Annotated in this window: 57 protein-coding genes (1 of these 57 running past the window's edge); 28 read left to right on the forward strand and 29 right to left on the reverse strand. The window is 41.8% G+C overall.

The window, feature by feature from the left end; translation table 11 throughout:
• Positions 1-296: 296 nt before the first annotated feature.
• Positions 297-7,187 carry a hypothetical protein gene (locus V6E90_RS20565; protein WP_332606328.1) on the forward strand — a complete coding sequence of 2,297 codons (6,891 nt, stop codon included), beginning with the start codon at positions 297-299 and terminating at the stop codon, positions 7,185-7,187.
• A gap of 301 nt (positions 7,188-7,488) precedes the next feature.
• Here the strand turns inward: V6E90_RS20565 and V6E90_RS20570 are convergent, their stop codons facing one another.
• Positions 7,489-7,824, reverse strand: a complete 336-nt coding sequence (locus V6E90_RS20570) for a TIGR01244 family sulfur transferase (protein WP_016543061.1) — start codon at positions 7,822-7,824, stop codon at positions 7,489-7,491.
• 122 nt (positions 7,825-7,946) lie between these two features.
• Here V6E90_RS20570 and V6E90_RS20575 point away from each other — a divergent pair, with 122 nt between their 5' ends.
• The 4 genes from V6E90_RS20575 to V6E90_RS20590 all read left to right on the forward strand — a co-directional run bounded on the left by V6E90_RS20575 (position 7,947) and on the right by V6E90_RS20590 (position 10,245).
• Positions 7,947-8,843 carry an alpha/beta hydrolase gene (locus V6E90_RS20575; RefSeq protein WP_016543062.1) on the forward strand — a complete coding sequence of 299 codons (897 nt, stop codon included), beginning with the start codon at positions 7,947-7,949 and terminating at the stop codon, positions 8,841-8,843.
• A complete protein-coding gene (trxC, locus tag V6E90_RS20580) occupies positions 8,844-9,281 on the forward strand; it encodes a thioredoxin TrxC (RefSeq protein WP_065344086.1) in 438 nt (145 codons plus the stop codon).
• 1 nt (position 9,282) lies between these two features.
• Complete coding sequence (locus V6E90_RS20585) at positions 9,283-9,696, forward strand: acyl-CoA thioesterase (RefSeq protein WP_016543064.1); 414 nt, start codon at positions 9,283-9,285, stop codon at positions 9,694-9,696.
• Positions 9,697-9,765: 69 nt separating this feature from the next.
• Positions 9,766-10,245 (forward strand): GAF domain-containing protein, encoded by a 480-nt coding sequence (locus V6E90_RS20590; protein ID WP_016543065.1) that lies wholly within the window; start codon positions 9,766-9,768, stop codon positions 10,243-10,245.
• 56 nt (positions 10,246-10,301) lie between these two features.
• On the opposite strand, the gene V6E90_RS20595 is transcribed toward V6E90_RS20590, so the two are convergent.
• From V6E90_RS20595 to V6E90_RS20605, 3 genes are all read right to left on the reverse strand, one after another.
• Positions 10,302-10,796, reverse strand: a complete 495-nt coding sequence (locus tag V6E90_RS20595) for a nuclear transport factor 2 family protein (RefSeq protein ID WP_332606329.1) — start codon at positions 10,794-10,796, stop codon at positions 10,302-10,304.
• A 76-nt stretch (positions 10,797-10,872) separates the two neighbouring features.
• Positions 10,873-11,367 carry a DUF4442 domain-containing protein gene (locus V6E90_RS20600; protein ID WP_016543067.1) on the reverse strand — a complete coding sequence of 165 codons (495 nt, stop codon included), beginning with the start codon at positions 11,365-11,367 and terminating at the stop codon, positions 10,873-10,875.
• Positions 11,368-11,381: 14 nt separating this feature from the next.
• Complete coding sequence (locus V6E90_RS20605) at positions 11,382-11,870, reverse strand: YajQ family cyclic di-GMP-binding protein (RefSeq protein ID WP_004655922.1); 489 nt, start codon at positions 11,868-11,870, stop codon at positions 11,382-11,384.
• A 90-nt stretch (positions 11,871-11,960) separates the two neighbouring features.
• Between V6E90_RS20605 and V6E90_RS20610 the strand changes: the two genes are divergently transcribed.
• Positions 11,961-12,275: a rhodanese-like domain-containing protein gene (locus tag V6E90_RS20610; RefSeq protein WP_016543068.1), complete on the forward strand. Its 315-nt coding sequence runs from the start codon at positions 11,961-11,963 to the stop codon at positions 12,273-12,275.
• Between the two features lie 84 nt (positions 12,276-12,359).
• On the opposite strand, the gene mnmC is transcribed toward V6E90_RS20610, so the two are convergent.
• The 4 genes from mnmC to V6E90_RS20630 are packed head-to-tail and all read right to left on the reverse strand — an operon-like array spanning position 12,360 to position 15,680.
• The gene (gene mnmC / locus V6E90_RS20615) at positions 12,360-14,264 is read right to left on the reverse strand and encodes an FAD-dependent 5-carboxymethylaminomethyl-2-thiouridine(34) oxidoreductase MnmC (RefSeq protein ID WP_332606330.1); all 1,905 of its coding nucleotides are present in this window, start codon (positions 14,262-14,264) and stop codon (positions 12,360-12,362) included.
• A gap of 18 nt (positions 14,265-14,282) precedes the next feature.
• Positions 14,283-14,738, reverse strand: coding sequence for a hypothetical protein (locus tag V6E90_RS20620; RefSeq protein WP_016543070.1), 456 nt, complete (start codon positions 14,736-14,738; stop codon positions 14,283-14,285).
• A 3-nt stretch (positions 14,739-14,741) separates the two neighbouring features.
• Positions 14,742-15,044, reverse strand: a complete 303-nt coding sequence (locus V6E90_RS20625) for a YciI family protein (RefSeq protein ID WP_016543071.1) — start codon at positions 15,042-15,044, stop codon at positions 14,742-14,744.
• 24 nt (positions 15,045-15,068) lie between these two features.
• A complete protein-coding gene (locus tag V6E90_RS20630) occupies positions 15,069-15,680 on the reverse strand; it encodes a septation protein IspZ (protein WP_332606331.1) in 612 nt (203 codons plus the stop codon).
• Between the two features lie 45 nt (positions 15,681-15,725).
• On the opposite strand from V6E90_RS20630, the gene V6E90_RS20635 reads away from it, so the two are divergent.
• The gene (locus V6E90_RS20635; protein WP_332606332.1) at positions 15,726-16,589 is read left to right on the forward strand and encodes a PHP domain-containing protein; all 864 of its coding nucleotides are present in this window, start codon (positions 15,726-15,728) and stop codon (positions 16,587-16,589) included.
• Positions 16,590-16,725: 136 nt separating this feature from the next.
• On the opposite strand, the gene V6E90_RS20640 is transcribed toward V6E90_RS20635, so the two are convergent.
• Positions 16,726-17,619 carry a LysR family transcriptional regulator gene (locus V6E90_RS20640; protein ID WP_016543074.1) on the reverse strand — a complete coding sequence of 298 codons (894 nt, stop codon included), beginning with the start codon at positions 17,617-17,619 and terminating at the stop codon, positions 16,726-16,728.
• Between the two features lie 103 nt (positions 17,620-17,722).
• Between V6E90_RS20640 and V6E90_RS20645 the strand changes: the two genes are divergently transcribed.
• Positions 17,723-18,769 carry an aldo/keto reductase gene (locus V6E90_RS20645; RefSeq protein WP_332606333.1) on the forward strand — a complete coding sequence of 349 codons (1,047 nt, stop codon included), beginning with the start codon at positions 17,723-17,725 and terminating at the stop codon, positions 18,767-18,769.
• Positions 18,770-18,814: 45 nt separating this feature from the next.
• Here the strand turns inward: V6E90_RS20645 and V6E90_RS20650 are convergent, their stop codons facing one another.
• Together V6E90_RS20650 and radC are read right to left on the reverse strand one after the other, a co-directional pair.
• Entirely contained in the window at positions 18,815-19,726 is a 912-nt protein-coding gene (locus tag V6E90_RS20650) for a bestrophin family protein (protein ID WP_004655906.1), read from the reverse strand.
• A gap of 44 nt (positions 19,727-19,770) precedes the next feature.
• Positions 19,771-20,493 (reverse strand): RadC family protein, encoded by a 723-nt coding sequence (radC, locus tag V6E90_RS20655; protein ID WP_016543076.1) that lies wholly within the window; start codon positions 20,491-20,493, stop codon positions 19,771-19,773.
• Between the two features lie 196 nt (positions 20,494-20,689).
• Here radC and coaBC point away from each other — a divergent pair, with 196 nt between their 5' ends.
• From coaBC to V6E90_RS20685, 6 genes are all read left to right on the forward strand, one after another.
• Positions 20,690-21,946 carry a bifunctional phosphopantothenoylcysteine decarboxylase/phosphopantothenate--cysteine ligase CoaBC gene (gene coaBC, locus V6E90_RS20660; RefSeq protein ID WP_005277304.1) on the forward strand — a complete coding sequence of 419 codons (1,257 nt, stop codon included), beginning with the start codon at positions 20,690-20,692 and terminating at the stop codon, positions 21,944-21,946.
• Positions 21,947-22,101: 155 nt separating this feature from the next.
• On the forward strand, positions 22,102-22,479 hold the full coding sequence (locus V6E90_RS20665) for a cytochrome b562 (RefSeq protein WP_332606334.1): 378 nt from the start codon (positions 22,102-22,104) through the stop codon (positions 22,477-22,479).
• A 158-nt stretch (positions 22,480-22,637) separates the two neighbouring features.
• Positions 22,638-23,483 (forward strand): methylated-DNA--[protein]-cysteine S-methyltransferase, encoded by an 846-nt coding sequence (locus tag V6E90_RS20670; protein ID WP_332606335.1) that lies wholly within the window; start codon positions 22,638-22,640, stop codon positions 23,481-23,483.
• Positions 23,470-24,207: a 2OG-Fe(II) oxygenase gene (locus V6E90_RS20675; protein WP_332606336.1), complete on the forward strand. Its 738-nt coding sequence runs from the start codon at positions 23,470-23,472 to the stop codon at positions 24,205-24,207. Before V6E90_RS20670 ends, V6E90_RS20675 begins: the two co-directional genes overlap by 14 nt.
• Positions 24,208-24,211: 4 nt before the next feature.
• Entirely contained in the window at positions 24,212-24,457 is a 246-nt protein-coding gene (locus V6E90_RS20680) for an Ada metal-binding domain-containing protein (protein ID WP_332606337.1), read from the forward strand.
• Positions 24,444-25,049: an alpha-ketoglutarate-dependent dioxygenase AlkB family protein gene (locus V6E90_RS20685; protein ID WP_332606338.1), complete on the forward strand. Its 606-nt coding sequence runs from the start codon at positions 24,444-24,446 to the stop codon at positions 25,047-25,049. Before V6E90_RS20680 ends, V6E90_RS20685 begins: the two co-directional genes overlap by 14 nt.
• A gap of 1 nt (position 25,050) precedes the next feature.
• On the opposite strand, the gene V6E90_RS20690 is transcribed toward V6E90_RS20685, so the two are convergent.
• From V6E90_RS20690 to rsgA, 5 genes are all read right to left on the reverse strand, one after another.
• A complete protein-coding gene (locus V6E90_RS20690; protein WP_332606339.1) occupies positions 25,051-25,572 on the reverse strand; it encodes a hypothetical protein in 522 nt (173 codons plus the stop codon).
• A gap of 119 nt (positions 25,573-25,691) precedes the next feature.
• Entirely contained in the window at positions 25,692-26,150 is a 459-nt protein-coding gene (gene secB / locus V6E90_RS20695) for a protein-export chaperone SecB (RefSeq protein WP_004655889.1), read from the reverse strand.
• A 32-nt stretch (positions 26,151-26,182) separates the two neighbouring features.
• The gene (grxC, locus tag V6E90_RS20700; RefSeq protein ID WP_005184953.1) at positions 26,183-26,443 is read right to left on the reverse strand and encodes a glutaredoxin 3; all 261 of its coding nucleotides are present in this window, start codon (positions 26,441-26,443) and stop codon (positions 26,183-26,185) included.
• 11 nt (positions 26,444-26,454) lie between these two features.
• A complete protein-coding gene (locus tag V6E90_RS20705) occupies positions 26,455-26,871 on the reverse strand; it encodes a rhodanese-like domain-containing protein (protein ID WP_016543083.1) in 417 nt (138 codons plus the stop codon).
• Between the two features lie 94 nt (positions 26,872-26,965).
• Positions 26,966-28,024, reverse strand: a complete 1,059-nt coding sequence (gene rsgA / locus V6E90_RS20710; protein ID WP_016543084.1) for a ribosome small subunit-dependent GTPase A — start codon at positions 28,022-28,024, stop codon at positions 26,966-26,968.
• 124 nt (positions 28,025-28,148) lie between these two features.
• Between rsgA and orn the strand changes: the two genes are divergently transcribed.
• From orn to V6E90_RS20725, 3 genes are all read left to right on the forward strand, one after another.
• Positions 28,149-28,709: an oligoribonuclease gene (gene orn, locus V6E90_RS20715; RefSeq protein WP_005239763.1), complete on the forward strand. Its 561-nt coding sequence runs from the start codon at positions 28,149-28,151 to the stop codon at positions 28,707-28,709.
• A 126-nt stretch (positions 28,710-28,835) separates the two neighbouring features.
• Positions 28,836-29,570, forward strand: coding sequence for a Bax inhibitor-1/YccA family protein (locus V6E90_RS20720; RefSeq protein WP_332606340.1), 735 nt, complete (start codon positions 28,836-28,838; stop codon positions 29,568-29,570).
• A gap of 141 nt (positions 29,571-29,711) precedes the next feature.
• Positions 29,712-30,515 (forward strand): enoyl-ACP reductase FabI, encoded by an 804-nt coding sequence (locus V6E90_RS20725; RefSeq protein ID WP_004655876.1) that lies wholly within the window; start codon positions 29,712-29,714, stop codon positions 30,513-30,515.
• Positions 30,516-30,612: 97 nt separating this feature from the next.
• Here V6E90_RS20725 and V6E90_RS20730 read toward each other — a convergent pair whose 3' ends face one another.
• The 9 genes from V6E90_RS20730 to V6E90_RS20770 all read right to left on the reverse strand — a co-directional run bounded on the left by V6E90_RS20730 (position 30,613) and on the right by V6E90_RS20770 (position 41,973).
• Positions 30,613-31,095, reverse strand: coding sequence for a hypothetical protein (locus tag V6E90_RS20730; protein ID WP_332606341.1), 483 nt, complete (start codon positions 31,093-31,095; stop codon positions 30,613-30,615).
• A 344-nt stretch (positions 31,096-31,439) separates the two neighbouring features.
• On the reverse strand, positions 31,440-32,840 hold the full coding sequence (locus V6E90_RS20735) for an efflux transporter outer membrane subunit (protein WP_332606342.1): 1,401 nt from the start codon (positions 32,838-32,840) through the stop codon (positions 31,440-31,442).
• Between the two features lie 11 nt (positions 32,841-32,851).
• Entirely contained in the window at positions 32,852-34,843 is a 1,992-nt protein-coding gene (locus tag V6E90_RS20740) for a MacB family efflux pump subunit (RefSeq protein WP_332606343.1), read from the reverse strand.
• A gap of 1 nt (position 34,844) precedes the next feature.
• On the reverse strand, positions 34,845-36,188 hold the full coding sequence (locus V6E90_RS20745) for a MacA family efflux pump subunit (protein WP_065344078.1): 1,344 nt from the start codon (positions 36,186-36,188) through the stop codon (positions 34,845-34,847).
• A gap of 108 nt (positions 36,189-36,296) precedes the next feature.
• Positions 36,297-37,127: an SIR2 family NAD-dependent protein deacylase gene (locus tag V6E90_RS20750; RefSeq protein WP_065344077.1), complete on the reverse strand. Its 831-nt coding sequence runs from the start codon at positions 37,125-37,127 to the stop codon at positions 36,297-36,299.
• Positions 37,128-37,169: 42 nt separating this feature from the next.
• A complete protein-coding gene (gene holA / locus V6E90_RS20755) occupies positions 37,170-38,165 on the reverse strand; it encodes a DNA polymerase III subunit delta (protein WP_332606344.1) in 996 nt (331 codons plus the stop codon).
• A gap of 9 nt (positions 38,166-38,174) precedes the next feature.
• Positions 38,175-38,684: an LPS-assembly lipoprotein LptE gene (locus V6E90_RS20760; RefSeq protein WP_016543094.1), complete on the reverse strand. Its 510-nt coding sequence runs from the start codon at positions 38,682-38,684 to the stop codon at positions 38,175-38,177.
• A gap of 157 nt (positions 38,685-38,841) precedes the next feature.
• On the reverse strand, positions 38,842-41,481 hold the full coding sequence (gene leuS / locus V6E90_RS20765; RefSeq protein ID WP_332606345.1) for a leucine--tRNA ligase: 2,640 nt from the start codon (positions 41,479-41,481) through the stop codon (positions 38,842-38,844).
• A gap of 144 nt (positions 41,482-41,625) precedes the next feature.
• Entirely contained in the window at positions 41,626-41,973 is a 348-nt protein-coding gene (locus tag V6E90_RS20770; protein WP_262758545.1) for a DUF4124 domain-containing protein, read from the reverse strand.
• Positions 41,974-42,482: 509 nt separating this feature from the next.
• On the opposite strand from V6E90_RS20770, the gene V6E90_RS20775 reads away from it, so the two are divergent.
• The 4 genes from V6E90_RS20775 (at position 42,483) to V6E90_RS20790 (ending at position 48,703) form a co-directional block, all read left to right on the forward strand.
• Positions 42,483-44,207, forward strand: a complete 1,725-nt coding sequence (locus V6E90_RS20775; RefSeq protein WP_023270831.1) for an acetolactate synthase 3 large subunit — start codon at positions 42,483-42,485, stop codon at positions 44,205-44,207.
• Positions 44,207-44,698 (forward strand): acetolactate synthase small subunit, encoded by a 492-nt coding sequence (gene ilvN / locus V6E90_RS20780; RefSeq protein ID WP_004655854.1) that lies wholly within the window; start codon positions 44,207-44,209, stop codon positions 44,696-44,698. The genes V6E90_RS20775 and ilvN overlap by 1 nt, the downstream gene beginning before the upstream one ends.
• A 127-nt stretch (positions 44,699-44,825) precedes the next feature.
• Positions 44,826-45,842, forward strand: a complete 1,017-nt coding sequence (gene ilvC / locus V6E90_RS20785) for a ketol-acid reductoisomerase (protein WP_004655853.1) — start codon at positions 44,826-44,828, stop codon at positions 45,840-45,842.
• A 797-nt stretch (positions 45,843-46,639) separates the two neighbouring features.
• Positions 46,640-48,703, forward strand: a complete 2,064-nt coding sequence (locus V6E90_RS20790; RefSeq protein WP_332606346.1) for a putative bifunctional diguanylate cyclase/phosphodiesterase — start codon at positions 46,640-46,642, stop codon at positions 48,701-48,703.
• A gap of 68 nt (positions 48,704-48,771) precedes the next feature.
• On the opposite strand, the gene V6E90_RS20795 is transcribed toward V6E90_RS20790, so the two are convergent.
• Positions 48,772-49,917, reverse strand: coding sequence for an alpha/beta fold hydrolase (locus V6E90_RS20795; protein WP_332606347.1), 1,146 nt, complete (start codon positions 49,915-49,917; stop codon positions 48,772-48,774).
• A gap of 220 nt (positions 49,918-50,137) precedes the next feature.
• Between V6E90_RS20795 and V6E90_RS20800 the strand changes: the two genes are divergently transcribed.
• Together V6E90_RS20800 and V6E90_RS20805 are read left to right on the forward strand one after the other, a co-directional pair.
• Positions 50,138-50,512 (forward strand): hypothetical protein, encoded by a 375-nt coding sequence (locus V6E90_RS20800; RefSeq protein ID WP_016543100.1) that lies wholly within the window; start codon positions 50,138-50,140, stop codon positions 50,510-50,512.
• Complete coding sequence (locus V6E90_RS20805) at positions 50,509-50,706, forward strand: helix-turn-helix transcriptional regulator (protein ID WP_016543101.1); 198 nt, start codon at positions 50,509-50,511, stop codon at positions 50,704-50,706. The genes V6E90_RS20800 and V6E90_RS20805 overlap by 4 nt, the downstream gene beginning before the upstream one ends.
• Before the next feature lie 18 nt (positions 50,707-50,724).
• On the opposite strand, the gene V6E90_RS20810 is transcribed toward V6E90_RS20805, so the two are convergent.
• On the reverse strand, positions 50,725-51,156 hold the full coding sequence (locus V6E90_RS20810) for a GNAT family N-acetyltransferase (protein WP_332606348.1): 432 nt from the start codon (positions 51,154-51,156) through the stop codon (positions 50,725-50,727).
• A 101-nt stretch (positions 51,157-51,257) separates the two neighbouring features.
• On the reverse strand, positions 51,258-51,491 hold the full coding sequence (locus tag V6E90_RS20815; protein WP_016543103.1) for a hypothetical protein: 234 nt from the start codon (positions 51,489-51,491) through the stop codon (positions 51,258-51,260).
• Between the two features lie 238 nt (positions 51,492-51,729).
• Between V6E90_RS20815 and V6E90_RS20820 the strand changes: the two genes are divergently transcribed.
• From V6E90_RS20820 to arsB, 4 genes are all read left to right on the forward strand, one after another.
• A complete protein-coding gene (locus V6E90_RS20820) occupies positions 51,730-51,960 on the forward strand; it encodes a hypothetical protein (protein ID WP_023270826.1) in 231 nt (76 codons plus the stop codon).
• 168 nt (positions 51,961-52,128) lie between these two features.
• On the forward strand, positions 52,129-52,554 hold the full coding sequence (arsC, locus tag V6E90_RS20825) for an arsenate reductase (glutaredoxin) (protein ID WP_332606349.1): 426 nt from the start codon (positions 52,129-52,131) through the stop codon (positions 52,552-52,554).
• 41 nt (positions 52,555-52,595) lie between these two features.
• Entirely contained in the window at positions 52,596-52,916 is a 321-nt protein-coding gene (locus V6E90_RS20830) for a metalloregulator ArsR/SmtB family transcription factor (RefSeq protein ID WP_016543106.1), read from the forward strand.
• A gap of 6 nt (positions 52,917-52,922) precedes the next feature.
• A complete protein-coding gene (gene arsB / locus V6E90_RS20835; RefSeq protein ID WP_332606350.1) occupies positions 52,923-53,963 on the forward strand; it encodes an ACR3 family arsenite efflux transporter in 1,041 nt (346 codons plus the stop codon).
• Positions 53,964-54,302: 339 nt separating this feature from the next.
• Here the strand turns inward: arsB and V6E90_RS20840 are convergent, their stop codons facing one another.
• On the reverse strand, positions 54,303-55,394 hold the full coding sequence (locus tag V6E90_RS20840; RefSeq protein ID WP_332606351.1) for an AraC family transcriptional regulator: 1,092 nt from the start codon (positions 55,392-55,394) through the stop codon (positions 54,303-54,305).
• A 264-nt stretch (positions 55,395-55,658) separates the two neighbouring features.
• On the opposite strand from V6E90_RS20840, the gene V6E90_RS20845 reads away from it, so the two are divergent.
• Positions 55,659-57,671 carry part of the coding region annotated (locus tag V6E90_RS20845) for an ESPR-type extended signal peptide-containing protein (protein ID WP_332606352.1) on the forward strand (this coding region is incomplete at its 3' end). Its footprint extends 2,475 nt past the window's final position, so 2,013 of the 4,488 annotated nt are shown.

Consider the following 57,671-nt stretch of genomic DNA (forward strand, 5'->3'; position numbering starts at 1 on the left):
CCGAACTCAGAAGTGAAACCTCTTAGCGCTGATGGTAGTGTGGCACTTGCCATGTGAGAGTAAGTCATCGCCAGCTTTTAAATCTAAACACCCCCTCCGCTAACGCTGAGGGGGTGTTTTTTATTGCATAAAATATTTAGATAAAAATTAAACACATTAATGTTAAGCAGTTCACTTTCCTAAGGAATAAAGCTGGTATTACGAATTGATAAAATATATTATTTCGAGTAAATTTTTGTACAAAAGTCTTAATCGTATTGTAAGGCTAAATATTAAATAAGATGGAAATTATTGTTATGACATATTTCAAGGGTTTAAAAAAAATCGGGGTAAATACGACAGTATTAGCAACTTCTGTTGCATTAGTCGCTTGTGGTGGGGGGGGCGGTGGATATTATGGGACAACAGAATCTGGTACAGATACGAGTAATCCAAGCACACCGACGACAAAAAAAGAAGTAGCAGGCGTTACGCTTCAATTAAGCAAAAGTACTTTAAAAGTTGAAGGGGATGAATTAGTTATTACCGCGAAAGCTATTGATAAAGATAGTGGTGGAGTTGCTGGGGCCAAAATTAATCTTAATATTAAAGATGGTGAAAAAAATGGTGCAACAAGTGATACTTCTACCAAAACAACTGGTGAAGATGGAACTGTAACTTTCACCGTCAAATTAAATGGCACGAACAAGAATTTGACAGAGCTATTATTTACGACCACCGTTGTTGATACCAAAATCCAAAATCAGACGAAAGTAACTGTGACAGGTGCAGGAACTGTTGTCCAAAGCCAATATGAGTTAAAATTTGATAGTACTGCTGCTTTACCCGTTTCTGGTGGTGAAACCGCTGTTCGTATTCGAGCAATAGATACAAATGGTGGCGGTGTTCCAAATGAGAAAGTAACTCTGAAGGTTAAAGATTTCCAGTTAAATGGGGTAATGATTAAAGGGAGTTCGAGTGCTGTAACGAATAATGAAGGTTATGTTACATTTACTTTACAACTACCAAATGGTAAAGAGGCGGATCGTTTAGCGCTGATTGCATCTGGAGTAGCACTTGAAGCGACATTAACAGAACAATCTGGTGCAATTAAAACTCAGGTTTCTACAGCTCAAGTTGTGTCCGTTAAAAATACAATGAGCAGTCTCTCATTATCAACATCGTCAAATAATAAAGTTGATGCTATTGGTGGAACAATTGAGGTTGAAGCACTTGCTCTAAATCCAGAAGGATTGGCAGTTGCGGGTAAGGAAATCAGTTTAAAGTTGGATGATTTAGCCCTTGAATATGGCGCGAAATTAGTAAATTCAACTGCAAAAACTGATGCCAATGGTAAGGCAAAGTTCATAATTAAAACGGAAGCGAATAGTTTAAATCCGACAGGCCAGTTATTAGTAAAAAATGGTATTCAGATTTCAGCATCATCGGCTGATGGTTCAGCAGTTACACAAACAAGTAGTATTACTGTTGTGTCTGTTGCAACAGAAAATGTATCTTATTTAACGGCTATTACTTCAAATTCTATTGATGTTAGTGGTGGCCAAGCAACAGTTACTGTAACAGCGAAAGATGCAAAGGGTGGTGCTGTTGCAAATAAGCAAATTAATTTAACTGTGCCAAATAGCCAAAATAATGGCTTAACTATTGTTGAAGGTTCTAAGCTCAATACAGATAATAATGGTCAAGCAACATTTACCGTCAAATTTGATAAAAATAGTGTTTCAGCAAATGATATAAATAATTTGCTGTCGAATGGTGTTACTGTCGTTGCGAGTTATACTACTGTTAATAATAATGTTCTAACTCAAACAACCAGACTTAACTTCACCAATAAAAGTGCCATTTTAGAAAAAGATGTGCAACGTCTCGAATTAACAGCGAGTAAGGGCGTTGTTTCTGCAAAGAATGACACTGTTCAGATCAAAGTACGTGCTATTAGTATTGATGGCCATTTTGTTGCAAATAAAATAGTGACACTTGGTTTAGCCGCAGCAGTAACTGAGAATGGTGTTACTATTGGTGGAGATAAAGCAATTACTCAAAAGACTGATGCAAGCGGGTATGCAACATTTACTTTAAATGTTGATGCCTATAATCAGCAATCAATTGATAATTTAGTAAAGTCAGGTATTACAGTCGCTGTTGCAACGACATTGGCAGATGGTTCATCTGTTAAACAAAATATGCAAATTATGGTGGAGGCAGCGCCTTTACAAGCAGTAGATGTAAGTTATTTAAGTATTAGTCCAGATTCAATGATTAATACCAATAAAGGCCAAACCACTGTAACCGTACGTGCGGTAGATCGTAATGGTGGGGTATTGGCGAATCAAGATATTACTTTAAATATTGATAAAGCATCAGAATATGGTTTAACAATTATAACGGGGTCTAAAGCCAAAACCAATTTACAAGGCGAGGCTACTTTTGTAATTCAGTATGATGGTCGAGTGAAAGATGCGGCGATCTTAAATCTTTTAAAAACACAAGGTGTCTTATTAACGGCAACTTATCAACCAACTACGGGTAATGCGGTGACGCAAACATCCTATGTTCGCTATTATGATCAAACGAGTGATGTTGATGTAAAACAGCTCTCGATTTCATTGGCTAAAGGGGTGGTTGTTGCATCGAATGACATATTTGAAGTTGCAGTTAAAGCTGTTGATGAAAATGGTCAGCCGATTAATGGTCGAAAAATCAGCCTTGCTCTTTCTGAAATTGCGAAAAATAATGGGGTAAAAATTGTTACTGCTCCAGTCAATACGACGCAAAATGGTGAAGCGAAATTTACGATCCAGCTCAATGCTCCGAATGTTGATGCGGTTAAGGCTTTGGTTGCTGAGGGGTTATTGGTTACAGCCTCTACAGAACAGAATAGTGGAGTAAGTATTGCCCAAACTGCGAAGGTCATGGTTGTGGCTTCAGCTCAGGGCACTGTTGATGTTGCTTATCTCGCGATTGACCAACTTGATGCAATTAATGTCGCTAATAATGCTGAAAGAGTGATTACCGTTAAAGCTTATAACAGTAGTGGTATGGCACTTGCGAATAAAGACATTACTTTGAATTTGCCACAAGTGAATGGAATTCATATTAAAGAAAACACGATACTGACCACTAATGCTGCTGGTGAAGCCAAGTTTACTGTTGTATATGATCCTTCTAATCTTTCAGATGCAGATAAAGCGAAACTTATACAAGATGGTTTGGTTATTAATGCTAATTATAATAATGTCTTGCAAACAGTTAAGCTTGCATATTTCGAGACTGCCAAAAATATTCAGCGTATGGATTTAGTGGTTGATGAGCCAGCATTGGTCCTAATACCAAATAATCAAAATCCACCTAAAGTTAAAGCGACAGTGACTTTAAAAGATGATGCAGGTCAACCAATTATAGGGCGCCAAGTCACTTTAGCAATTAATGCCGAAGCTTTGCAGAATGGTATTCGTATTGAAGGTGCAACAGGTGGTCTCTTTACTGTTGTGACAGATCAAAATGGTCAATCTTCGATTAATTTAATTGCTCAACCAAAGGACAAAACTGCACTGGATGCTTTAGTTGCATCTGGTATTGGTCTTGGTGCATCTGCAGTTCAAGCAGAGGGTCAGGCTGTGATTACACAAAGTACTAAGATCACAATTTTATCCCAAGCATCTTTAAGTGAAGTTGGGTATCTCACGACGGAGAGCAATAAAGCAATTGGTACAACAGGCGGTAGCTCAACAATTAAGGTGAAGGCTTTTAATACGAATGGCGATGCTTTAAGTGGTAAGACCGTTAAATTAAATTTAAAAAATATACCTGTAGGTTTGGATATTAGTGTTGATTCAACCACGAAGACAACATTAATAGATGGTACAGTAGATTTTAATATTACCTATAAAGCCCCAAAAGTTTTAACGCCTGAGCAGATTAAAGGATTATTGGCTGGTATTCAGGCGACTGCGTCTTATACCAATAGTGCAGGTAAAGATATTACTCAAAGCACGGTATTACAATTTTACATCGATCAAGTGAATATCCAGCGGATGGACTTGGTTGTTGATCAACCTAATCTCATTTTAGATACGACATCGTCTAAAACAGTACTGACAACAGTTACACTTAAAGATAAAGATGGCAATCTGATTAAAGAACGCCAAGTGACTTTGGCAATTGATAACTGGGCTGTTGATAATAATACCCTTAAAAATGCTGTGAATTTCCAAGGCGTGATTGGTGGTTCAACCGTTGTTGAAACCAATGATCAAGGGCAGGCCAAAGTGCTTTTGGAAGTAAATACAACGACGAAAGAAGCTGTAGATGTTTTGGTGGCTTCTGGCATTAGTTTGAGTGCTACAGCAGTACAAGGTGATGGCACAGGAAGTATTTCCCAAAAAACTCAAATTACTGTCAGTTCAGCGGCGACTTTAAATGAGATTAGTTATTTAACGACAGAGAATACCAAAGGTGCCTTAAAAACAACGGGTGATTCGACCAATATTATCGTAAAAGCCTTTAATAATAAGGGGAAAGCCATTGCTGGGAAGCCGATTAAATTGGCTTTAAGTAATGTACCTGCAGGCTTAAATATTAAAGTCACGCAACCAAAATTGGTTACAGGTACAGATGGTTCTGCAAGCTTTGAAATCATTTATGCAACACCGACTAATCTTACAGCTGAACAAATCAAAGGTTTGTTAGCTGGGATTCAAGCGACTGCGACTTACACTTCCGATGCAGGCACAAATATCACGCAAAGTACTGTCTTACAATTTGTGGCTGATGATGCTGAGCTTGCAAAAGATGCACAGCGCATTGAATTGCAGACATCAAAAGGAATTGTTTCGGCGGATAATGATACATTCACTTTCACAACTAAAGTTTTTGACAAAGACGGAAACCCGATTAAGGATAAACTTGTAGGGTTTGGTTTGAATGATGCTGCTGTTGCGAATGGCGTGACTTTTGTTGGTAGTGCAAGCAAAAAAACCAATGCAAATGGTGAGGTGACATTTACGCTGAATGTAAAAGCCGCCAATGATCAAATGATTGAAAATTTAGTTGCCAACGGCATTACACTTGCAGCATCTGTGGTACAGGCGGATGGTTCTAAACTCAGTCAAACGACACAAGTGATGGTGAAAGCACCTGCAGCAAAAGATGTCGCTGCTTTGACCGTTACACCTTTGCAACCTGTTATTTCAGTACTAGGCGGTACCAGTGTTGTGGCGGTTAAAGCGACTGATGCGAATGGTGGTGTTTTAGCCAATAAAGACATTACTTTTGGTTTAGCAGCAGGCTTGAGTTCACGTGTCAAAGTGGATAAGACCAGCGCCACAACCAATGCAAATGGTATCGCTTACTTTACGGTGACAGTAGAGAATGGTGAAAATATTGATCAATTGTTGGTAGAAAAGGGCATTACTTATGCTGTTTCAACCTATAACAATAACAGTACAACGCAACCTGTTGTAACCCAAGTTGGGCGAATCAATGTTTCTATTCCAACAGAAGCAATGAACCTCAGCATGAATACATCAAAAGATGATTTATTGGCATCAGGCGATACGGCAGATGTTTTTGCCAAATTAATTGATAATAATGCATCAGGAATTAAAAACTACCCTGTAACGTTTACAGTCATTGATTCAGCTCTGAATGGCGTGACGATCAATGGACAAGAAACATCCGTTATTACCACGGACACAAGTGGTAATGCAAAAGCAAGTTTGAAACTTACCAAGATTACAGGTAAACAATATACGGATCTCCTTACAAATGGTGTAACTGTTCGGGCTTCTATTACCTTGCCAAATGGTGTTGTCCGTACCCAAACAGTTCATTTTAATGTCAATGAAAAGGTGAGCCCATATCGTTTGGCAATCAACACGTCAAATGACTGGTTAAATGTTGATGGCGATAAAGCTGTTATTACAGTATCTGCATTACAAGTGGCTAATGGTCAAGCAGCGCCAAACCAGAAAATTACCTTAAAAGTTAAAAAGACGAACAGTACAATTGGTGCTAGCGTTGGTATCGTGAATGAAGCAGAAGGTGATAACGGTATTATTGATACTTATACCGTTACTTCTGATCAAAATGGTAATGGATTCTTTACCTTGCTTATTCCAAGAGATGTCATGCAAGATGGTAAAGATGCTCTCATTGCCAGTGGTATTGAGCTTGAAGCGACATTGAATGATGAAACAACAAAAGAGGTTACGACTTCACAGGTGCTTCGTCTAAATGTAAATAAACCGACAACTGCTCCGCGTTATAGCTTAAGGGTTACTTCTGGAAAACCAACATTAAATGTTCGCAATGATGTAACGGATGTAACAGTTAGTTTATTGGATCAAAATGGCGGTGGTGTAAAAGGTCAATATGTAACGCTAAACATTAATAATTTTATTAATAATGGTGCTTCAATTATTGGACCATCTGGCTTAACAACCGATGATAAAGGTCAAGCGACATTTAAAGTGAGAGTCGATGAGACGGTACGCCATCAAACCTATAGCGCTGCCAACTTTATTGCTGATGATTTAAATCTCACAGCAAGCTACTCTACAGCACAAGTGATTGGCACACCAAATGTAACGAATCAGGTTTATCGTATTGATGTCATTCAGGCTTCTGCTGAGGAAGAGCCAGAAGGGCATTTAACATTTGGTCGTTCTTCGTTATTGGAAGGATCAAGTGATGGTAATTACTATACTGAATCAATGTCTGCACAGTTGGTGGATAAAGATGGTAATGCGATTCCGAACCGTGCTGTGACCTTATCAATTAATTTGTTAGGTATTACCAAAGGTACTTACACGGTATCTAAGGATCCGATTACAGATGAAGTGACACGCGATAAAAATATTACAGCAATATGTTATGGTATGAACTTACCTGCAACAACACAAATCGCGACAGCATTTGTTGCACCGCAGGGGGGTAATGTTTCTGACGTGGTGACCTATATGACGGATAGTTCTGGTAAGTTCGACTTCCGTATTCGCTACTTAAGACAATATGCTGGTTGGCAAGAGTTGAATATCAACGCTAAGGTTAAAATTAATAGTGTACCTGTACAGGATCTTGAATCCCGTCTGAATTATCCATTAGTTATGCTGAAGAGTGATTTTGATTCGGAAGCAGGTCAACCATTTGATACAAGTCCATATGGCACAAGCTCAACATGTAACTAAAGTCATGGTTCTCTAAGTCTAAATAAAAAGGCCGTATTCAATGTAATACGGCCTTTTTCTTGGTGTAATTAGGTCCTTCGTAAGGCTGTATATTTATGAATTGTTCTATTTTTTATAAACCTGTACCTACACTCACGGTTGCTGTTGGACGAACTTGGAAAGAACTACAAGCAGACACTGAGAGGATGCATAAAAGGACAATGGCGAGTTTTGACATGGTTCTTGATCTATTGAAAAAGAACCATCATCTTATAAATACCAAGCTTTAACTATTTGGATCAGGTAATGAAATGTAATGAATTTAGTCGTCTAATAAATCCATTTGTTTTGCGATTTGATATAGATTATTTGAGCGATTACCGGTACGGCAGAACATCAAAATTGGTTTAGGCAGTTCATTATAATGATTGGCAAAATTACGGACATCGAGTTCAGTGATTTGCCCTGCAACAACGGGTTGATAGACATAGTCTAAACCTGCAGTTCGCGCAGATTCTTCGATCTGTGCACTGGTTGGCTGCTCAGGGCCACCTTCCATATCTGGTCGGTTATTAATAATCGATTTAAATCCTTTTTCGACCACTTGCTCAATATGTTCAGGGCCGATTTGACCTGCAAAACCAACATTCTCTGTCATCTTGTCACTCCAAAAACAAACAAAACATTTTATGCTCTATCATAGCATTAAGCTCGATCTTGAGTTTAAATGTCTGTAGTAAATAAATGATGATAAGTAAAAAATAAGGCAATGGAGCGCGCATGCACACCTACACTGTTGAGCCGTTGTATGTTCCAAGTGGTGATGAAACCATCGCTGCGGATTTTTATCTGCCTAAAGCCAATACCAAAGCTGCGGTGATTATCATGGCGCACGGCTTTGCAGGCTTGCGTCAATTCAAGCTGGTTCAATATGCTCAGCGCTTTGCTCAGGCGGGTTATGCGGTCATTTTATTCGATTATCGTAATTGGGGGGGCAGTACAGGCAAGCCGCGTGAGCTGGTTTCACTGAGCGCCCAGCTTGATGATTGGAAGACCGTGATTCAATATGCCTCGAATTGTAAATTAATCGATAATCGACGTATTGTTTTATGGGGAACTTCGCTCAGTGGTGGATATGCCCTAAGCTTGGCGACGGATCTGAAAAACATTCAAGCCGTTATGGTACAAGTGCCTTATGTTGATGGTGCTGAAACAGCCAAGCTCTATCCCTTACAGCGCTATCCAGAGGCATTGAAGCGTTCTAGTCAGGACTATATGGGTTCCAAGATGGGTCTAGTACCTAAAACGCTGCCTGTAGTTGATCAATACCGCTTGTGTTTCTTACCTACTTCAGACAGTTATTATGGCTATCATTCGATTGTGAATCCTGACTATTATTGGAGTGGAGAAGTTCCGGCACGCGTGTTTTTTAATTTAATGCGTTATCGCCCGATTCAGTTTGTACGTAAAATTAATATTCCTGTTTTATTCATCGCCGCCAAGCACGACTCTTTGATTCCAATTGAGTCGAGTCGTGAAGCAGCGACCAATATTGCACCATTTGTGAGCTATCATGAATGGGAAATGAAACATTTTGATATTTATCATGGTTCTTGGTTTGAAAAAGCAGTCACAACCCAATTAGAATTTTTACATCAACATATTGGAGTGATGTAGATGATTATTGTCTGTGCATCATGTGGTGCAAAAAATCGTGTACCCGAAGAAAAATTGGCGGTTCATCCCAACTGTGGGCAATGTCATAAAGCTTTGCTGTCTTTAGAGCCGATTGAACTCAATGAACAAAATTTCAGTAATTTCATCAGCAATTCAGATCTGCCAGTATTGATTGACTTGTGGGCAGAGTGGTGTGGACCTTGTAAGATGATGGCACCACATTTTGCTCAAGTGGCGCAGCAAAATCCTTATGTGGTTTTTGCCAAAATTGATACCGAAGCCAATCCACGTTTAAGTGCTGCATTTAATGTGCGTAGTATTCCAACGCTGGTACTTATGAATAAGACCACTGAATTGGCGAGAATCAGCGGGGCATTACGCGCACCTGAATTACAACAATGGCTAGATCAGCAATTACAGCAGCACCAAGGACATTAACATGAGCGAACGCCCAACTCATCCAGAAGGGACTTTATCACTACAAAACATTGCTATGCCTGCAGATACCAATTGGAGTGGTGATGTATTTGGTGGCTGGATTGTCTCTCAGATGGATCTCGCAGGAGCGATACATGTTGAACGTTTTAGCAAAGGTCGTTGCGCTACCATTGCGATTAATCAGATGACCTTCCTTGTGCCTGTAAAGGTCGGGAATGTGATTAGCTGTTATACCAAAATTTTGAAAGTAGGTAGCAGTTCGGTTCAAGTCCAAATTGAGGTATGGAACAGTCATGATGATTCTCGTGAACCTATACGGATTACCGAAGGCGTATTTACCTTTGTTGCGGTAGATGTGAATGGCAAGAAACGATTGATCTCAGAAGAGATTAAACAGGCATTTGCAGCAAGCTAATCTACTACAAGCTAAGTTCTCTTGTATTGGGTAGATGAAGCCAAACCTTTTTTTAATTTGGAATGAAGCATGGCAGAAGAATTAGTGTTGCAGCAAGGCCATAAGGCTGAGCAATATCAAAGTATCCTTCCTCAGATTCAGGCAATTGTTGAAGATGAAAGCGATGTGATAGCCAATCTCGCCAATATCTGTGCGGCATTAAAACAGCAATTTGGCTGGTTTTGGATTGGATTTTATCTGGTCAAAGACAATGAATTGGTGTTAGGCCCATTTCAAGGCCCAATTGCCTGTACCCGTATTGGCAAAGGTCGTGGCGTGTGTGGAACAGCTTGGCAACAGCAGCAAGTGATCGTGGTGCCAGATGTCGATCAGTTCCCAGGACATATTGCCTGTAGTTCTGCCTCGAGATCGGAAATTGTTTTGCCGATGATGAAAGATGGGGAATGTGTGGGCGTGTTGGATGTCGATAGTGATGAACTGAATCAATTTGATCAGATTGATGCGGAATATTTGCAGCAGCTGATGCTGATCATTGAAAAATTTATTTAAGTATTTAAAAAAATAAAGCCCAAATTCGTTTGGGCTTTATTGTTGTAAGCTAATCACTAAAACATGGTGTTGGCATTCTGACTCTGTTCAGGAATATTTTGTATGACATCCCAATGCTCTACAATTTTTCCATTTTCTACACGAAATATATCAATAATCGCTCGACCTCGATCGCTGTCATTCTCTGTAGAATGCACATGCAGGACGACCAGATCTCCTTCCGCAATTGCTTTCTTGATGACATTTTTTGCCTGAGGGTTATTGCTGAATTTTTGGCTAAAGAAGTTTACAAATGGCGCCTTGCCATCAGGTACATTCGGATTGTGCTGAATATATTGATCCCCAATATAACGATCGGCATATTGTTTCACTTGGTGTTTCAAGAAAACACCTTCATAAAAATCAGTGACAATTTTCTTGTTGTGTTCAGCTAAAGAATGGATCTGTTTTGTGGGTACTGAAGCTGAAGTATCAGCAGCGATTGCTTGGGCAGAATATGTTGCTAGATTGAGCGCTATCAGAAAATGAGAAAGAAGGAGTATTTTTTTCATTTTTATCATCAGAACACAAAGAGGGATCTTTGCATCCTGATGATAATACTGTCACTAGAATAGTCTAGATCGGTTATTATTTTTTACGTTTTGGTAACCAAGCCCAAAGCATTTGGCATTGGATCGGTTGATTGCCAGAATCATCAATCACGCTAATAGGGACCAATAACTCGCCTTTTTCATTATCTGCGATAAACTTTTGTTGATCAGCTGATAATGTTGCCGTTGCTGTTAAACCACCTTGTGCAACTTTTAAGTAATCGACATGTAAGGATTTGATCAACAAGATACGATCATCTGGTACATGTAAACCCGTTAAAAATCCAGTTGCAGTTTCACCCAGTAGCGCCATGGCTGCGGCATGTACACCTTTAATATGATTTTGCATATTACGCTGGTTTTCAATGCGAACAGTCACGTGGTCTTTATCGACTTCTAAATAACGAATATTCGCTGTTCCAACCATCGGAACCACACGACCAAAGGCCTTGCTCCAGAGCGTGCTACGAATGCCTTTCGGAAATTTAGACGTGGTTTTAACCAGCTTATAAAGACGGTTATCTTTTGCCATAGTGAACCTATTGCTTAATCTTTGAAATTATTAAATTGCAGTGGCAGACCAAATTGTTGTTCACGTAAAAAGTTCATCACTTGTTGCAAAGTATCGCGCTTTTTATCCGTGACACGGATTTTGTCTCCTTGAATAGAAGATTGCGCTTTGATACCACTTTCTTTAATGGCTTTATTAATTTTTTTTGCGGTATCTGAGTCAAGTCCGTCTTTTAACTTGATTACTTGCACCACATTTTTACCCGAAGCGGTGGCTTTTTGTGGATCTAAAGCCTGTACATCAATTTTGCGTTTATAGAAGTGGTTTTCAAGCATGGTATAGACTTGTTCACATTGGAAATCGCTTTCAGTTGAAATTTTGATTTCTTTATTTTTTTCATTTAACTCAATTGAAACGTCTTGTCCACGGAAGTCAAAACGAGTCGCAATCTCTTTTTCTGTGTTTTGCACAGCGTGATTGACTTCAAATAACTCTAATTCAGAAACAATATCAAAAGAAGGCATGGTTAGACCTTTACAAAGGGAAAGAATATTTGAGATGCTAAGGGGGTTTTCTTCATTTGCCAAGTGTTGTTTACATCAAAGGAGTGCACAATGATCCGTAAACAAGAAATTACAACATTTGAGTTCCCAGAAGGCGCAGTCATCTGGGATGTCCGTGATACCAAAGCGTATGCAGAGGCTCATGTTAAGGGGGCGGTGAATCGTCCAATTGCTGAGATCACTGCGGACAGTCTGACTCAAGTTACAGCGGATCAACCGATTTATATTCTATGTGGTGGCGGCAGCAAAGCACCACGTGCAGCAGAGCTTTTAGACGGTATTGATGATTCTCGTGAATATGTTGTATTGATGGGTGGCACACGCGCAGCGCGTGATGCGGGCTTACCTTTAGAACAAGGCGCTTAAATCACTCAGAAGATTGGCCAAAATACAGCGGTATTTTGGCCAATTCAAAATTCTAGATTTCAGTCATTTTAAAATTAAAAATATTTAACCAGAATAATAAGGCTTCTTGGCTTTTACTTTCTTCTGAAAGCGTTGAGGATTCAACTTATCCAACAGGTTTTGAGGCACTGGACAAAGCTCACCCAAGACAAGGGCTGCCAACACTTCACTACACAATGGCGCAAACAAGAACCCTTTAGAACCTAGACCTGCAAAGGTAAATATCTGTCCATCATTTTTCATTTTCCCGACCAGAGGGAAATAATCCTGACTTTGCGCACGTACTGAAGCACGGCCTTGCCAATGCTCTATAGCAGGGAGCTGCTGTGCATATTCTGGGAAGACACTGTGGATAAGTTCATAGTTATGCACATGATCTGCTGCTAGAACTTCAACATCGTCTCGATTGGGATAAAAAGATGCGCCTAGAATCAATTGAGTGGCATTCAGTTGCATGCAATAACCGCCATAACTATAGGCTTGATCTAGAGCTTGCTCACGATTTTCAACCCAACTGACTTGTCCACGAATTGGTTTTAACACAGGATAGTTTTCAAAGAGCTCAGCACTTTGCTTGGCACAGCAGACAATGACGTCATCGGCTGTTGCGATGAGTTGTTGTTCTTGCCAAAGCTCAGTTTGCTTGTCTGTGCTTTTTAAGCGAGAAATCTTTGCTTTTCTGCAGTGGATATTCGGATGCTGCAACATTTCATCACGCAGTTGCTGTGGAGAAACGGCACCTGCTTGATGAAGCGCCAAGCTTGGATAAGCTGTTTCAGGTATAGCATTCTGCTGATCTGGTACAGAGAGCACCGCTTCAGGATATTGTTCCGCTAAACCAAGCAATTCATCTGCATTTTTTAAAGCCATTTGCTGGACTTGAATCGGTCTAAATGCTTTGAAACGTGAATAGAAATTCAAGGCATGTTGCCAGCTCAAGGTCATCAAGTGCTCATGGGCCTGTTCAATTGGACACAGCTTGGGGTTGAGTAGAGCAAGGGGATTGCCTGATGCACCTGAAAGTGGCTCATTTTGCTCGTAGATCGTGACTTGATGGCCGCGTTGAGCAAAGGCCCATGCACAGCTTAAACCTGCGATTCCCGCGCCAATGATGGCAATCTGACGAGGTCTTGAGTTGGATGCCGTTGTTGCTAATTCAGATTGAACCTTAATTTCTGCTGCTGCATCCGCAGGGTCAGTTAGCGCTTGTGTCGGATCAGACCAAATGGCTTTTAGCATTTCACGTTTATGACCAAAACCGCGTGGACGGCTAATGTGGATCCCATGTTGCTTGAGTCCACGTTTCAGTACACCAGCAACACTAAAGGACGCAAATGTCGTTCCGTAGTCTGATAAACGAACAATGTGATTCAGTACATTTTCCTGCCACATGTCTGGATTACATGAAGGCGCAAAACCATCAAGAAACCACGCATTCACGGCTTGGGTTTTCGGGATACTAGGGAAAATATCCTGTGCATCTCCCAACCATAAATCAATACTAAAACGTTCTTCTGGAAAGCTTAAGCGATGGCATCCTGCAATGGGCAAGGGATATTGTTGAATCAGCTGTTCTGCAAGTGGTTCAAGTTCAGGCCAGACATTCAGTGCACGGATCAGATCGGCTTTGCTCAGTGGAAATTTTTCGACGCTAATAGCATGCAAATGGCTGTGATTATCAGGACGAATCTGCTGCCAAAGCTGCCACAAGGTTAGAATATTTAAACCTGTGCCAAAGCCAGTTTCACCGACACAAAAGTATTGGTAATCATTCAGTTGCGACAGACGTTCAGTGAGGTCATTGCCATTTAAAAACACATGCCGTGTTTCGAGTAGACCATTATCTTTAGAAAAGTAGACATCGCCGAATTGTTTAGAAATGGGAACTTCGATACCATCGACCAGTTCCCAGTCTAATTCGGCTGTTTGTAATTTTGCGGAATGAGACATAAATAGAAAGTTAGTTTTTTACCACTGACGACGACGTTTAGTGTGAATATAACTGGCAATCAAGAAACCAAGTATTACCCCTACAGCAATGGTCATCGCACCATATAAAAACATTTGTGCGCTGCGTTCACTTTGTAACACCTGAACCTGCACGGTCAAGCTGTCATTTTTTAACTGTAATTCTTGATTTTGAGAGAGTGCTTCCAGATTGGCATGCTCAAGTTGCTTCAAGCGACTGGCCTGATCTTGAATCATGGCTTTGACTTTTGCATCTTGTTGTTGCTTGGCTTTGGCAATTTGTTCAGCGGTCAGTGGTTTGGCCGCTGTTGCAGTCGTATTGGTGGGTGCGGCCGTTGTTGCATTCGTTGCAGGGGTTGTGTTGGCTGCTGGAGCCGCCGGTGTTGCTGGCTCAACCGCCCAAGCAGTCGAACTAAATAAACATAAAGCCAATACGCTTTTGACGACAACTTGCATGATTTACCCTTTTGGAAAAGCTTTGTTGAACGGTTTTACCTCAATATTTGAGTAAATCCCTTCTTTTAAAAACGGCTCTTCCTGAATCCAAGCATCTAAGGATTCACGGCTATCAAATTCGACAATCATGGTACTGCCCCAAAAACCAGCCTGCGGATCATTTGGATCTTTTGGATGGGCACCTGCCGTAATTAAACGTCCTTCATCATCTAACTTTTGTAGACGTTCAATATGTTGTGGGCGGGTGGCTAAACGTTTTTCCAAAGTACCTTCGCGATCAGTACAAGTCAGCACAAAATATGGCATGGCAGTGGCTCGATGATTTAAAATCTATTCAGTGGTTTTAAAATGCTTTCTTAAGAAAAACAGTATAGCAGCTAGGTAACTGATAGAAACGATAATATCGCCGAAAGCGGTGAATTCGCCCCAATATTTTCCTTGCATGTAGACAAAACCAAAGAAGAAATGCAAAGCCGCAAGCAAAAAGAATTGTCCACACCACGCCCAGTTCAATTTGATCCAACCTTTTGGGCTAAGTTCTAATAACGAGCCTAAAAGTTTTTGGATAATTGGCATACGTTCTTTATTAAAGAGTGGCGTCACCAGGAAGCCTAATCCAATACCGATATTGATAATGATGGCTTTCATTTTGATGTAGGTCACATCGCTAAAAATCAGGGTGATGCCACCAAAAATGACTGACATGACGACAATAAACCACTGCATTTTTTCCAATTTAAATTTTTGGAAAAAGAACAGGCAGCCATACACCACAAGCGTCGAGATGAGTAATGCACAAGTTGCAACAAGAATATGATTTTGATCAAGATTTCCAGAGCTACCTACCAACTGTAGCAGAGGATGATGACTATCTTTAGGATCGGTGGTTTTATAAAAATAAAAGAAGATAATAATCGGTAGATAGTCGAGCAACGCTTTCATGTTACAGTACGATGATGAAATAGGTCAGATAGCATAATACAAACCATGTTCGGTGTCGATTTACACACACATACGCTCATTTCCGATGGTACCTTCTCTCCAGAGCAGTTGGTACAGGCTGCAGTCGATTTAAAAATCCACACCCTTGCCGTCACAGACCATGACACCATGGATGGCTTGCAGCGTGCCCAAGATTATGCACAAGCACATGATATTCAAATTATTTCTGGGGTAGAGGTTTCCAGTCAGTGGTCTCGACCCAATACCAAAAAGAGTTATGGAGTGCATATTGTTGCCTTGAATATGCAAAATGACGTGCCGATCAAAGCTATGCTGGAACAGCAGAAAAAGGTTCGTGCTGAACGGGCAAAAGTGATTTGTCAGCTCTTAGAAAAATGTATTGATTTTGATATTTATCCTGATGTGGTTGCCCAAGTCGATGGGGAAGCAGATCGGGTGACCCGAACCCATATTGCTAAAGCTCTAGTCGAAAGGAATATTGTCAGTCGTCCACAGCAGGCCTTTGACCGTTTTCTAAAAGAAGGCAAAAAAGCCTTTGTGAAATTTGAAGGGATGGGTCTTAAAGAAACTATTGATGTGATTCATGCCAGTCAGGGTTTCGCCGTGCTTGCTCATCCGACCCGTTATGACCTGTCAGCAACCAATATTCGTTATTTGATTGAACTCTTTGCCGAATCGGGTGGTGATGCGGTGGAACTACCACCGAGTATCGAACCTGCTTCGACACGTCAAATGGTGGATCGAATGATTCAGCAATTTGATCTAGCGGTTTCGATTGGCAGTGATTTTCATGGCGAGAATATGCCATGGATTAAATTGGGACAGACACCACGGCTTAAAGAGGGGCAGCAAGGAATTTGGGAGCGCTTTCAATCCCCCGTGATATGAAAAAATTAGAACTTTGCCTCATCCTTATTTTTTTCATGCTGCTTGTATGGGGTGTGCAATGGATGTTTCATGGTTTTGCAGGAGTATAGTAATCACTGTTGCAAGGCTAAGATTAGTCTGAAGGACTAAAGTTTTATCATTCACGCTGCTGAAAGTAATCGATTAAATAATCTAAAAAATGCTGCACTTTTGGCGCGATCAGCTGCCGATGTGGGAACACTGCATAAATTGCCGTTGCTTCAACAGGAAATTCCGGCAAAATCTGCACCAGTTTACCTGTCGCAAGTTCATCCGCCACATGCCAGATCGAATGATTGGAAATACCAAGACCGGCTAAGGCGGCTTGTCGAACACCTTCACCTGAGTTAGTTGCAAAATAACCCTCGACATGAACCTGTTCAACTTTCCCTTCGGCATTGACCAAGTGCCAGTGATTGGTGAGACCTTGACCATGCTGCTGCAAGATACAACGATGCAATTTGAGTTCTGCCAAGCTATGGGGCTGACCATATTTTTCCAGATAGTTGGGGGAAGCGCAGAGTACACGTGGATTGGTACTCAAGCGTTTGGCGATCAAGCTGGAACTTTTTAACTGACCAATGCGAATGGCCAAGTCCATGCCTTGCTGAATCAGGTCGATGTTTTGATCATTTAAATCTAAGTAAATCTTCAGTTCAGGATGTAAGTGGGAAAATCTGGCAATCACGGGCATTAATACCTGAGTACCAAACGTAGCTGAGGTGCTAATCCGTAAAGTCCCTGTTAAGGCTTGATTTGGGGAGGTGAGAGCTTGCTGTAAATGAACAAAATCGTTGATCCAGCCACGTCCATGCTCCAGTACGATTTTACCTTCCTCTGTTAAAGTCAATTTTCGTGTGGTGCGATGAAATAAACGCAGTTGTAGGCTTTGTTCTAGACGTTGTAATTTCTGACTGGCCACCGACACCGAGATATTGGCGTCCTGTGCGGCTTTGCTGATCGAACCCAAGTCTGCAACACGAATAAAAAACTGAAAATCTTCTGTATTCATTATCAATAAAATCAGAAAAGTATTTCTTGATTATCGTGGTTTTTCGAATAAATCCCTAGCGCTATTTTTGTACTGAAGCAATCACAGCTTGAAGAGACGGGTCATGAAATATCATTTTTTAGGAAACTCGGGTTTAAAAGTTTCAGAACTGGGATTTGGCGCAGGCACCCTAGGTGGGCAGGGGCAAATTTTCTCTGCTTGGGGGCAAGTCAGTCAAACAGAAGCCAATCAAATGATTCGTGCTGGTTTAGATGCGGGTATTAATTACTTTGATACAGCTGATGTCTATTCTGATGGAGAATCTGAACGAATGCTGGGCAAGGCTTTGGCATCTGAACGTCAACACAATATTATTTCCACTAAAGTTGGGATTCGTAGTTCAGATCATCTCAATGATGCTGGATTTAGTCGGCGTTATTTATTGTCGGCAGTTGAACAGTCATTAACTCGCTTGGGAACGGATTATATTGATGTATTACAGCTGCATCAGTTTGATAGCTTCACCGCATTACCACAATTAATGAAAACCTTAGATGAGTTAGTGCGTAGTGGCAAAGTTCGTTATATCGGCGCGTCTAATTTTGCAGGTTGGCAACTGATGAAAGCGCAGGCGATTGCGGAGCAATATGGCTATGAAAAGTTTGTGGTCAATCAGGTCTACTATTCATTGATTGGTCGTGATTATGAATGGGAGTTGATGCCTTTAAATGATGACCAGCACATTGGCGCAGTAGTGTGGAGTCCTTTGGGCTGGGGCCGATTGACAGGTAAATTTGATCGCGAGAATCCGATTCCAGTCCAGAGCCGTTTACATGATACCGCGCAATTCGCGCCGCCAGTCAATGAGGCACACCTCTATGCTGTGATTGATGTGCTCAAACAGATTGCAGCAGAAACAGGCTATACGGTTCCGCAAATTGCCTTAAACTGGTTATTACAGCGCCCAACGGTATCGAGTGTATTGATTGGCGCGCGTAATCAAACTCAACTGCAAGATAACCTTGTTGCCAAAGATATTCAGCTATCGATTGAACAGAGCGAACGTTTAAATCAGGTCAGTGCGATCTATCCGCCCTATCCTTATTATCCCTATTGGAATGGACAGTTCACTGAACGCTTTAAGTCCATCGTCCCATCACAATTTATTTAACTGATGTTAAGCTGAAAAAAATGCCCTCATTGCAGGGCATTGAAATTAGAGTAAGTTATGGTCATGCGCTTGAATTGGCGGCGGGGTTGGGCGACCTAAAGTTCCAAGTAATTCAATTTCAATTGAACGTACCATCGCATCCAGCGGTAAGTCATTGCTTTGTGTGCCGAAAGGTTCTTCTATTTCAGTACTCAAAGCATCCAGACCTAAAAAGGTATAGGCCAAAATACCCACCAGTAACGGTGTCACCAAGCCCAATAACGAGCCAAGACTGAATGGCAGCATAAAGCAGAAGAAGTACACGGTACGATTCAGTAAAACCGAATAGGCGAATGGAATTGGAGTATTCGCGATCCGATCGCAGCCAGTTTGCATTTCACTTAACGCGGCCACATGGCGGTTCATCTGGGTATAAATAATATCCGAGATTTCGCCTTCTTTCATGGCCTGTAACAGTTCCCATTGAATTAGGCTCAAGGTGTACTGCGGCGCATTATGCTGTTGATAAAGTTGCGTCAATGCTTGTTGACTCAGACCGCTGGTTTCGGTCAGCTCGGTTGGATTGGCGGTTTGATGACGCAGACGATCACGCAGTACATTGGCAAACACAATCACGTTTTGAATAATACGTTCACGACGTGCTTGGGTCAGGACGCGGCAATCTCGGTCAAAATGACGCGCAGTGGCAATCAACACCCCCCAGAGTTTACGTGCTTCCCACCAACGGTCATAACAGGCGGTATTCTTAAATCCCAAGAAAATGGACAGTACCACACCAATCAAAGTGAAGCCGACCAAGGGAATTTCAGGGAAACGATACAGATTGACATACTCGACCCCACCAATAATGGCAGAGATCAGCATGACGAAACCAAGAGAGGGCAAAATTTTGGGTAAAATCGTTCCTCGCCATGAGAATAAAACTTTAAAAATACTCGGCTGGTCACGGACAATCATGTTATTTGAATCATTAATTTTATGTCTTGATATTCCTGTTTGGTTTAAGCTTTGTCAAGGCGAGATTGCTTGGTTTTAATAGGGTTGAGTAGTTGTTGTTCAGAAAATGAAAAATAGCCTTCAGCTGAAATAATAAAATGATCAATCAAGTGAATTTCCAGCAGTTTGCAGGCTTGTTTGAGTTGTTGGGTCAGATAAATATCTTCTGTTGACGGTTGAGCAGTGCCATAGGGATGATTGTGCGCTACTACGATTTGACAGGCCTGTTGTTGCAGGGCATAGCGTAAGGTTTGATTCAGTGAAACCGTGCAGGAATGATGGGAACCGAAGAATAGCTTTTTAAAATGTAATTTTCTCAGTTCGGCATCTAAACACAGAACGGCAAAAACTTCCTGTTTTTCACCTTGCAGTTCATAACGTAAATAGTCGAGCACTAAGGTTGAAGTATCTAGGCAAAGCCGTTGTTGTTGGAAATGATTATTCAGATAACGCCGTCCGAGTTCCTTCACGGCCATCAGCTGTGCATATTTCGTGGAGGCTATGCCATTAAATTGTGATAAATCTTCAAAATTGGCATCAAATATCAAATTAAGTCCACCAAAATGTTGAATCAAAATACGCGCCAATTCCACTGCAGAGTGCTGTTTTGAGCCTGAACGAAGAAAAATCGCCAACAGTTCAGCATCGGATAAGCTTTGCGGTCCTTGGGATAAAAGTCGTTCTCTTGGGCGTTCTTGTTCAGGCCAGGTTTTAATAGATTGATTCAATCGTTAATTTCCTTTTGATTTTATTGTGATTATTTTTTTAACGCGCAAAAATAATTGCGCGCCTTTTCCTTTTATAGGGTGTCATGTCAACACGATTTTCGATCATCGTCAGTGCTGAAATGTTGAGGGTGCTACTTGGGTATCTACTTATTTAATGCTATTGTGAGCGCCACTGCAACAGTAAGGTATCCTGTTTGTGAGCTTCGATCTAAGTGTTATTCCCCATAAAAACATTATATTAGCGGTTACAGGTGGTATTGCTGCCTATAAAAGTGCCATTCTGGTCCGCCGTTTAAAAGATTTCGGTTTTGATGTCCGTGTGGTCATGACCCATGGCGCACAAGCATTTATTACCCCACTCACTTTTCAGGCACTTTCAGGCAATCCTGTGCATACCGAATTGCTTGATCCTGAAGCTGAAGCAGGTATGGGACATATCGAATTGGCACGTTGGGCTGATTTGGTTTTGGTGGCACCTGCCAGCTGTGACACGATTGCAAAATTTGCTAATGGCTTGGCAGATGATCTGCTCAGTACGCTATATCTGGCAACCAAAGCACCAGTTTGGGTTGCACCCGCGATGAATCAGCAAATGTGGGCAGCAAAAGCCACACAACGCAATTTGCAAACGTTGGTTGAAGATGGCGTGCATGTGATCATGCCAGATGCGGGTGAACAAGCCTGTGGAGATGTGGGTCTAGGGCGTATGCCTGAGCCTGAAGATTTGGCTCGCCAAGTTGCAGCTTATTTCCATAAGGCGCAACGTGCCTTGGCTGAAAAATTCGGTTTGTTAGCTGGTAAGCGCGTCACCATTACCGCTGGGCCGACCCGTGAAGCGATTGACCCTGTGCGTTATATTTCCAACCACAGCACGGGTAAAATGGGCTTTGCCTTGGCAGCAGCTTGCTATGCCGCAGGGGCAAAAGTCACCTTGGTGGCAGGGCCTGTCAGTTTGGATACGCCGAATGGTGTGCAACGTATGAATGTCAGTTCTGCCATGCAGATGCTCGATGTCAGCATGAATCAGCTGAAAGAAGGCTGTGACATCTTTATCGCAACCGCAGCGGTGGCGGATTATCGCGTGGCACAAGTGGCTGAGCATAAGATTAAGAAAGCAGGTGATGAACTTGCGGTGGCGTTGGTCAAAAATCCAGATATCGTGGCGACCATTGCACAGCAGGAACAACGTCCATTCATGGTTGGCTTTGCTGCTGAAACGCAAAATGTCGAAGAATACGCTGCGGGTAAACTGGTAGCGAAAAAACTGGACATGATTGCCTGTAATGATGTGTCACGTCCAGATATCGGTTTTGCTTCAGATGAAAATGCCATGACCGTGTTCTTTGCTCAATCTTATCACATGAAAAAGCGTGAGCTGGAAAAGGCCTCAAAACAAGAGATTTCGCAGCAGTTGGTTGAGTCGATTGCCGATGCTTTACGCCGTCGCTTATAAAACCTGAACGCGATCTTTTTTTATCAAAATGCAACGATTCCGTTGCATTTTTTATGTATGCTAAATCAGCAATCGCCATTGGTGCTTTGAAGTCAAAGCACGATGTTTTGCGCCAAGAAATTAAGCATAGCCACAGTTTTTGATAGGATATCCGAATGATTAAAAAAACTTTAGCCACTGTTATGATGTTATCCGCGTTTGCATTGAACCATACGGCAATGGCTGCGGGTTTAGAAGATGACATGAAAACGCTGGGGAAAAATTATAAAGCGTTTAACCAAGCTGCAACGCCACAGGCGGCAACAGCTGCTTTGGATAATATGCGTGCTGCTGCGACCCATTCAAAACAGTATAAATTAGCGCCGAATACTACTGAAAAAGTGCCAGCCTCTACTGCTTTATTTGACCAGATTGTCGGGGAAATTGATAAAGCCAAATTGTTGGTGCAAGCAGGTAAGCTGGATGAAGCGAAAAAACAAGGCAAAAAGATTGCTGAATTACGTGACCAAGGACATAAGTATTACACCCATTAATCTATAAAGATTGGTCATCGAAATGATAGCGCCGTACTTCAAGAAGTACGGCTTTTTTTTATCGGGATTGGAGACACTACAAAGACTGAGCATGATTCAGATTTTCACAGAATGGCAAAGTTGCTACAGTGAAAACATGAATGATGAGAGGTGATGATATGTCCTCACAACAACGTAATTATGAACGCATTGCTCAAGCGATTCAGTATATTCAACAAAACTTTCAGCAACAGCCGCAACTGGATGAAGTGGCAGCACATATTCATTTAAGCCCAGCGCATTTTCAGCGTTTATTTACCGAGTGGGTCGGCACCAGTCCAAAAAAGTTTTTGCAGTATATAAGTGTTGAACATGCCAAGAAGATTTTAAAACAAGAGCAGGGCAGTATTTTTGATGCAACCTTTGCCACAGGACTGTCCAGCACCAGTCGATTACATGATCTGTTTATTCAGATCGAAGGGATGACCCCTGCTGAATATAAACATGGTGGACAGAGTCTCACGATTCATTATCAATTCGCAGAGACCTTGTTTGGTGAAGTGCTGATTGCATCCACACATAAAGGCATTTGTGCACTGAGTTTTGTGGACAATCGGGCTGATGCCTTGAAGCAGTTAATAGCACAATTTCCTCAGGCCGTGATTATTGAACAGCTCGATGCATTTCAACACAGTGCTTTGGCCTTGTTTCAAAAGGATCAACCGCAATTGGCAGAGATTAAACTGCATTTAAAAGGCACCGAGTTTCAGCTTAAAGTATGGCAAAGCCTGCTCAAAATTCCAATGGGGCAGCTCTCTACGTATGGTGAGTTGGCCAAAGCCATTGAGCATCCCAAAGCGGCTCGAGCTGTCGGCACCGCTATTGGCAGTAATCCTGTGGCATTTCTGATTCCCTGTCATCGGGTGATTCAGTCTACAGGTGCTTTGGGTGGCTATGAGTGGGGAACATTGCGTAAAACAGCATTGATTGGTTGGGAAGGTGCACAAACCCATGCAGCCACCTGAATTGACACAAATCCAAGCGGTGATCGATCAGATTCAAGCTGCTGATTGGGAGGCCATCACTGAGCAAATGCACCAACAAGGCTTTGCCCTGATCGAGCAGGTTCTTTCGACCGAGTTATGTGAGATGCTGAAACAGGCATATCCGCAAACCGGACTGTATCGTAAAACCGTAGAGATGCAGCGTTATCGTTTTGGTCGAGGTGAATATAAGTATTTTACTTATCCTTTGCCGAATCTGATTGAGCGGATACGGCATGAGATTTATCCCTATTTGGTACCGATTGCCAATGCATGGTTTCGGGTGCTGAAGTTAGAACATTCATTTCCATCCTCCCATCCTGAATTTCTACAGCAGTGCCATCAACAGGGACAAACGTTGGCAACACCACTGATTTTGAAATATGGACAAGGCGGCTTTAATACGCTTCATCAGGACTTATATGGTGAGGTGTATTTCCCGATACAGCTGGTGATTGTATTGAGTCAGCCGAATGTGGATTTTAGTGGCGGAGAATTGGTTTTTACCCAACAAACACCCAGAGCACAATCTAAGGCCATGGTGGTGCAGCCACAGCAAGGTGATCTGTTGATTTTCACCACGCAGTTTAAACCTGAAAAAGGCAGTCAGGGCTATTATCGGGTCAATATGAAGCATGGTGTTAGCCCCATTCATCGAGGTGAACGTTATAGCCTCGGGATTATTTTCCATGATGCGGTGAGTTAATCTGATGTGGCGGCATCTAGACTTAACACAGACCGAGTTACATCAAAAACTGAAACAGCAACAGATTGTATTTGCAGGCAATGCACAGCTTAAGATTTATGGCAGATTGACCTGTGCCTCAGGGAAGCGCATGCTAAAAAAGAATCGGGTATTTTTTGTCGATGAGCAAGAAGCAATTGGACAAGGTTTCCGACCGTGTGGACATTGTATGCAGCAAGCCTATAAGAAGTGGAAAGATGCAACTATTTGATATCGAAGCTGATCCAAAGCAGAATCATTTGCCCTATGACGGCACGGTACAGTACTACGGCAAAGTGGTGCAGACTGCGGCTGCAGATTATTATTTTGATCAACTGATGCAGACCATTGCATGGGAAAATGATCAGGCGCTGATTTTTGGAAAGTTATTGACGACTAAACGTAAAGTGGCGTGGTATGGGGATCGGCGCTTTGAATATACCTATTCCAATATGAATAAATATGCCTTGCCGTGGACCAAGGAGTTACTGGAGTTAAAACAACTGGCTGAAAATTTAACGGGAGACACATTCAACTCTTGTTTGCTCAATCTTTACCATAGTGGTGAAGAGGGAATGGCGTGGCATAGCGATGCTGAAACAGACTTAAAAAAAGATGGGGCAATTGCCTCATTTAGCTTTGGCGCTGAGCGAAAATTTGCATTTAAACATAAGCAGAGCAAAGAAAAAGTTGAACTCTATTTAGAACACGGCAGCCTATTGGTGATGAAAGATACCACACAGACCTACTGGTTGCATCGCTTACCACCGACGAAGAAAGTCAGTACGGCGCGGGTGAATCTGACCTTTAGAACCATTGTATAGTCTATAGAATCTTTTTAATCCACATAGTGTCTTTGATTCTTTGAAGTAAGGGAATACGAACCTTTTTATTTACGGTTTTTTCTTGATAACACGTTACATAATAGGAATGTGGGTTAAATGTATATGCATGTTCTTGATAAGAATTATCCCAACCATATGCTCCGCCACTATTGTTCACATGGTGATAGTCAAAAAAACAATAGCTTTTAGATTGAGGGACACATTGTTTGTAGTACTCCTCTTCAAACATTTCTCTGTAAGAAAATAGAAAGTCCTCCTGACAAATTGAATAACTAGGATTTTCACCATTACATGCAAGCTTTTCAGCTTTATTTCTTATTTTTATATTGTCTATCTTGTTTCTACAATTTTCTGGTGGGTAGACTCTAACTTTTTGTACCATAGTGATTGTTGTCATCTTTGGAAAGGTTATTTCTAAGACTAATATAAGTACGCCTATTGTGATGGATGATAATAAGACTAAGAAAAATACTTTTTTTAGCTTTTGAAGAATATCATGCATAATTTTATGTAAAGTAGTTTATAGGGAAAGATATATACTTTTAAGGGGTATATATTAATGTATTTAGATAAAAAAAGGACTGAAAAATCAGTCCTTTTTTGGATAAGGCAGGATAAAGTTTATGCTTGACCTTGCGCATCTGCATCCGCTTGTAGGCGTTGCATATTTGCTTCAAATTCAGCATCAAAGTTGATTGGTGTAAGCAGCAATTGCGGGAAGCTACCTTTAGTCACTAAATCATTCACTGCTTCACGTAAGAACGGGAACAAGATATTTGGGCAGTATGCACCCAAGATGTATGGAAGACGATCTTCTTCTACACCATCAACCAAGAAAATGCCTGATTGCGTTACATCTACGATGAACGCAGTTTCATTTTCGTTGTTGGCTTGAACCACAACTTTTAAAGACACTTCATAATGAGTTGGATCAATTTTTTCTGCAGCAGAAGATAAATTGATGTTCAGTTCAGGTTGCCATTGCTTAGTAAAAACTTGTGCACCTGGAACTTCAAAAGAAATGTCTTTGGTATAGATACGTTCTAACGCGAGTTGTGGTTGAACTTGTTCTTCGCTCATTGTTTTTCCTTAAATCTTGGATTTAGATGTTGTTAAGCTAATAATTGGTCGAGTTTGCCTTCACGCTCTAAAGCATAAAGTTGATCAAAACCGCCAATGAATTGGTCTTTGATAAAAATTTGCGGCACCGTACGGTGATTAGTACGTTGCATTAACTCAATACGAACTTCTGGCGCTTCATTGGAAAGATTAATTTCTTTATAAGCAACGCCTTTGCGCTCAAGTAATTGTTTTGCGCGTACGCAATATGGGCAAGAAAGCGTTGAATAAATGGTGACGTTTTGCGTAGTCATTTTATCTCTCCTTAAGCTTTGGTTTTGCTTTTCACTAAAGGTAAGCCTTGAGCTTTCCAATTGCTAATACCACCGTCTAAGCGGTAGCTGTCGGCATGACCAACTTTTTGCAATGCTGAGCCTGCAACCTGACCTAAGTTACAAATGAAGACCAAGGGACGATCACTTGCTTTTAATTCATCGACATGACTTGTAATCTGGCTATATGGAATGTTACGGCTGCCGCTGATGTGACCATCACGGAAATCTTTTCCATCACGTAAGTCGATCAAAATCGCATTTTTTGCTTTGACCAAAATACCTAGAGATTGTGGTGAAATTTTACGACCGTTGCGCTGTCCTTCTAAAACAAAGAACAACACGATTAACACGCCGAGCGCACCAAATAAGAAGGGGTGATTCCCCATAAACTCTAACCAGCGTTCCACAAGTCACCTAAAGTTAAAATCAAAATTGACCCTGAGTATAACTTATCTCAATGGTGATCAAAATCTTTAGTTCAAGGGCAAGCAGCGAAGAAAATTAACTTTTTTGCTGTGCTTCCTGAATTTCATCCAGTAAACGTAAATAACTGTCCAAACGGCGCGGCAAAATTTCACCTGCATCAACCGCTTGTTTCAGCGCACAATTTTTCTCATGGGTATGGGTACAGTTACGAAATTGGCAAAGCCCTAAATGGGCTTCAATCTCTGGAAAACCGGTACGAACCTTTTCTAAACTGAGATGCCACAGCCCAAATTCACGGATTCCTGGGGAATCAATCAATGCACCGTTTGTTCCAAATTTAATCAAACGAGTAGAAGTAGTGGTATGTTGACCCAGTGCCGAGTTCTCTGAAATGACATTGGTCTTCTGTGCTGCATCGGGAACAATGGTATTGATCAATGAACTTTTACCAACCCCTGACTGCCCAACAAAGGCAACGGTTTCATTATCAATACGATTTGAAAGCGCAGATAAGTCACCTTGTGAATGACAAATCAAGGTTTCATAACCTAAAGATTCATATTCACTCAGTAAGGTCAGAATCGGATCATTGTCCGTAAGCAAGTCAGATTTATTCAGTACTAACAGCGCAGGGATATTGGCATCGGCACACGCGACCAGATAGCGGTCAATCAAGGTTGGAGCAGGTTCTGGCAGCGGGGCAAATACAATCACAATCAGACTAATATTGGCGGCGACAGGTTTGACCTTATGATAACGGTCTGGTCGGGTGAGCAAGGATTGTCTTGGGTAAATTGCGGTGATAATACCTAAGCCAGTAATTGGATCGGCCTGCCATTTAACCCGATCACCTGTGACCAACAGTTCTAGGTTGGTACGGGTATGACAGCGCCAAACGCTGTCGAGTTCAATCGGTTTCCAGAACGGTTCTGGTTCACCTTCAACCACATGTGGTTTTTCAGGGTGCTGTTCAGGCACAGATAAAGCTTGTACTTCGAGTTGACGACCATAATGCTGAACAACCAGTCCATCCAGATCTTGCGATGTATCAATGTCGTCTTGACGTGATTTATGCTGTTTCTCAATACGACGCTGCTGTTGTTCGGTTAAACGACGCTTACGAATTAAAGCCATTCATATCCCAAAAAATCCACACTTTGAAGACCGCAAAAATAGCACGAAGCCGCTATAGAATTACAGCCAAGATGTAATTAATTTGCTACTATTGATGTTTTTAAGCACATTAGAATCGCCATCCATGAGCAGCACCCCTGATACACGATTAATTTGGATCGATCTGGAAATGACAGGTCTCGATACCGATAACGACAAGATTATTGAAATTGCAACAATTATTACAGATGACCATTTGAATATCTTGGCTGAAGGACCTGTTTTAGCGGTACATCAATCTGATTTGATTCTAAATGCGATGGATGAGTGGAATACCAAACAACATGGTCAGTCGGGTCTGATTGAGCGAGTGCGCCGCAGTAAGTTAAAGGCTGAAGATGCAGAACAGCAAACCCTTGAGTTTTTAAAGAAATGGGTCAGCCCAAAATCATCACCAATGTGTGGTAACTCGATTTGCCAAGATCGCCGTTTCTTACATCGTTTGATGCCTGAATTAGAACAATTCTTCCATTATCGTAATTTAGATGTGTCTTCGGTGAAAGAGTTAGCGAAACGCTGGAGACCTGAAATTATGAGCGGCTTAAAGAAAAATGCTTCGCACTTGGCGATGGATGATATCCGTGATTCGATTGCAGAATTGAAATACTATCGTGAATACTTTTTCATCATGAATAACGATAACTAATCAGTTTATGAACAAAGTATAAAAAGGAGCGTATGCTCCTTTTTTAATATATGAAAAAATTTGGGCTTGCTCAAAAAATCGCTTAAACTCGATGTTTAATTGCAAACTATAAAAAAGAGAGCGTACATGCAAAGTACTAACCCTATTTTAACACGGGTAGAAACCTATCAAGATTTGGCTGAGCCAATGACCATTCAGGGTGCGATTCAAAAATCAGTCCTGTTAACGGTGATTGCAGCTGTTTTAGGCATAGCCTTATTTTTCTACTGTGCGATGACTGCTAATCTGTCGATTGCCTATGCTGCAACGATTATTGGCGCAGTAGGTGGTTTAATCCTTGCCTTAATTACCACCTTTAAATCTAATACTGCACCAGCTTTAGCCATTCCTTATGCCTTGTTTGAAGGGGCGTTTTTAGGTGGTGTATCGTTTATTTTCCAATTGAAATATCCAGGTGTCCCTTTACAAGCTCTGCTTGCGACTTTTGTGACCACATTGGTTTTATTTGCCTTATATAAATTCCAAGTGATTCGCGCCACTGAAAAGTTTAAAGCAGTTGTGATTTCTGCCTCGATTGCGATTGCCTTGGTATTTGTCGTACAGATCATTTTGCGTTTAGCATTTGGTTCAAGCATTCCTTATATCTTTGAAAGTAACTGGTTGGGTATTGGCTTTGCTGCCTTTGTTGCGGTCATCGCATCATTAAACCTGATCTTGGATTTTGACTTGATTGAAAATGCGGCTGCACAACGCGCACCAAAAGCATTTGAATGGATCTGTGCCATTGCCTTATTGGCAACTTTAGTGTGGATGTATTATTCATTCTTGCGTTTACTCAGTCTGCTTCGTGGCGATGACTAAGCCCAAAGCAAGATAAAATACCAATCGTCTTCTCTTGAAGGCGATTTTTTTATGCAAGATTGTAAAAAAGGTGGATTATGCAATTCCGCAAGCGGCGGAATATTGGCATGATGTGGTGAAAATTTTTCGAGTGAGAATAAGATGTCACAAGGACTTTTAGCTGGTAAACGTTTTTTAATTGCCGGTATTGCAAGTAAATTATCGATTGCTTTCGGTATTGCTTCTGCCTTACACCGTGAAGGTGCGGAGCTTGCGTTTACTTATCCAAATGAAAAGCTGAAAAAGCGTGTCGATGATTTTGCAGCACAGTTTGGTTCAACACTGGTTTTTCCTTGTGATGTTGCGGTAGACGCAGAAATTGACAATGCTTTTGTTGAATTGGCAAAACATTGGGATGGTTTAGACGGTGTGGTACATTCAATCGGTTTTGCGCCTGCGCATACCTTAGATGGTGATTTTACTGACGTGACTGATCGTGACGGTTTTAAAATTGCACATGACATTAGTGCTTATAGCTTTATCGCGATGGCACGTGCGGCTAAACCATTATTACAAGCACGCCAAGGTTGTTTATTGACTTTGACTTATCAAGGTTCTGAGCGTGTGATGCCGAACTATAACGTGATGGGTATGGCGAAAGCATCGTTAGAAGCTGGTGTTCGTTATTTGGCATCAAGCTTGGGTGTAGATGGTATTCGCGTGAATGCAATTTCTGCGGGTCCAATCCGTACATTGGCAGCATCAGGCATCAAGTCTTTCCGTAAAATGTTAGATGCCAATGAAAAGATTGCACCGCTAAAACGTAATGTAACGATTGAAGAAGTGGGCAATGCTGCATTGTTCCTGTGCTCGCCGTGGGCTTCAGGTATTACAGGCGAAATCATGTATGTCGATGGTGGCTTTAATACGGTTGGTATGAGCCAAAGCATGATGGATGATGAATAATTAGATTGATCTAAATTATTTGATAAAGCCGCTTTTAGAGCGGCTTTTGTTTTTTAACAAGGTGAAATTTTAAAGAAATATAACCTATCTTTTGGACTCACTTATTATGTTTTTCTATACCGTTAAACCATTGTTCAGGATCTTTAGCGAATAAATACGCATTTGATTTCTTTAGATGACTGATGACTTCGAATACATTTGGTTCAACTATGCACTTTTGTTCAGGTATAAAAAATACACAAGAAAGCTTTTGTGCAATAGCAACGACTTGTTCAATATCTAAAACAAAATGTCCCTGCATATCTATTCGGAACTGAATATCTTCTAACTTTCCTTCCTTATTCCATACTTGAATATCAGTTCCTTTTTCACAACCAAAACTTAATAAGTCTTCATGCCATGATTCAGATAATGGGTAATATTTTATAATTTCTTCTTTTACTCCATTTGTTGTTGAATTTTTCCAAGTAAAAGAGACATCATAATGACCTTCTGAATTATAAAAGCTCGACACTTCTTTCCCATTGGTATCGAACCAGCTTTTGGGTATTAAGCAGACTTTAAATTGCCATGCTGCCATAGGATTTTCTCCTATCTCATTTTTGAGCGAATGCTACGCGTGTCAAATGTTATTTAAATATTCTATCTTGGTGTGTATTTATAACAAAAGTACTTCTCTTGCCTTTTTAGAGCCAATTTCTTTCCTGTGAGATACGGGCCTACGGCTAGAGATAGTCTCAACAAGTAATGCAATTCTGTGATCTGAATTATATTTTCGTTTTTAAATAGCTCATGTAGATAGACGGCAAAATCTTCGGCTAATTTTAATGAATCAAGGGAAACACATTTATCAAACGTATTCACCAGATCCAGAATAATCCAGATCTGATAAAAGAATAACAGCGCAAAACAATAGCGCGAGTGCTATTGCTTCGGCAGTTCTTTAACAGGACTTCCACCCATAGCTTGCATTAATGTCACATAGGCATTGTATTGATTCTGCTTGGTTTCAACCAAGCTGAGTCGTGCATTACGTGTGGTTTCCTGTGCATCCAATAAGTTCTTTAAGGCAATCGCTCCATTGCGATAACGCACTTCGGTTAAACGTTCAGTTTTATCTGCCAGTTCAACATTACGTTGCTGTAACTGTACTTGCTGATTCAGTTGAGTACGATTGGATAAGGCATTCTCCACATCGGCAAAAGCTTGATACAGCGTTTGACGATATTGGGTAATGGCTTTTTCATACTCAAGATCACTGATCGCAATGTCTTTCTTCATATCATTATATTGAAGAAAGGGTAGGCTCAAGCTCGCACCCAAAGTTAAAGCCGGATTCTTTAATAGTTGAGTTAAAGACGTGCTGGAAGAACCAACATTCCCAGTCAAATTAATTGAAGGGTAATAGCTGGCTTTGGTCGCGTCCTTATTGGCTAAGGTCTTACGCAAACGTAATTCAGACGCTTGTAAGTCTGGGCGGCGCGATAAAATATCAGCAGGGAGTCCAACCGCGATATTCGGCAGGGCATTGCGAGGTAGCTGCGCAGGCTCTTGAATATTCAGTTGTTGTACGGGTTCATGTAGCAAAACGGCAATCGCAGTACGTGCTTCGACGCGTTGCTGTTCGATCTGGCTAAGGCTGGCTTTCTGGCTTTGTACCGATTGCTCAGCTTGGGTTAAATCTAAACCAGATACTGCACCTGCTTTGTATTGTGATTGCACCAAAGAGTAGGTTTTTTGGGTCGAAGCCAAGTTTTGCTGAATGGTTTGATAGCGTTCATTCAGATAGCCCAACTGCCAATACAGCTTTGCTGTCGTGCCAACCAAACTTTGTGCTGTCGCTTGTAAATCTTGTTCAGTGGCTAAGGCTTCCCATCGGCTTGCTTCCGTTTGATTGGCAAGCTTGCCAAATAAATCGAGTTCATAGCTGACGCCAACGCTGGTGGATAAACCACGATCAGAACCATCGCCAGAACGCAGATCAATATTATGACCTGCGGAAACACTAGAACTGGTTCGAATTCCTTGTTTATTTTCAGCGAGCCCTGCTTGTAGTCGAGCTTGTTGCAGGGTGATACCTGCAACAGTTAAATCACTATTTTTAGCCAATACTTGATCGACCAATTGATTTAATTGGGCATCATTAAATAATGTCCACCATTGATCAGTTAGATGGATGCTTTTACTTTTTTGTGCATCGTATTGGAACTGTTGTGGCACTTGGACGGTTGGTGCGTTATAGGGTGTTTTGACGACAGCAGAACAGCCAGCTAAGGAACCAGTGAGTACCAGTGCAAGTCCTAATTTTGTGAATTGAAAAGACATACTCAAATTCCTTATTCTCTCGCTAAAGCAGCAACTGGATCGAGTTGTGCTGCATTTCGTGCTGGCAAGAAGCCAAATACAATACCAATCATGCTTGAGCAGACAAAGGCTGCAACAATTGAAGTGGTCGAATAACTCATTTCAATGATGCCTTTGGCAAAGTGTCCAATAATCTGTCCAATGCCTAAAGATAGCAGCACACCCAAGATACCGCCCAATAAACAGACCAGAATTGCTTCAATCAGGAATTGCTGCAAAATATCACTTTGACGAGCACCAACCGCCATGCGTACCCCGATTTCTTGGGTCCGCTCAGTCACGGAAACCAGCATAATGTTCATCACGCCAATACCACCCACCACCAACGAAATGACCGCAATCGCTGAAATCAGCAAGGTCATGGTTGCAGTGGTTTGCTGAATGGTTTCACGAATACTGTCAGAGTTTTGGGTAAACACATCTTGTGCGCCGTGACGTTGTTCCAGCAAGGTCAGAATCGCGTTTTCAGCAGCACTACTTGAATATTCATCTTTGATACGCACGATGATACTGCGCACATTGGACTGACCCAGCATACGGCTCATGACAGTCGAGTAGGGCAGATAAACATTCAGGCTGTCTGAATTTCCCATAAAGCCTTGCTGGGCATCAATCACGCCGATAATTCGACTTGGTACACTGCCCAATAACAGGACTTGACCGACAGGATTGGTACCATCTGCAAAGAAGGTTTTTTCCGTATTGGTATCAATCACCACATCTTGGGCACGTTCAGTCACACTTGCTTTATCAAAAGGTTGTCCTGATTTAAAGGTCATACCACGAACATAGAAGAAATCAGCACTGACACCATTCACCGTTGCTGCGGCTTCGGTATCTTTATAGCGCAGGGTTAAACTGGTATTGGCAGAAGGGCTGACCCCATCCACATAGGGCTGTTCGGCCAATGCTTCGGCATCGGCAGGGACCAATGTTTTGGCTTGCGAGGTCCGAGAGTTATCACCAAAGCCACGACCTTGATAGACGGTAATGGTATTGGTTCCCAGACTACTAATATTTTCTAAAATTTGCTTCTGTGAACCATTCCCCAGCGCCACCACGGAGACCACGGATGCAATCCCGATAATAATCCCGAGCATGGTCAAAAAAGTCCGCATCCGATGTGCATTCATGGCGAGTAATGCCATGCGGAAGGCTTCACCAAGACGGTCAAAGAAAGAACGCCAAGCGGAGGTTTTTTTCTGCGGGTTACGCTCTAAGGTTTGATGCTCAAGTTCTGGATCACTATGCTCAGGCCCATTGGCACGGTCGGAAATAATATTACCGTCACTGATCTCGATAATACGCGTTGCATTCTTAGCAACATTGAGATCGTGTGTGACCAGAATAATGGTATGACCTTTGGCATTCAGCTCACGCAAAATGCGCATCACTTCAATACCACTATTCTTATCCAAGGCACCGGTTGGTTCATCGGCAAGAATTACATCCCCACCATTCATCAGCGCACGTGCAATCGAGACACGTTGTTGCTGACCACCAGATAGCTGGCTTGGTCGATGATGTAAGCGTTCTTCAAGTCCTAGTTCAGATAACAATTCAGCAGAGCGTTCCTGACGAAGATGGCTATCAACTCCTGCATAAATTGCAGGCACTTCAACGTTACCTGAAGCACTCAAATCGCCGAGTAAGTGATAACGTTGGAAAATAAAACCAAAATATTCACGGCGCAGTTGTGCCAGTTCATCAGGTTCAAGCTGACGGGTTTCTCGACCATTGACCCGATAGCTGCCTGCGGTCGGTTTATCCAGACAACCCAAGATATTCATCAGGGTCGATTTACCTGAGCCTGATTGCCCGACAATGGCAACCAACTCACCTGCATAAATTTTTAAATCAATGCCTTTGAGGATCTGTACGGTTGCTTCACCCGCGGGAAATTCACGGGTGAGCTGACTGACCTCAAGCAGTGGCTGTGATGAATGTGTTTGATTTTGAGTCATATTACATTCTCATTGCACGTTGGTTGCTACGTTTGGCTGCTTCATTTGAGCTGTCAGAGCCATCTGCAATCACCACTTGATCGCCTTGTTTTAAGCCTTTCAGCACTTGTGCCGTGACACGGTTATTCAGACCAATCAACACAGGTTGCGGTTGAGCCGTACCATCCGCTTGTAGCACACGCACCATACCTGTTGATGCTTTACCCTGTGCAACCAAGGCTTTTTCTTCTTCACTTAGCTCTAGGCGTTTTGGACGTTGTGCTTGGTCTGTATCTGATTTTTTTGCTGATTCTGCAGACTTATTGGCATTGGCTTGACCACCTTTAGCACGGTTGCCGCGTTGGGTCTGAATGGCTGCCGCAGGGACGGTCAGCGCATTTTTTGCATCTGCCAGCACAATATAAACCTGCGCGGTCATATCAATACGAAGTTTGCCATCTTCATTCGGTACATCAAATAAAGCGTTGTAGTACACCGCAGCATTTGACGTTGATGAACTGCTGCTACTGGTGGTTTCCGTATTAATTGAATTGGGCGCAGGTTCTACTTGACGTAACTTGGCATAATGTTTTTTATCACTATTACCTAAAGTGGTGAAATACACGGTTTGGCCTTTTTCAACTTTCATGACATCAGCCTCAGAAATCTGCGCTTTAATGGTCATGGTGTCGAGTTTGGCCAATTTTACAATGGTTGGTGCGGTTTGGTTGGCGTTTACGGTTTGACCTTCTTCAGTCACAATCGCCACAATGGTGCCATCCATCGGCGCCACGATACGGGTATAGCCTAAATCTTCTTTCGCAGTTGCCAAGGTCAAGCGAGATTGCTCGATTTGTGCATTAATCGATGCAATTTGTGCTTGTGCTGTTTTAAAGTTTGCGAGAGCAGTTTCGAGTTCAGCACGTGAAGTCGCATCTTGGCTGTACATGGCTTGCTGACGTTTATATTCTGCTTCGACCTTAGCTAAATTGGCTTGCTGTACTGCGAGTTGCGCTTGTTGATTTTTAATACTGGCATCGGCGGTTTTAAGTTCGTTTTCTTGGCGAATCGAATCAATTTGTGCAATCAACTGACCTTGTTTAACTTGGTCGCCCAATTGCACATACATTTTTTTCACCTGACCCGATACCTGTGCACCAACACTCACCATTTTGGTGGCTTCAAGTACCCCAGTTGCCAACACCGAATCTTCGATATCGCCGCGAGAGACTTCCGCACTAATATATTGTGGTGCTTGGGCTTTAGGTTTGAAGAACATCCATCCGAGCGCTGCAATGATGAGCACTCCGATTGCGATCATGATGATTTTACGAGGCTGGATTTTTTTAGCATTTGTTTTTGGCATGGCAGCAGGTCAAAAGTGAAAAACTGGACTTAGTATAAAAGTGAAATAAGGATAAAGCGTGAATATTTTTAATCTAGAATGAGAATTATTTGCTTTTTTGCCAATAAGTTATTCTATAAAAATCTGATAAATACTGTGAACTCCTTGTTCGGCAGTTGCTGCAAGGGCAAGACCGCCTTGTGCAGGAAGCGTATATTCACGTGGGTTAATTCGAATCAGACCTGGCGCAAATTGCTCACTAAAATAACGCACGGTTGGAATTGCAGTGCCAGCACCCATTTCAATGACAATAGGGCGATGCTGGGATTTTAGAAAAGCTTTTAAGCCTTTTGCCTGCTGATCCTGTTGATGGCTGATCCAACCCATATCATTGAACATTAAAATATTCGGTCGTGCCAGTGCACCACAGTGCGGACATTGTGGCAATTGCCCGAGCCATTGACAGTCTTGATCATCAATTTCAGGCTCTAATTCATCCGCTGACCAAATGGTCTGTGTACAAGCGTCCAGACATTGCAGATGATGAATTGAGCCATGACATTCATAGATCTGATCCAGAGCAAAGCCAGCTTTTTGAAATTGGCCATCGACATTCGAGGTAAATACAAAAGTCGGTAAATCTAATATTTCAGCCAGTTGCTTGAGTTGTAGAAAGCCTGAATGCGGTGTGGTTTGACGATACAGGGCTAGACGGTGTCCGTAAAATCCCCAAGCCAAACGTGGATGCCGTTTAAATGCGGCTGGATTGGCAATTTCGGTAAAATCGATACGTTGTTTACCTAGCTCTGGATAGGCTTGCCACATGCCTTGATTGCCGCGGAAATCGGGCAACCCCGAGTCAACGCCCATGCCTGCACCTGCGCTGATGATCAGACTGTCGGCTTGTTGGAATAGACTTTTGATCAGCTTGATTTGGTCGGGGCTTAAATGGAATGACATGTGTTGATCCATTATTCTTATTATGTGATGAAGATGAATGCTCTAAGCAGGTTGAGCAAACAGGGTGGTACCACACAATTCAGCTAAGGCTTGTAGCATCAGTTGTTCAGGGTTTTCTTTGGACATGCCTTTAATCGAAGCATCAATGCGCAGTAATAAATCAGACCAAGTTAGGAATTGTCTCGGGTTTAAACGGCGTAGAGCTTGCTGATATTGCGAGACTTTGGTTTTCCAGATCCCGAGTTGAATGGCATTGTGCGGTTGTTCAAACAATTGCATCAATAAGCGCATTTCTTTGCTTAAGGTCCATAAGATCAGGCTATCTGGCTCGCCCGCAGCAATCAAGTATTGATAAATCTTGACCGACTGCGCCAAGTTTCCAGCAAGCAAGGCATCACTTAAGTCATAAGTTGTATAACGCGATTGATCCTGTAAGCAGGAATATAGTTGTTCAATTTGAATCTGTTGAATATCGGGGAACGTATCTGCAACCCGCATCAAGCTATTTTTTGCCGCGAGCAGGTTATGTTCATGGTGCTGCATGAGCCATTGCCAAGCATCATTATTCAGCTGAATCCCGAGTTTTTCTGCTTCTATGCTTAAAATTCGTTGTCGATCTTGTGGATAGGTCGCCGTCAGTGGCACCACTACACCATTGGCTTCGACCACTTGGAAAAAAGCTGATTTTAAACTGCTGCTGTCTTGCTTCGGTAAAACAATCAGCAAGAGATTATGTCCATTATGTTGAATATAGCTTTTCAGCTGCTTTAAACCATTGGCATCAGGCTTAATATTGCCATGTACTTCAATCGCAAGTTGTTGTGAGAACAGGGATAAACTATTCAGCGCGTTAAAGACATTTTTCCAGTCATTCACGCTACTGATGTCATAACGCTGCCGCTCAACTTCTTGCTGTTGCCAGCTTTTACGAAATGCATCAAGCAAGTTTTGTTCAAGTAGGGGCTCTTGTCCATGCATGATCCATGCACCGCGAGCCTCATCAACCCGTTTTAAGGCTTGCACATAATCCAGTTTCATAATGATGAATTAAGGTTGTGCTTTCGGCAAACGATTGGCTGCAATCTGACGCGTGATTTGCTGTGCCATATCATCAATAAGAATGCGATTCAAATATGCTTCTTGTTGATTATCGGTATTCACCGTTGCCACGTCGTATTGATAGGTACGAGAAGCAGTTAAGGTACGCGGTTCAGTAATTTGCTTACCTTGGCGGTCTTCGATCTGGAAAGTCACGGTTAAACGCAATAAGGCCTCAGTCAATTTACCATTCAACAGTTGACGGCGTGGAGTGTAATCCAGCACACGAAGCACATAGGCATCATTGGCATTACTGAGTTGTACGCCCGTTGCACCAAGATAAATGCTGAGCTGGTTTTCAAACTGATCCGTATTGTCAGGTAGGACTAAAGTCAGCTTGTTGTAGACCAAAGGTGCCGCTGTCGGGTTACTTCCCTTTAGATGAAAGCCACAGCCGACCAAGCCTGCACTTAGACCTAAAGTTAAAACGATAGTAGCTAAACGTTGAGCTAAATGCATGCTTTGTCCTTTATGATATTCCATTCAATATGGAAGATTTAATCTTGATAAATTGACCACATTTTAGAATCAAAGCCCGATGAATGACAGCGGGCTTTGATGAGGTTTTGTTTCTACAAATTCCGTCTGCTAGTCGCAGGGGAATTTAAGCAGCACATTAAACCACTAAATTAACAAGTTTATTCGGTACTACAATTTCTTTCTTGGTTGGACCAGTCAAGAATTGTTGCACTTCTGGTAATGCTTTTGCCAAAGCCAATAACTCATCTTTTGAGATATCGACTGCGACGTCTAACTTAGCACGAAGTTTACCATTCACTTGTACAACAATCGTTTGCGTATTACGGGTTAACGCTGACTCATCCACTTGTGGGAATTCGATTGTCGTCAATTCCAAACCAAACTGAGTTAACAACGTTTGACTCAAATGCGGTGCAAATGGGGCAAGTAGCGTCAATAAGGTGGTGATTGCTTCACGTGCAACAGCAACATCATTGTCATCTTTTGCTTCAAACTTGTTGCTGGCATTGAGCAATTCCATCAATGCCGCAATTGCCGTATTGAACGCATGACGACGTTCGATGTCATCACCCACTTTTTGAATGGTTTCGTGGGTTTTACGACGTAAATCTTGTGCATCTTTCGATAAGTTTGCAGTATCAATTGCCGTTGCTGGGTTGCCTTTTTCCAAGAAGCCAGCAGCCAAACGCCATACACGTTTCAAGAAGCGGTTAGCCCCTTCAACACCGGCATCAGACCATTCGAGTGATTGATCTGGTGGCGCAGCGAACATCATGAAGACACGAGCCGTATCTGCGCCGTATTGATCAATAATTGCTTGCGGATCAATGCCGTTGTTTTTCGACTTCGACATTTTTTCTTGTCCGCCGATTACAACTTCTTGGCCATCGCCTGAATATTTCGCCGAAAGAATACGACCTTTTTCATCACGTTCTAATTCGATGTCAGCAGGGTTGAACCAAGTTTTCTTGCCGTTTTCTGCTTCACGATAGAAGGTATCTGCCAACACCATGCCTTGGGTGAGCAAGTTAGTGAAAGGTTCATTACCTTGTACCACGCCTTCATCACGCATCAATTTATGGAAGAAACGTGCATAAAGTAAGTGCAAGATGGCATGTTCAACACCACCGATATATTGGTTCACAGGAAGCCAGCTTTGCGCCGCTTCAGGTTTCACCATACCGCCAGTAAAGTCTGGAGATGCGTAACGTGCATAGTACCAAGAGGATTCTACAAAGGTATCCAAGGTGTCAGTTTCACGACGCGCATCGCCGCCACAGCTTGGGCATTTGGTTTCATAGAATTCAGGCATCTTGTTCAATGGGTTACCAGAACCATCTGGAACCACATCGGTTGGTAAAACGACAGGTAATTGATCTTCTGGAACAGTGACTTGACCACAGCTATTACAGTTGATCATTGGAATTGGGCAACCCCAGTAACGTTGACGAGAAACACCCCAGTCACGTAAACGGAATTGAACCTTAGAATTGGCTAATGCTTGTGGTTCTAATTTTGCAAGGAAAGCATCATAAGCAGCTTGGAATGCTAAACCATTAAACTCGCCTGAATTCACCAGTTTGCCATCTTTAGAACCATACCATTCTTGCCATTCAGCAGCTGAGTATTCAGCATCATCAGCGCCTTTGACATCAATCACTTGTTTGATTGGCAAGTTGAACTTATTGGCAAATTCAAAGTCGCGTTCGTCATGTGCAGGAACGGCCATTACAGCGCCTGAACCGTATGACATTAATACATAGTTAGCAATCCAAACTGGGAGGTCTTCACCTGTTACTGGATGCTTAACAGATAAGCCTGTTGCCATACCTTTCTTTTCAGCCGTGGCTAAATCAGCTTCTGCCACTGAACCCATACGGCATTCTTCAATAAATGCAGCAAGCTCAGGATTGCCTGCTTCTGATTGGAGGGCAGCAGCTTTGAGTGCCATTGGGTGTTCTGCTGCAACGGCAACATAGGTCACACCCATTAAGGTATCCGCACGCGTGGTATACACCGTTAAGCCATCTGCATAAATTTCAGTATTGGCAGAAGGGAAGGTAATCTCCATCCCCGTCGAGCGGCCAATCCAGTTACGCTGCATGGTCAAGACCTGTTGTGGCCAGCCATCTTTTAAAGTATCTAAATCGTCTAATAATTCTTGTGCATAGTCGGTGATGCGGAAGTAGTACATCGGAATATCGCGTTTTTCTACCAATGCACCTGAACGCCAGCCACGACCGTTTTCAACTTGTTCATTGGCAAGCACAGTCTGGTCAACAGGGTCCCAGTTCACGGTTGAAAGCTTACGATAGATCAAGCCTTTCTTATAAAGTTGTACGAATAACCATTGTTCCCAGTGATAGTACTCTGGCGTACAGGTCGCAAATTCGCGATCCCAATCGACAGACAAGCCCAATTTCTTTAATTGGTCACGCATGTACGCAATGTTTTCAAACGTCCATTTTGCAGGTGCAACTTGGTGTGCAATCGCCGCATTTTCAGCCGGTAAACCAAACGCATCCCAACCCATTGGTTGTAATACTGTTTCGCCTTTTAAGCGATGGAAACGGCTGATCACGTCACCAATGGTGTAGTTACGCACATGCCCCATGTGCAGTTTGCCACTTGGGTAGGGGAACATCGACAGGATATAGCGATGTTTGCCCTCTACAGTGTCTGCAACTTTAAAAACTTTGCGATTGTCCCAGTCTTGTTGAACTTGAGGCTCAATGGCACTTGCTTGATATTCGGAGTCAATGTGAGAAGTCGTCATAGGGATATGCGATACAACAAAAAAGTAAAGTTAAGATTGCTGCACAGCATAGCGCAAAATTGTAGGAAATGTCAGTTTTTAGATCGGGATTTTATCTGCAAGGCCGCCGTGTTGAAGATGACCTTGCAGGATCAACTGGCTTGGTTATAGCACAGATGGTGCATTGGCAGATGGCTGGCTTTGCGGTTTCACTGTGTTCGTTGGAGTGGATGGTGCTGTCTGCGGTACTTGCTGTGTTACATTCGGTGTGGCGTCTGGAGTCGCTTGCTGGCCGCGTTGAGTTGTTGGATTGGTGTTTTGATGGCTTGTACCATATGTTGAAACTTTGTCCAAACGCTTTGAGCCTTTTGGTGGTGGCGTAGTGGTGTAATGGGTTGACCCATTGGCATCGACCCATTTGTAATATTGTTGTGCGTAGTTCTGGCTGGAACAGAGTAATAGTGCTGTGGTTGCAACTGTGTACAAGGTTGTTTTTAAATAAGATAAATTCATGTTTGATCTCCCCAAATGAATGCTGTCTATATTCGATCAAAATGCCTAAATAAGCAGTTTACAATGCCTATTTTTCATTAAAAAGAAAATAGTTTTTTGATAAATGGGTGTTTTGATAAGACCAAATAATTCCGTGAAATGTGTCTAAAAAAACAACAGCTAAAAAATATTCGTTAAAATCCTTTTCTTTGTTCTTGACATTGCTTATGAAAGAAACAAGAATGCTTTCTCAAGTTTTATATGTGTTTATTTGATCACCCTTCGAATAAATGTCATGGCTTGCAATGGACATTCTTTCTAGCCGAGAGAATGATTTTTTGAAATATGCTTATCCCAGCACATTTTGATTCGAGATGTCATCAAGTTTATACGGCTGATGAGTCTCAGAAAATTTTTCCTATTGCAGCAAAAACGAGTAGAATACGCACACTTATAAAAAGTGCAAAAGTTAATGAATGAACACAATTTATGTCTCCCATAAATTGTGCAAAATACTAGGGTGAATCACGTTGGAACTTTTATCTGGTGGTGAAATGCTCGTTCGTGCGCTTGCGGACGAAGGCGTAGAGCATGTTTTTGGGTATCCAGGCGGCGCTGTATTACATATTTATGATGCGCTATTTCAACAAGACAAAATCAACCATTACCTCGTTCGTCATGAGCAAGCTGCCGGTCATATGGCAGACGCATACTCACGCGTAACAGGTAAGACAGGTGTGGTACTGGTCACTTCTGGACCGGGCGCAACCAATACCGTCACTCCAATCGCAACAGCCTACATGGACTCAATCCCAATGGTGATTCTGTCTGGTCAGGTTGCAAGCCATCTGATTGGAGAAGATGCATTCCAAGAAACAGATATGGTTGGTATTTCTCGTCCAATCGTAAAACATAGTTTCCAAGTGCGTCACGCTAGCGAAATTCCTGCAATTATTAAGAAAGCATTCTATATTGCTGCGTCTGGCCGTCCAGGTCCAGTTGTGGTTGATATTCCAAAAGATGCGACCAATCCTGCGGAAAAGTTTGCCTACGAATATCCTGAAAAAGTGAAGATGCGTTCATATCAGCCGCCTTCACGTGGTCACTCAGGTCAAATTCGCAAAGCGATTGATGAGTTGATTACGGCTAAACGCCCAATGATCTATACTGGTGGTGGTGTGGTTCAAGGCAATGCGTCTGGCTTATTGACTGAGCTTGCACATTTATTGGGTTACCCAGTTACGAATACTTTAATGGGCTTAGGTGCTTTCCCTGGTGATGATCCACAATTCGTGGGCATGTTGGGGATGCATGGTACTTATGAAGCCAACATGGCGATGCATAATGCAGATGTGATTTTGGCCATTGGTGCACGTTTTGATGACCGTGTAACCAACAACCCTGCAAAATTCTGTACCAATGCAAAAGTCATTCATATTGATGTTGATCCAGCAACGATTTCGAAGACGATTATGGCGCACATCCCAATCGTGGGTGCAGTAGAGCCAGTACTTCAAGAAATGTTGGCACAACTCAAACAAATGAATGTATCTAAGCCAAATCCTGAAGCAATTGCGGCATGGTGGTCTCAGATCAATGAATGGCGCAAAGTACACGGCTTACGTTATGAAGCAGGTCAAAATGGTGTAATGAAACCTCAGCAAGTGGTTGAGGCATTAGATCGTGCGACCAATGGTGAAGCCATCATTACTTCAGACGTGGGTCAGCATCAGATGTTTGGTGCAAACTACTACAAATACAAACGTCCACGTCAATGGATCAACTCTGGTGGCCTAGGCACCATGGGTGTTGGTTTACCGTATGCAATGGCTGCAAAGCTTGCATTCCCAGACCAGCAAGTGGTTTGTATTACTGGTGAAGCATCGATTCAGATGTGTATCCAAGAATTATCGACCTGCAAGCAATATGGCTTGAATGTAAAAATTCTCTGCTTAAACAACCAAGCCTTGGGCATGGTGAAGCAGTGGCAAGATATGAATTACGAAGGACGTCATTCAAGTTCCTATGTAGATTCATTACCTGACTTTGCCAAGTTAATGGAAGCCTATGGTCATGTCGGTATTCAGATTAACCATGCTGACGAGCTCGATTCTAAATTAGCTGAAGCGATGGCAATTAATGATAAATGTGTATTCATTAATGTCATGGTTGATCGTACAGAACATGTTTATCCAATGTTGATTGCAGGCCAGTCCATGAAGGATATGTGGTTAGGTAAAGGGGAGCGTACATAATGAGACATATTATTTCTGTACTCGTTGAAAACGAAGCTGGTGCGCTTTCTCGTCTTGTTGGCTTGTTCAGCCAACGTGGCTACAACATTGAAACACTGAATGTTGCGCCAACAGAAGACGAAACCCTATCGCGTTTAACCTTAACGACTTATGGCGATGATCATAAAATTGAGCAGATCACCAAGCAACTGAATAAATTGGTTGAAGTGGTAAAAGTGGTTGATCTCTCAGAAGGTTCACATATTGAACGTGAATTGATGCTCATCAAAGTGAAAGCATTGGGTGCAGCACGTGCGGAAATCAAACGTACAGCTGATATCTTCCGTGCGCAAATCGTTGATGTGACACCGACAACCTATACGATTCAGATCGCGGGTACCACTGAAAAGATTGATGGTTTTATTGATGCACTCGCAGAAAATACCATTCTTGAAGTTGTACGCTCTGGTGTATCAGGCATTGCGCGTGGCGAAAAAGTTTTAACAATTTAAAAAATCTCCCCCAACCCCTCTTTGAAAAAGAGGGGGGATCACCCAGAACGGTAATCATGGGGGAGCCTACAAAAGATCTGTCCTTGCAGAACAAGGGAAATGACAAAAATTTTAGCGGAGAAAACAGATGCAAATTTTTTACGATAAAGACTGTGACTTATCAATCATCCAAGGCAAGAAAGTTGCAATCATTGGTTATGGTTCACAAGGCCATGCGCATGCACTTAACTTGAAAGATTCTGGCGTAGACGTAACTGTTGGTTTACGTGCTGGTTCTACTTCTTGGAAAAAAGCTGAAAACTCAGGTCTTAAAGTTTCTGAAGTTCCAGCTGCGGTTGCTCAAGCTGACTTAGTCATGATCTTGACGCCAGATGAGTTCCAATCTCAACTTTATCGTGACGTGATTGAACCAAACATCAAAGAAGGCGCAACTTTAGCATTTGCTCATGGTTTCTCTATTCTTTATAACCAAGTTGTTCCACGTAAAGACTTAGACGTAATCATGGTTGCACCGAAAGCACCTGGTCACACAGTACGTTCTGAATATCAACGTGGTTCAGGTGTTCCTGACTTAATCGCGATCCACCAAGATGCTTCTGGTAATGCACGTAACGTTGCACTTTCTTATGCTTCAGGCGTAGGTGGTGGTCGTACAGGTATCATCGAAACTTCTTTCCGTGAAGAAACTGAAACTGACTTATTCGGTGAGCAAGCAGTTCTTTGTGGTGGTGCAGTTGAATTGGTTAAAATGGGCTTCGAAACTTTGGTTGAAGCGGGTTATGCACCTGAAATGGCTTACTTCGAATGCTTGCATGAACTTAAGTTAATCGTTGACTTGATGTTCGAAGGCGGTATCGCGGACATGAACTATTCAGTATCTAACAACGCTGAATATGGCGAATATGTGACTGGTACTGAAGTAATCAACGAACAGTCTCGTGAAGCAATGCGTAATGCGTTGAAACGCATCCAGTCTGGTGAATATGCGAAGATGTTTATCCAAGAAGGTGCGTTGAACTACCCATCAATGACTGCACGTCGTCGTCAAAATGCTGCACACGGCATTGAAGTAACTGGTAACAAGTTACGTGCGATGATGCCTTGGATTCAAGCAAACAAGATTGTTGATAAAGAGAAGAACTAAGGTTACGTGCCTTGCACAAAAATGGGAAGCGTTGCTTCCCATTTTTGTTCATACCTTGGATTCAAGCAAACAAAATCGTAGACAAAGAAAAGAACTAATTTTTTCTAAGTCAAATAAAGACCCTTGTTTATTCAAGGGTTTTTTTATGGAAAATCCTAATGTTACGTACGTTAGCGAAGCATAGCTTCACTCTTACGCAGGGGGAAAGCGACGCTTCTCATGCTTTTCTATTTCCCTGCTCCTTGCGTAGGAGGCCCTACTCAGGATTCAAGCGAACAAAATCGTAGATAAAGAGAAGAACTAATTTTTCCTCTGAGTTAAACAAAAAATCTTGTCGAAGATAAACAAGGTTTTTTTATGGGCTGTGATAACAGAGTTATAACAATATAGATGAATAAATCAGCTTATATTGTTTATGTTTTAATCATATTGCTGAGGATGAGCAGTTCGGATTCAAGCTAAAAAAGTGTTGCATGCTTTGGGGTGTCTGCACGACTAAAAATAAACACATTGTAATGACTTAAAAATTAAAATGATTTAGCAAAAATAAATGAGTCTTTTGGTCAAAAAAATGAAATAAAAAAACAAGATTTTTCATTGGTTTGAAATGATTATGTGCTTTTATTCTATTGATTTATAAAGTGAAAAAGACTTGACCTTATGCTAGATGATGTTATTGTTAAGGAAAGTTTATGAATACACTATTCATGACTTCTTTGGGTGTGAAACGTCGTTCGGATTTCGAGCATTTTGCTCATCATATAAAAAAAAGTACTGAATAATCATGGAAGTCCTTTATGGTTCACGTTGATTACGATAGCACATTGGTCATCGTTTCCATTTTGGTTGCAGTCGTGACATGTTACGTTGCAGTATCGATGGAAGAACTCGTCTTTAAGGGTGCTTATAAAAAGTTTGAAAAAAGCATTTTGATTGCGAGCGGGCTAATCTTAGGCTTAGCCATATGGTCAATGCACTTTGTGGGAATGCTGGCTAGCCATTTGCCAGAAGGCTATCATTTTGATGTTAATTTAACCATACTCTCTTATTTAATTGGTGCTGCGGCTTCGGTATTTGCCGTTTGGCTCACTTCAAGGCGGACTTTACCGATCCCTCGTTTAATCCTTGGTGCGGTATTCATGGGCTTGGGAATATCAGGGATGCACTATACGGGGATGGCAGCGCTGATGGTAGAACATCATGCCATGCATTATGATCCGCTTTTGGTTCTATGCTCTGTCCTCATTGCCATTAGCGGTTCTGGTCTGAGTTTCTTCTTTATTTTTAAATATAAAACTGCAGTGACCTATCGAACTTTATTGAAAGTTGTGGTCGCTGTGTTAATGGCCTTAAGTATTGTTGGGATGCATTACACGGGTATGGCGGCAACTTATTTCGATGAAAGTTTGGCGCAAATACTCACTTCAGAACAGACGGAACAAAGTGTCTTGCTGTTTACCATTATCTTTATTACCAGTCTGGTTCTGGTGGCTGGTTTTGCCGTTGCCGTGCTTGAAGCCCGGCTCGAAGAGAGAAACGAACAACTTACCTTAATCAATAAAGAACTGGCGACCCAATCTTTACATGATGCATTGACCAAGCTCCCAAATCGTTTGTATCTGACCGAACATGCAGAAGTGGTGTTTAATCATCATCGTTTAAATGGGCAAAAAGCGGCATTTCTGTATATTGATTTAGATCGTTTTAAATCAGTGAATGATGCTTTTGGCCATCATATTGGCGATCAGCTCCTAATCCAAATGGCAAACCGTTTATACAATAAGCTGGATTCGAGTCATAAGTTATTTCGGATTGGCGGCGATGAGTTTGTCTTAATTTCTGAAGATACCGATATTAATGAAGCGATGCAGCTTTCAGAAGATATTTTGCATTACATTCAGGAAACTTATCTGATTGCGGCAAAGGATATTAATATTTCTGCCAGTGTCGGGATTGCCATGTATCCTGAGCATGGTTGTAATGTACAAGACCTGTTGATTAATGCCGATGTTGCGATGCTGATCTCCAAAGATCAAGGCCGTAACACCTATACCATGTTCCATTCCATGTCCGATCAGCAAGATGTACGCAGTCAGTCCAAACTGATTAATGACTTGTATAAGGCCGTTGATGAGCAACAGTTTGTCTTGTTCTACCAACCCAAATTTACTTCGAATTATGAGGTCTGCGGGGTGGAAGCACTGATTCGATGGAAGCATCCAACCCTAGGACTACTGACCCCGCAAATGTTTATTGAAGGGGCAGAAAAAACCGGTTTGATTATTCCGATGGGATATTGGGCACTGGAACAAGCCTGCCAACAAATCCAGAAGTGGGAACGAAGTAAGAGTCCGTTTTATCCAATTGCTGTTAATCTTTCTGCACTACAATTTGAAAATAAAAAGCTGTTTAGTGTCCTTGAACAATTATTAGAACAATACCAAATCCAACCCCATCACCTCATTCTTGAAATTACTGAATCTACGGCCATGCATCATATTGATTCCAGTATTCGTACTTTGGAGCGCCTGCGTAAGCTCGGCATTCGCATTGCCATTGATGACTTTGGCACGGGCTATTCAAGCTTCTTATATTTAAAAGACTTGCCTGTAGATGAACTTAAAATTGACCGTGGTTTTCTGATTGACCTCAAACCGAATTCTAAAGAAGAGGCAATTCTGGAAAGCATTATCCATTTGGCCGCAAAACTGGGTTTGGTCGTAACAGCAGAAGGCGTCGAAACACAGCAACAAGCAGACATCCTAACCAGTTTAGGTTGCAACCAGTTACAGGGCTATTTATTGGGTACGCCTGTCAATGTGGAAGGTTTGGTATTGCATCGTTATCAACATTTTGCATGATCAAGCTGCATGGGAATTAAAAAAGGCTGCCTAGATGGCAGCCTTTTATTTGTGTAGATGAGTGACATTTATTCAGAACGTGGCGCTAACCACTGCGTTACCACAGGCCAGACCAGTTCTGGTGCTTGGCTGCCTGAGACCAGCCCCATATGTCCGCCGGGAACAATTTCAAATTGCTTGTCGCTACTGCTGATTAAATCCATCAGTGGACGTACTGCTTCCGCAGTTACAATAATGTCGCTACTGCCGCCAATTGCCAGGACTGAACAATCAATATCTTTTAGATTTGCACTTTGCTCACCAAATTGAACCGAACCCGTCGATAACTCATTATCAATCCAGAAGCGCAGAATAATATCGCGCATCACACCGCCCGGATAGGCCAGCATATTGTCGACAAAGGAGCTTGAGGTGGCGTGGTTAATCACAAATTGGCGATCATTCAGGTTTTTTAACAGATCCCAATAGTTTTTAAAGTTTCCGATCGGATCGGTGAGTTTAAATCCCAGCGTATTTTGCCAGCCATGAATATGGAACACTCGGCTCGGCACTTGATGAATACGGAACTTGGTATTACTCCGAATCCATTGCGCAGGTACGGTAAGACGCTGATAAAACTTACCCATATAACCTGATTTATGCGTGTTGATAGGTGAAGCCAAGATCATCAGATTCTGGATGTTTTTATCTTTGAATAGAGCGGTATAACACAGAGATAAAGCGCCGCCTAGACTCCAGCCAAACAGTGAAAGTTGTTGCTGACCGCTATGCACACGAATCTTTTCGATAAAGTCGGGCATAAACGTTTTCACGTAAGTACCAAGATTATATTTGGCTTGGCGTAGACTCGGGGTACCCCAGTCAATCAGATACACATCAAAACCTTGGGCCAGAAAATAACGCACGAGGCTGCGATTTGGAAATAAATCATAGATCAGCATATTGGCAGCCAGAGGGGGCACAATCACCAAGGGAATCCGATGCTGGGTTGTGTTCTCCGTTGCCGCTGTATAGTGACGTAGGCTGATAATTTCACGTTGATACACAATATCAAAAGGTGTGCTTCCAGAAAGCGCAAGTTGATGCCCACGTAAAATGCGATCAGTCGCATTCGAGAAGATATGGCGTGCCTGACGTCCGCTACGGCTATTCAGCAATTTTTTCGCAGTTTGCGAGTTAAGAAGACGACGTTTAACTTTTGGCAATTGAGTCATGTGAACCTAACGCTCGAAGCTTGCTATTCAATAGCCGCATATTAGAAGAAAAAATAAATTTGCTCAGTGACTCATTTACTGAACTTATCTTTCAAAATGATCAATTCGGTGAGAAGTGAACATCTACTAGAGTTGAAATAATGAAAAACATGTAAAGCATGCTTTACATTGTGTTGTGTGTTAAATATACTGATGTAAAGCTTACTTTACATGGTGTGGTATGAATTATTCTCGGAATTTGTTGCAGCTGCTGATCGCGATTGCAATCTATGTGGTGGTTTTGATCGGCTCATTAAAAGTTTTAAATTTTATTGATCTACAATGGCTTAAAATTGTTGTTTCATTAACGCCAATGTTGCCAGCATTGCTGATTGCATTTGTGATTATTCAACAATTCAAAGGTTTTGATGAACTGCAACAGAAGATACAATTACAGGCGCTTGGTATAAGCTTTGTAGGTACATCTTTGATTACGTTTAGTTATGGCTTTCTGGAAAATGTGGGCTTTCCAAAACTGACCATGTTTATCATTTGGCCGATGATGGCGATGCTTTGGTCAATTGCGACCGCCGTAGGAACTTGGAAATATCGATGAAAAATAATGTACCCCAGTTGAGAAAAGACAAAGGCTGGTCTCAAAGCGACTTGGGGGATTATGTCAGTGTCTCGCGGCAAACCATTAATGCCATTGAAAAGGAGCGCTATGATCCGAGTCTAACGCTTGCCTTTAAAATTGCTCATGCATTTGGACTGAGCATTGAACACGTGTTTCTCTATGAGGAAGAATAAGTCTGTCAGCATTGCTGCTTAGGGCGTTATTTGTAGATGTAAAAGTGGATAGGGATTGCCCTGACCATCGAGTTCTGAACGACTTATCGTCTGAAATCCCATTTTTTGATAAAACTGAACAGCTTGTAGATTTTGCTCATTCACATCAACTTTATAGATCTGAAGTTGTTTGACTGCAAAATCGAGCAAGGCTTTGCCAATTCCTAATCTTCGATATTCTGGCAGAATAAACAGCATTTCAATATTGTCGTTACTACAGCCTAAAAAGCCGACAATTTTATGTTCAATCACATATTTATACAGTGCAACATGATGAAAATATTCATTCAGGATCAGTGGCTTGAGCTCAGTAATCATGGCTTCAGGTAAAAAGTCATGCGTCGCTCTAACTGATTTTTCCCAGATGTCTAATAAGTTTGTGTGGTCTTGCTGGGTCGCTTTTATAATCATAAATTCACTTCTGTCACGGCAGCTTGCGGTCTCTATTTTTAACTATTCTATACACGATTTCTAGCTTGAGGGGGCGAAAATGAAGATTGTATTCACTGCCATTATTCAAGTTCTAACTGATCATCATCCTTGGTCAGTTTGATTTTTAGTTTTTTGTATTTACGTTTATTGGGATCGAGTGCGGAATTTAACACTTCGTTAGAAAAGTGTTGGTCTTGCATGAGGGTGGTATAGGTTTTATACCCGAGAATAATTCGTGTCGGTTGATAGCCATTCCGTGTCACATAATAATGAATCATTTGATTTAATTCAGTTAACAGACAGGTACTGCTCATGATTCAATATCACATTTAAGAGACCTATACAGCATAGTCTATAAAAGAAAACTTATCTAGCTGATGTTCATTGATTTTTTCAGAATTCTAAAGCTGTCATAAAAACGTCATCTAAAAACATTATCGTGATTTATATAATAAAAACTGAATAATCATAAAACGTTTCAACACGCATCCGAATAAATTTAAATCATGGTAAATGAAGGGGAAGGGCTTAGAAAAACGAGGAGCGATTTATATGCATGAAAAAGAGCTGACCTGGCGAAACAACAAACCACTAAGCCATCGTTTGAATGTCTTACTTTCGGCATATCAGACATTTTTAGTGAGCAAGGGCCTAGTAAACAGTGAATTTAGTCGTCTGATCTTTGTTGAAAACTACACCCAAACACTAAAATTCAAAATTTATGATGACGACTTAAAGAAACAGCTCATTGATGAATTGGAACGCTTTAGCGCTTTTCAATAATTCAACATCCATCCTCGATTTAAAAAATAGTCCAGATTTAGTCTCTATATCTTAATGATTTTTATGAGGTATTTTAATAGGTAGGTTTTGTTTTTAATATATGGAATTGCATATATGTGGATATTCGTATATAAATAAATTATTCTCTTTCTTAAAAGATCAAGTGCAATGGACGACATCACGATTTACCACAATCCTGCGTGTGGAACTTCACGCAATACGCTGGCCTTAATTCGGAACACTGGGGTTGAGCCAACCGTGATTGAATACCTGACTCATCCGCCAACAAGGAATGAGCTGATTGGTTTGATTCGGGATGCACAATTAACGGTCAGAGAAGCAATCCGCCAGAATGTCGAGCCTTATCGTAACTTGTCACTTGATCGAGACGATTGGAGCGATGCTCAACTGATCGAGTTTATGCTTGAATATCCTATTCTTATTAATCGTCCCTTCGTGGTCACGACTTTGGGTACACGTTTATGTCGACCTTCGGAACTGGTACTCGACATTTTACCTTTCCCTCAAAAAGGCGCATTTCGCAAAGAAGATGGCGAGCAAGTGATTGATGAACACGGTCAGCGAATTCAGTAAATCTTAAGCCCGTAAATTGAAGATTTAAATAGGAAACTGAAATGGAAGCTGTCGCTTTTTTTAAGTGTTTATCTGATGAAACCCGACTCAATATCGTAATGTTGGTTGCCCAGCATCAAGAGTTATGTGTATGTGATCTGACTGAAAAATTACAATTGAGTCAACCGAAAATTTCGCGTCATCTGGCTTTATTACGTGCATCAGGTTTGTTGCAAGATCGCCGTCAGGGGCAATGGGTCTATTACCGTATCAATCCTCAACTTCCCGCATGGGGGCATGAGGTTCTGTCGGTTTTAGATACGCAAGCGGTGACCTTATTTCCAAGTTTGCAAAGCTTGGTATCAAAAAGTTGCTGTGATTAAAATGCCATGAAAACCCTTTCCTTTTTAGATCGTAACCTGACGCTCTGGATTTTTATCGCCATGGCTTTAGGTGTTGCGATAGGTGTGTTTATCCCGCAAGCCTCGGTCAGCTTGAACCAAATGAGTGTCGATTCAGTCAATATTCCAATTGCGCTGGGTTTGATTTTGATGATGTATCCACCCTTAGCCAAAGTGGATTACGCCACACTGCCGCAAGTGTTCAAAGACAAAAAAACCTTAACTTTGTCTTTAGTGCAGAACTGGGTGATTGCGCCTGTGCTGATGTTTGCATTAGCCATTCTTTTTTTGCATAGCTATCCAGAATATATGACTGGACTAATTTTGATTGGTTTGGCCCGTTGTATTGCAATGGTCTTGGTCTGGAACGGTTTGGCTTGTGGTGATAATCAATATGTCGCAGCCTTGGTCGCTTTCAATAGTATTTTCCAGATTCTATTCTTTAGCACCTATGCTTGGTTATTCCTAACATTTTTACCGCCTTACTTTGGGATTGCAGGGCAAGTGATCCATGTTGATTTTTGGACCATTAGCCATGCGGTGTTGATCTATCTCGGTATTCCATTTTTGCTTGGGTTTTTGACCCGTTTAATCTTGGTCCGTGCCAAAGGTTTACAGTGGTATCAGCATGTTTTTTTGCCCAAGATCAGTCCGCTCAGCTTGTTGGCATTGCTGTTTACCATTGTGGCGATGTTTAGCCTGAAAGGTGCTGAGGTTGTGAGCTTGCCTTTGGATGTGCTTCGTATCGCACTTCCATTGACCATATACTTTGTCGTGATGTTCTTCATCAGCTTCTTTATGAGTAAGTGGATGGGCAATGACTATGCGAAAACCACCGCGATTTCATTTACAGCAGCGGGCAATAATTTTGAGTTGGCGTTGGCTGTTGCAATCGCGACCTTTGGTTTGGCTTCACCTGTCGCTTTTACCACGGTGATTGGGCCATTGGTTGAAGTCCCTGTGTTGATTGCGCTTGTCAGTGTGTCTCTGTGGTTAAGAAAGAAATATTTCTATAATAGATTGGATTAGCACTTTATTTAGAAAATTATATTTAAAGTATAAATTGGTAAGGCTAAAAAATAAAAAGCCTCAGTTGTCTAATTCGGGGTATCGACAACTGAGGGTAAACTTGGGGCTATATAAAATAGCTTGTTTTATTTGATAATAAACTCTTTAAATTATTATCAATTTTCACTTATATTAAAAAGCCTCAGTCGCCTAATTCGGGGTATCAACGACTGAGGAGAAACTGAGTCTTTATAATGTATCTGTCTTTTTTTAATAATGGAATGGTTTAGGTGAAAAATGCATATTATGTCTAATTTTTTGGTTAATAATGTTCAGTGTGATGAAATTAAGGGGGAGATGTTATTTATATATTTTTTTAGATTTTTCCATATAATAGCTTTTGATAGAAATCCGTTGTTCACGAATATAATCACTTGGTTTTTTACCTGTCCAGCCAAAAAAAGCCCGAGAAAAAGCACTAATATGGCTATAACCCAGTAAATCAGAGATTTCTTGAATATTACGATTTGAGTCAATCAACTTTTTGGCAAGTTCAAACTTCTTTGATTGTAGTAGTGCAGAAAAAGTTGTGTTGGCAAGTGCTAATTCTCTTTTTAAAGTTCTTTCTGAGAGTTTTAATTTTTCAGCAACATCAGTTAGGCTTGGGAAACCGATACCTGGGGTAAATTTGAGTTGTTGGTTTACTTTTAAAATAATCTTATTGTCTTGATCTTGATAGAAAAGGTATTCTTTATTCACCATTTCCATTGCAAGTTGATAAGCACTATTTGAGCTAAACGTCAGTGGTAGATCCAAACATTTTAGATCAAAGCTAATCTGATTATGCTCTTGATTAAAATGCATCATGGGTAAGCGCTTTTCATAAAATGAATGATAATCTTCTTTATCCCATGTCACATAAATATTGACTCCAGTTAAATTAAAATTAGTGATCATCTGTAAATTACTAATAATGTCAATCAATGCACTTTCTAGGAAAAAACGATTGACTATATTTTTTTTACTTTCATTGAGTTGGGTGGGAAGTTGATACAGTGGGTTGAGCCTTAGAATGATTTTATTATTTTTATTTAGAACGGCTAAATCCATTTTATGAATACGCATACTATAATATTTTTGTAAATCAATAAGGACTTTGCCGATTGAACTATTGGTGATTAATAGAAATCCTAGTGCGCCATGCGCGGTGAGCTTGCAATTTAAACCAAATTGATAACCTACGCCTTTATCTGGAAAAAGTTCCAGTAGGCGAATAATAATCTCTGTCCATTGGTCAAAACTAATGCGTTCTTGTTTGTTATTATCAGTAAGCAAAGATAAAGGGATTTGGCAATAGCGAATGACTTCAGCTTTGGGAATACCAAATGTGGTTGCAGTATCCACAAGTAATTTTAGATAATCATTATGGATGTTAAGTAACTGTTTTTTCATAGCATAGGAATAAAAAAGGTGTCGAATGTCGAGATGACACACTTATACCTGAGCTTTAATATACAGTTGTGATTTATCTTAAAATAGTCCCATTATGTTTATTATTTTTGTTTAATATGTACTTTATTATGCATTCTGGGAATACTTCATCAAAATTACCAAAAATGTGACGCAATTGTTAAATATTAAACTTAATTGTTAATAGCGTGTAGGTTTTGTTTATTTAAATTTGTACGGGTTAGAATCCTCTAAGAAGTACTGATTATGAATAAAATATATCGTTTGGTCTGGAATAAAAGTCTAAATTTATGGACTGTGGTTTCAGAAAATGCACGCGGCGTAACAAAAAAACGAAATGTAGCTGCAAATACATCAATTAAAACAGAGATCACCTCATCTGCTGCAACATATCAACAAGTTCTGCTTAAGCCTAGCTTAATTGCTTTAACTATTAGCTCTGTCTTTTGGAGTGTAGGAGCTTTTGCTGCGGTGAATACGGGAGGTGGAAGCTCAAGTAATGGCTCCAGTATGGCGATTTCACCTGATGGAACACAATGTAATAGTGCTGGGGGAGCAGCTAGTATAACAAATGGTACGACTGGTAATGGTGGGGGGAGTGTTGCGATGGGATGTGGTAATAGCATCTCAGGAACTGACTCAACTTGGCAGCAACGAATTGTTAACCGTCGCGGTGATGGAAATGTTGCCTATGGTGCTGGTGTACCAACAGGAAATGCTGCGGGCGTACTTACGGGGTCGACCGCAGTGGGACGCCAAAATACGATTACGGGACAGGGTGGTGCAACCGTGGTTGGGACAGCAAACGTATCTCGGAGTGGCAGCCAATTTCATAATGTGCTTATGGGGCAAGGTAATAGTACCGTCGGAACAGGGGGGTACAATATCTTAATGGGGATGGGTAACCAAGTGGTCGATGCTGCTAATGCCACGCCTGATGGTACTGGAGTGGGGACCAACAGTATTGCCATTGGGGTTGGCAACCGTGTTACAGGTCAAACAGCGATTGCGTTTGGACGTCAGAGTTATGCCGATGCCGATTATGCGATTGCCCAAGGGAATACTGCGACAGTCAATACTGGTGCAACGGGCGGGATTGCACTCGGATATTCTGCAACAACCAGTGGACAACGTGGTATTGCGATTGGTAGTAGTGACTCCACAACTAGAGATTATGACTTAGCATCATCGCCACATGCTGCGGGTGTTGATTCAATTGCAATGGGAACTCGTTCAAAGGCGACAGGTAATGAAACCATTGCGGTGGGCCGACAAAGTACAGCAACAAATACTCAAGATATTGCAGTTGGTCAAGGTGCAACTGCACAGGGGATTACCGAGAATGGCATAGTTCGAACAGCACTTGCTGTCGGAAAAGGCGCTCGTGCTGCGGGTCGAAATACGCTTGCTCTTGGTGAGGCGAGTGCTGCTACAGGGTCGACTTCATCTGCGATAGGTGCAAGTGCAATTGCGAGTAATACCGCATCTACAGCCATTGGGGCTTTTTCTAAAGCAACTGCTGATTTTGCGACTGCAACTGGTAATTTTGCAGAAGCTTCAGGAGTCGGTGCAACCGTAAATGGTTCAAATGCAAAAGCGAGTGGTGAGACTGCAAGTGCTTTCGGATCATTAGCAAATGCTTCAGGTGTTGAAGCAACTGCTATAGGTGCAGGTGCTCAGGCAAGCAGTGATTTTACTGTGGCATTAGGTGCAGAATCTCAAGCACGAAGTAATGGTGATATCGTGGTCGGTTTTAATGCAGCGACTGCTGCTGGAACAACTGGCGATAATATTGCAATGGGGAATGGCGTAACCACCGGTGCAACTGGCAAAAATGTTGCAATTGGTTCGGATGGGACTACGGCCAATTCAGAAACTGCAGCGGGCGGTGCCGTTGCGATTGGGCGAGATCAGGTGGCAACAGGTGACGGGGCTGTTGCAATCGGTGATCCAAACCGAGCAGCAGGTAGTGGTGCCGTTGCTTTAGGTAAGGACAACACTGCTGCAGGAGATACCGCTGCAAGCACTTTGGCAAGTGGCGCTGTGGCGATTGGTAATACTAACCAGGCCATAGGTCAGGGTTCAGTCGCATTAGGGAATACCTCAACAGCTGCAGCGGCAGGCGCAATTGCTTTGGGTGATACCGCTAATGCGCAAGCAACACGAGGTGTGGCATTGGGTTCTGGTGCAACAGCAACCAATGCGGATGATGTTGCGCTTGGTGCAGGTTCGGTCACTTCAGCAGCCAATCCAACTGCC

The sequence above is a fragment of the Acinetobacter sp. ESBL14 genome (assembly GCF_036668815.1).
GTDB lineage: Bacteria > Pseudomonadota > Gammaproteobacteria > Pseudomonadales > Moraxellaceae > Acinetobacter > Acinetobacter gyllenbergii.

Bases quoted from the DNA above. Each gene is read 5' to 3' on its own strand.
- V6E90_RS20565 (WP_332606328.1), top strand. From the start codon at position 297: ATGACATATTTCAAGGGTTTAAAAAAAATCGGGGTAAATACGACAGTA.
- V6E90_RS20570 (WP_016543061.1), bottom strand. From the start codon at position 7,824: ATGACAGAGAATGTTGGTTTTGCAGGTCAAATCGGCCCTGAACATATT.
- V6E90_RS20575 (WP_016543062.1), top strand. From the start codon at position 7,947: ATGCACACCTACACTGTTGAGCCGTTGTATGTTCCAAGTGGTGATGAA.
- trxC (WP_065344086.1), top strand. From the start codon at position 8,844: ATGATTATTGTCTGTGCATCATGTGGTGCAAAAAATCGTGTACCCGAA.
- V6E90_RS20585 (WP_016543064.1), top strand. From the start codon at position 9,283: ATGAGCGAACGCCCAACTCATCCAGAAGGGACTTTATCACTACAAAAC.
- V6E90_RS20590 (WP_016543065.1), top strand. From the start codon at position 9,766: ATGGCAGAAGAATTAGTGTTGCAGCAAGGCCATAAGGCTGAGCAATAT.
- V6E90_RS20595 (WP_332606329.1), bottom strand. From the start codon at position 10,796: ATGAAAAAAATACTCCTTCTTTCTCATTTTCTGATAGCGCTCAATCTA.
- V6E90_RS20600 (WP_016543067.1), bottom strand. From the start codon at position 11,367: ATGGCAAAAGATAACCGTCTTTATAAGCTGGTTAAAACCACGTCTAAA.
- V6E90_RS20605 (WP_004655922.1), bottom strand. From the start codon at position 11,870: ATGCCTTCTTTTGATATTGTTTCTGAATTAGAGTTATTTGAAGTCAAT.
- V6E90_RS20610 (WP_016543068.1), top strand. From the start codon at position 11,961: ATGATCCGTAAACAAGAAATTACAACATTTGAGTTCCCAGAAGGCGCA.
- mnmC (WP_332606330.1), bottom strand. From the start codon at position 14,264: ATGTCTCATTCCGCAAAATTACAAACAGCCGAATTAGACTGGGAACTG.
- V6E90_RS20620 (WP_016543070.1), bottom strand. From the start codon at position 14,738: ATGCAAGTTGTCGTCAAAAGCGTATTGGCTTTATGTTTATTTAGTTCG.
- V6E90_RS20625 (WP_016543071.1), bottom strand. From the start codon at position 15,044: ATGCCATATTTTGTGCTGACTTGTACTGATCGCGAAGGTACTTTGGAA.
- V6E90_RS20630 (WP_332606331.1), bottom strand. From the start codon at position 15,680: ATGAAAGCGTTGCTCGACTATCTACCGATTATTATCTTCTTTTATTTT.
- V6E90_RS20635 (WP_332606332.1), top strand. From the start codon at position 15,726: ATGTTCGGTGTCGATTTACACACACATACGCTCATTTCCGATGGTACC.
- V6E90_RS20640 (WP_016543074.1), bottom strand. From the start codon at position 17,619: ATGAATACAGAAGATTTTCAGTTTTTTATTCGTGTTGCAGACTTGGGT.
- V6E90_RS20645 (WP_332606333.1), top strand. From the start codon at position 17,723: ATGAAATATCATTTTTTAGGAAACTCGGGTTTAAAAGTTTCAGAACTG.
- V6E90_RS20650 (WP_004655906.1), bottom strand. From the start codon at position 19,726: ATGATTGTCCGTGACCAGCCGAGTATTTTTAAAGTTTTATTCTCATGG.
- V6E90_RS20665 (WP_332606334.1), top strand. From the start codon at position 22,102: ATGATTAAAAAAACTTTAGCCACTGTTATGATGTTATCCGCGTTTGCA.
- V6E90_RS20670 (WP_332606335.1), top strand. From the start codon at position 22,638: ATGTCCTCACAACAACGTAATTATGAACGCATTGCTCAAGCGATTCAG.
- V6E90_RS20675 (WP_332606336.1), top strand. From the start codon at position 23,470: ATGCAGCCACCTGAATTGACACAAATCCAAGCGGTGATCGATCAGATT.
- V6E90_RS20680 (WP_332606337.1), top strand. From the start codon at position 24,212: ATGTGGCGGCATCTAGACTTAACACAGACCGAGTTACATCAAAAACTG.
- V6E90_RS20685 (WP_332606338.1), top strand. From the start codon at position 24,444: ATGCAACTATTTGATATCGAAGCTGATCCAAAGCAGAATCATTTGCCC.
- V6E90_RS20690 (WP_332606339.1), bottom strand. From the start codon at position 25,572: ATGCATGATATTCTTCAAAAGCTAAAAAAAGTATTTTTCTTAGTCTTA.
- secB (WP_004655889.1), bottom strand. From the start codon at position 26,150: ATGAGCGAAGAACAAGTTCAACCACAACTCGCGTTAGAACGTATCTAT.
- grxC (WP_005184953.1), bottom strand. From the start codon at position 26,443: ATGACTACGCAAAACGTCACCATTTATTCAACGCTTTCTTGCCCATAT.
- rsgA (WP_016543084.1), bottom strand. From the start codon at position 28,024: ATGGCTTTAATTCGTAAGCGTCGTTTAACCGAACAACAGCAGCGTCGT.
- orn (WP_005239763.1), top strand. From the start codon at position 28,149: ATGAGCAGCACCCCTGATACACGATTAATTTGGATCGATCTGGAAATG.
- V6E90_RS20720 (WP_332606340.1), top strand. From the start codon at position 28,836: ATGCAAAGTACTAACCCTATTTTAACACGGGTAGAAACCTATCAAGAT.
- V6E90_RS20725 (WP_004655876.1), top strand. From the start codon at position 29,712: ATGTCACAAGGACTTTTAGCTGGTAAACGTTTTTTAATTGCCGGTATT.
- V6E90_RS20730 (WP_332606341.1), bottom strand. From the start codon at position 31,095: ATGGCAGCATGGCAATTTAAAGTCTGCTTAATACCCAAAAGCTGGTTC.
- V6E90_RS20735 (WP_332606342.1), bottom strand. From the start codon at position 32,840: ATGTCTTTTCAATTCACAAAATTAGGACTTGCACTGGTACTCACTGGT.
- V6E90_RS20740 (WP_332606343.1), bottom strand. From the start codon at position 34,843: ATGACTCAAAATCAAACACATTCATCACAGCCACTGCTTGAGGTCAGT.
- V6E90_RS20745 (WP_065344078.1), bottom strand. From the start codon at position 36,188: ATGCCAAAAACAAATGCTAAAAAAATCCAGCCTCGTAAAATCATCATG.
- V6E90_RS20750 (WP_065344077.1), bottom strand. From the start codon at position 37,127: ATGTCATTCCATTTAAGCCCCGACCAAATCAAGCTGATCAAAAGTCTA.
- holA (WP_332606344.1), bottom strand. From the start codon at position 38,165: ATGAAACTGGATTATGTGCAAGCCTTAAAACGGGTTGATGAGGCTCGC.
- V6E90_RS20760 (WP_016543094.1), bottom strand. From the start codon at position 38,684: ATGCATTTAGCTCAACGTTTAGCTACTATCGTTTTAACTTTAGGTCTA.
- leuS (WP_332606345.1), bottom strand. From the start codon at position 41,481: ATGACGACTTCTCACATTGACTCCGAATATCAAGCAAGTGCCATTGAG.
- V6E90_RS20770 (WP_262758545.1), bottom strand. From the start codon at position 41,973: ATGAATTTATCTTATTTAAAAACAACCTTGTACACAGTTGCAACCACA.
- ilvN (WP_004655854.1), top strand. From the start codon at position 44,207: ATGAGACATATTATTTCTGTACTCGTTGAAAACGAAGCTGGTGCGCTT.
- ilvC (WP_004655853.1), top strand. From the start codon at position 44,826: ATGCAAATTTTTTACGATAAAGACTGTGACTTATCAATCATCCAAGGC.
- V6E90_RS20790 (WP_332606346.1), top strand. From the start codon at position 46,640: ATGGTTCACGTTGATTACGATAGCACATTGGTCATCGTTTCCATTTTG.
- V6E90_RS20795 (WP_332606347.1), bottom strand. From the start codon at position 49,917: ATGACTCAATTGCCAAAAGTTAAACGTCGTCTTCTTAACTCGCAAACT.
- V6E90_RS20800 (WP_016543100.1), top strand. From the start codon at position 50,138: ATGAATTATTCTCGGAATTTGTTGCAGCTGCTGATCGCGATTGCAATC.
- V6E90_RS20805 (WP_016543101.1), top strand. From the start codon at position 50,509: ATGAAAAATAATGTACCCCAGTTGAGAAAAGACAAAGGCTGGTCTCAA.
- V6E90_RS20810 (WP_332606348.1), bottom strand. From the start codon at position 51,156: ATGATTATAAAAGCGACCCAGCAAGACCACACAAACTTATTAGACATC.
- V6E90_RS20815 (WP_016543103.1), bottom strand. From the start codon at position 51,491: ATGAGCAGTACCTGTCTGTTAACTGAATTAAATCAAATGATTCATTAT.
- V6E90_RS20820 (WP_023270826.1), top strand. From the start codon at position 51,730: ATGCATGAAAAAGAGCTGACCTGGCGAAACAACAAACCACTAAGCCAT.
- arsC (WP_332606349.1), top strand. From the start codon at position 52,129: ATGGACGACATCACGATTTACCACAATCCTGCGTGTGGAACTTCACGC.
- V6E90_RS20830 (WP_016543106.1), top strand. From the start codon at position 52,596: ATGGAAGCTGTCGCTTTTTTTAAGTGTTTATCTGATGAAACCCGACTC.
- arsB (WP_332606350.1), top strand. From the start codon at position 52,923: ATGAAAACCCTTTCCTTTTTAGATCGTAACCTGACGCTCTGGATTTTT.
- V6E90_RS20840 (WP_332606351.1), bottom strand. From the start codon at position 55,394: ATGAAAAAACAGTTACTTAACATCCATAATGATTATCTAAAATTACTT.